48 protein-coding genes (1 of these 48 running past the window's edge) are annotated in these 57,671 nt (G+C 41.2%); 16 read left to right on the forward strand and 32 right to left on the reverse strand.

Annotated elements, in window-relative coordinates; all coding sequences use genetic code 11:
* Positions 1–57: 57 nt before the first annotated feature.
* From AC23P2_RS28055 to AC23P2_RS28115, 13 genes are all read right to left on the reverse strand, one after another.
* Complete coding sequence (locus tag AC23P2_RS28055) at positions 58–861, reverse strand: toll/interleukin-1 receptor domain-containing protein (RefSeq protein ID WP_487776268.1); 804 nt, start codon at positions 859–861, stop codon at positions 58–60.
* Positions 861–1,418: a TIR domain-containing protein gene (locus AC23P2_RS28060; RefSeq protein WP_487776269.1), complete on the reverse strand. Its 558-nt coding sequence runs from the start codon at positions 1,416–1,418 to the stop codon at positions 861–863. The genes AC23P2_RS28055 and AC23P2_RS28060 overlap by 1 nt, the downstream gene beginning before the upstream one ends.
* A gap of 1 nt (position 1,419) precedes the next feature.
* A complete protein-coding gene (locus AC23P2_RS28065; protein WP_487776270.1) occupies positions 1,420–1,983 on the reverse strand; it encodes a toll/interleukin-1 receptor domain-containing protein in 564 nt (187 codons plus the stop codon).
* Between the two features lie 6 nt (positions 1,984–1,989).
* On the reverse strand, positions 1,990–2,496 hold the full coding sequence (locus AC23P2_RS28070) for a TIR domain-containing protein (protein WP_487776271.1): 507 nt from the start codon (positions 2,494–2,496) through the stop codon (positions 1,990–1,992).
* Complete coding sequence (locus AC23P2_RS28075) at positions 2,493–2,663, reverse strand: hypothetical protein (RefSeq protein WP_487776272.1); 171 nt, start codon at positions 2,661–2,663, stop codon at positions 2,493–2,495. The genes AC23P2_RS28070 and AC23P2_RS28075 overlap by 4 nt, the downstream gene beginning before the upstream one ends.
* A gap of 34 nt (positions 2,664–2,697) precedes the next feature.
* Positions 2,698–3,225: a PIN domain-containing protein gene (locus AC23P2_RS28080; RefSeq protein ID WP_487776273.1), complete on the reverse strand. Its 528-nt coding sequence runs from the start codon at positions 3,223–3,225 to the stop codon at positions 2,698–2,700.
* A complete protein-coding gene (locus tag AC23P2_RS28085; protein WP_487776274.1) occupies positions 3,218–4,270 on the reverse strand; it encodes a helix-turn-helix domain-containing protein in 1,053 nt (350 codons plus the stop codon). Before AC23P2_RS28085 ends, AC23P2_RS28080 begins: the two co-directional genes overlap by 8 nt.
* Before the next feature lie 266 nt (positions 4,271–4,536).
* Entirely contained in the window at positions 4,537–5,220 is a 684-nt protein-coding gene (locus AC23P2_RS28090) for a M48 family metallopeptidase (RefSeq protein ID WP_487776275.1), read from the reverse strand.
* A complete protein-coding gene (locus AC23P2_RS28095; protein ID WP_487776276.1) occupies positions 5,217–8,447 on the reverse strand; it encodes a type I restriction endonuclease subunit R in 3,231 nt (1,076 codons plus the stop codon). Before AC23P2_RS28095 ends, AC23P2_RS28090 begins: the two co-directional genes overlap by 4 nt.
* On the reverse strand, positions 8,444–8,953 hold the full coding sequence (locus AC23P2_RS28100) for a hypothetical protein (protein ID WP_487776277.1): 510 nt from the start codon (positions 8,951–8,953) through the stop codon (positions 8,444–8,446). Before AC23P2_RS28100 ends, AC23P2_RS28095 begins: the two co-directional genes overlap by 4 nt.
* 12 nt (positions 8,954–8,965) lie before the next feature.
* Positions 8,966–10,033 carry an AAA family ATPase gene (locus tag AC23P2_RS28105; RefSeq protein ID WP_487776278.1) on the reverse strand — a complete coding sequence of 356 codons (1,068 nt, stop codon included), beginning with the start codon at positions 10,031–10,033 and terminating at the stop codon, positions 8,966–8,968.
* Positions 10,030–11,307 carry a restriction endonuclease subunit S gene (locus AC23P2_RS28110; protein ID WP_487776279.1) on the reverse strand — a complete coding sequence of 426 codons (1,278 nt, stop codon included), beginning with the start codon at positions 11,305–11,307 and terminating at the stop codon, positions 10,030–10,032. Before AC23P2_RS28110 ends, AC23P2_RS28105 begins: the two co-directional genes overlap by 4 nt.
* A 327-nt stretch (positions 11,308–11,634) precedes the next feature.
* Positions 11,635–14,454, reverse strand: coding sequence for a type I restriction-modification system subunit M (locus AC23P2_RS28115; RefSeq protein WP_487776280.1), 2,820 nt, complete (start codon positions 14,452–14,454; stop codon positions 11,635–11,637).
* A 148-nt stretch (positions 14,455–14,602) separates the two neighbouring features.
* Here AC23P2_RS28115 and AC23P2_RS28120 point away from each other — a divergent pair, with 148 nt between their 5' ends.
* From AC23P2_RS28120 to AC23P2_RS28135, 4 genes are all read left to right on the forward strand, one after another.
* On the forward strand, positions 14,603–15,640 hold the full coding sequence (locus AC23P2_RS28120) for a hypothetical protein (RefSeq protein WP_487776281.1): 1,038 nt from the start codon (positions 14,603–14,605) through the stop codon (positions 15,638–15,640).
* Positions 15,637–18,546, forward strand: coding sequence for a tetratricopeptide repeat protein (locus AC23P2_RS28125; RefSeq protein ID WP_487776282.1), 2,910 nt, complete (start codon positions 15,637–15,639; stop codon positions 18,544–18,546). Before AC23P2_RS28120 ends, AC23P2_RS28125 begins: the two co-directional genes overlap by 4 nt.
* A gap of 90 nt (positions 18,547–18,636) precedes the next feature.
* The gene (locus AC23P2_RS28130) at positions 18,637–19,524 is read left to right on the forward strand and encodes a hypothetical protein (RefSeq protein ID WP_487776283.1); all 888 of its coding nucleotides are present in this window, start codon (positions 18,637–18,639) and stop codon (positions 19,522–19,524) included.
* Positions 19,525–19,601: 77 nt separating this feature from the next.
* Positions 19,602–21,056 carry an Hsp70 family protein gene (locus AC23P2_RS28135; protein WP_487776284.1) on the forward strand — a complete coding sequence of 485 codons (1,455 nt, stop codon included), beginning with the start codon at positions 19,602–19,604 and terminating at the stop codon, positions 21,054–21,056.
* A gap of 33 nt (positions 21,057–21,089) precedes the next feature.
* On the opposite strand, the gene AC23P2_RS28140 is transcribed toward AC23P2_RS28135, so the two are convergent.
* The 5 genes from AC23P2_RS28140 to AC23P2_RS28160 form a co-directional block, all read right to left on the reverse strand.
* Entirely contained in the window at positions 21,090–22,217 is a 1,128-nt protein-coding gene (locus AC23P2_RS28140) for a glycosyltransferase family 4 protein (RefSeq protein WP_487776285.1), read from the reverse strand.
* Positions 22,214–23,197 carry a glycosyltransferase family 2 protein gene (locus tag AC23P2_RS28145; RefSeq protein WP_487776286.1) on the reverse strand — a complete coding sequence of 328 codons (984 nt, stop codon included), beginning with the start codon at positions 23,195–23,197 and terminating at the stop codon, positions 22,214–22,216. The genes AC23P2_RS28140 and AC23P2_RS28145 overlap by 4 nt, the downstream gene beginning before the upstream one ends.
* A 568-nt stretch (positions 23,198–23,765) precedes the next feature.
* Complete coding sequence (locus tag AC23P2_RS28150) at positions 23,766–24,998, reverse strand: hypothetical protein (protein ID WP_487776287.1); 1,233 nt, start codon at positions 24,996–24,998, stop codon at positions 23,766–23,768.
* Between the two features lie 8 nt (positions 24,999–25,006).
* The gene (locus AC23P2_RS28155; protein WP_487776288.1) at positions 25,007–25,867 is read right to left on the reverse strand and encodes a Tle-like phospholipase domain-containing protein; all 861 of its coding nucleotides are present in this window, start codon (positions 25,865–25,867) and stop codon (positions 25,007–25,009) included.
* A gap of 65 nt (positions 25,868–25,932) precedes the next feature.
* Complete coding sequence (locus AC23P2_RS28160; protein WP_487776289.1) at positions 25,933–27,816, reverse strand: coiled-coil domain-containing protein; 1,884 nt, start codon at positions 27,814–27,816, stop codon at positions 25,933–25,935.
* 124 nt (positions 27,817–27,940) lie between these two features.
* On the opposite strand from AC23P2_RS28160, the gene AC23P2_RS28165 reads away from it, so the two are divergent.
* The gene (locus AC23P2_RS28165; protein WP_487776290.1) at positions 27,941–29,659 is read left to right on the forward strand and encodes a hypothetical protein; all 1,719 of its coding nucleotides are present in this window, start codon (positions 27,941–27,943) and stop codon (positions 29,657–29,659) included.
* Between the two features lie 5 nt (positions 29,660–29,664).
* On the opposite strand, the gene AC23P2_RS28170 is transcribed toward AC23P2_RS28165, so the two are convergent.
* The 14 genes from AC23P2_RS28170 to AC23P2_RS28235 form a co-directional block, all read right to left on the reverse strand.
* On the reverse strand, positions 29,665–30,918 hold the full coding sequence (locus AC23P2_RS28170; RefSeq protein ID WP_487776291.1) for a formylglycine-generating enzyme family protein: 1,254 nt from the start codon (positions 30,916–30,918) through the stop codon (positions 29,665–29,667).
* Positions 30,915–32,024, reverse strand: coding sequence for an FHA domain-containing protein (locus AC23P2_RS28175; RefSeq protein ID WP_487776292.1), 1,110 nt, complete (start codon positions 32,022–32,024; stop codon positions 30,915–30,917). Before AC23P2_RS28175 ends, AC23P2_RS28170 begins: the two co-directional genes overlap by 4 nt.
* A 39-nt stretch (positions 32,025–32,063) precedes the next feature.
* Positions 32,064–32,939 (reverse strand): DUF3078 domain-containing protein, encoded by an 876-nt coding sequence (locus AC23P2_RS28180; RefSeq protein ID WP_487776293.1) that lies wholly within the window; start codon positions 32,937–32,939, stop codon positions 32,064–32,066.
* 25 nt (positions 32,940–32,964) lie between these two features.
* Positions 32,965–33,864, reverse strand: coding sequence for a matrixin family metalloprotease (locus AC23P2_RS28185; RefSeq protein ID WP_487776294.1), 900 nt, complete (start codon positions 33,862–33,864; stop codon positions 32,965–32,967).
* Between the two features lie 13 nt (positions 33,865–33,877).
* On the reverse strand, positions 33,878–36,982 hold the full coding sequence (locus tag AC23P2_RS28190) for a T9SS type A sorting domain-containing protein (RefSeq protein ID WP_487776295.1): 3,105 nt from the start codon (positions 36,980–36,982) through the stop codon (positions 33,878–33,880).
* Between the two features lie 120 nt (positions 36,983–37,102).
* Positions 37,103–37,312, reverse strand: coding sequence for a hypothetical protein (locus AC23P2_RS28195; RefSeq protein WP_487776296.1), 210 nt, complete (start codon positions 37,310–37,312; stop codon positions 37,103–37,105).
* Positions 37,313–37,449: 137 nt separating this feature from the next.
* Positions 37,450–39,189 carry a hypothetical protein gene (locus tag AC23P2_RS28200; RefSeq protein WP_487776297.1) on the reverse strand — a complete coding sequence of 580 codons (1,740 nt, stop codon included), beginning with the start codon at positions 39,187–39,189 and terminating at the stop codon, positions 37,450–37,452.
* A 29-nt stretch (positions 39,190–39,218) separates the two neighbouring features.
* Positions 39,219–40,775, reverse strand: coding sequence for a serine/threonine-protein kinase (locus AC23P2_RS28205; RefSeq protein ID WP_487776298.1), 1,557 nt, complete (start codon positions 40,773–40,775; stop codon positions 39,219–39,221).
* A gap of 4 nt (positions 40,776–40,779) precedes the next feature.
* Entirely contained in the window at positions 40,780–42,192 is a 1,413-nt protein-coding gene (locus AC23P2_RS28210; protein ID WP_487776299.1) for a protein phosphatase 2C domain-containing protein, read from the reverse strand.
* Positions 42,193–42,287: 95 nt separating this feature from the next.
* Positions 42,288–42,941, reverse strand: coding sequence for a hypothetical protein (locus AC23P2_RS28215; protein ID WP_487776300.1), 654 nt, complete (start codon positions 42,939–42,941; stop codon positions 42,288–42,290).
* A 140-nt stretch (positions 42,942–43,081) separates the two neighbouring features.
* Entirely contained in the window at positions 43,082–44,536 is a 1,455-nt protein-coding gene (locus tag AC23P2_RS28220) for an FHA domain-containing protein (protein WP_487776301.1), read from the reverse strand.
* Between the two features lie 3 nt (positions 44,537–44,539).
* Complete coding sequence (locus tag AC23P2_RS28225; RefSeq protein ID WP_487776302.1) at positions 44,540–45,451, reverse strand: hypothetical protein; 912 nt, start codon at positions 45,449–45,451, stop codon at positions 44,540–44,542.
* A gap of 10 nt (positions 45,452–45,461) precedes the next feature.
* Complete coding sequence (locus tag AC23P2_RS28230; protein WP_487776303.1) at positions 45,462–46,058, reverse strand: RNA polymerase sigma factor; 597 nt, start codon at positions 46,056–46,058, stop codon at positions 45,462–45,464.
* Between the two features lie 77 nt (positions 46,059–46,135).
* Positions 46,136–46,489, reverse strand: coding sequence for a hypothetical protein (locus AC23P2_RS28235; protein WP_487776304.1), 354 nt, complete (start codon positions 46,487–46,489; stop codon positions 46,136–46,138).
* A 1,128-nt stretch (positions 46,490–47,617) separates the two neighbouring features.
* On the opposite strand from AC23P2_RS28235, the gene AC23P2_RS28240 reads away from it, so the two are divergent.
* The 11 genes from AC23P2_RS28240 to AC23P2_RS28290 form a co-directional block, all read left to right on the forward strand.
* Positions 47,618–49,552 carry a T9SS type A sorting domain-containing protein gene (locus AC23P2_RS28240; protein ID WP_487776305.1) on the forward strand — a complete coding sequence of 645 codons (1,935 nt, stop codon included), beginning with the start codon at positions 47,618–47,620 and terminating at the stop codon, positions 49,550–49,552.
* 28 nt (positions 49,553–49,580) lie between these two features.
* The gene (locus AC23P2_RS28245) at positions 49,581–50,099 is read left to right on the forward strand and encodes an FHA domain-containing protein (RefSeq protein WP_487776306.1); all 519 of its coding nucleotides are present in this window, start codon (positions 49,581–49,583) and stop codon (positions 50,097–50,099) included.
* A gap of 5 nt (positions 50,100–50,104) precedes the next feature.
* Entirely contained in the window at positions 50,105–51,625 is a 1,521-nt protein-coding gene (locus AC23P2_RS28250; protein ID WP_487776307.1) for a protein kinase domain-containing protein, read from the forward strand.
* Positions 51,626–51,951: 326 nt separating this feature from the next.
* Positions 51,952–52,257 (forward strand): transposase, encoded by a 306-nt coding sequence (locus tag AC23P2_RS28255; protein ID WP_487776308.1) that lies wholly within the window; start codon positions 51,952–51,954, stop codon positions 52,255–52,257.
* Positions 52,254–52,976, forward strand: coding sequence for a DDE-type integrase/transposase/recombinase (locus AC23P2_RS28260; protein ID WP_487776309.1), 723 nt, complete (start codon positions 52,254–52,256; stop codon positions 52,974–52,976). Before AC23P2_RS28255 ends, AC23P2_RS28260 begins: the two co-directional genes overlap by 4 nt.
* Positions 52,977–53,698: 722 nt before the next feature.
* Entirely contained in the window at positions 53,699–54,244 is a 546-nt protein-coding gene (locus AC23P2_RS28265; RefSeq protein WP_487776310.1) for a hypothetical protein, read from the forward strand.
* 81 nt (positions 54,245–54,325) lie between these two features.
* On the forward strand, positions 54,326–54,955 hold the full coding sequence (locus AC23P2_RS28270) for a hypothetical protein (RefSeq protein WP_487776311.1): 630 nt from the start codon (positions 54,326–54,328) through the stop codon (positions 54,953–54,955).
* Positions 54,955–55,749: a sensor histidine kinase gene (locus AC23P2_RS28275; RefSeq protein ID WP_487776312.1), complete on the forward strand. Its 795-nt coding sequence runs from the start codon at positions 54,955–54,957 to the stop codon at positions 55,747–55,749. The genes AC23P2_RS28270 and AC23P2_RS28275 overlap by 1 nt, the downstream gene beginning before the upstream one ends.
* Positions 55,750–55,798: 49 nt before the next feature.
* A complete protein-coding gene (locus AC23P2_RS28280) occupies positions 55,799–56,554 on the forward strand; it encodes a helix-turn-helix transcriptional regulator (protein WP_487776313.1) in 756 nt (251 codons plus the stop codon).
* A gap of 230 nt (positions 56,555–56,784) precedes the next feature.
* Positions 56,785–57,270 (forward strand): hypothetical protein, encoded by a 486-nt coding sequence (locus AC23P2_RS28285; protein WP_487776314.1) that lies wholly within the window; start codon positions 56,785–56,787, stop codon positions 57,268–57,270.
* Positions 57,271–57,287: 17 nt separating this feature from the next.
* Positions 57,288–57,671, forward strand: partial view of a hypothetical protein gene (locus tag AC23P2_RS28290; protein ID WP_487776315.1) — the 5' end (the start) only. 453 nt of this gene lie beyond the right edge of the window; only the first 384 of its 837 coding nucleotides appear in the window; its start codon is at positions 57,288–57,290; the stop codon falls past the right edge of the window.

Here is a 57,671-nt window from a genome sequence, read left to right on the forward strand (position 1 = left end):
ATCTGCTCAAAAGGTTATTTCTTTAACCTGTTTCCCTTATATTAAAAATACGTCACCTTAGTTTAAATTTAGTATTAATTCCCATTTACACCATTCTCTTGTGCTATATTTATCAGTATGAATAACAATCAATGCAGATTTTTCAATATTTTTTTCTAATTCTACGGAGAATTTTTTCCCCGAGATTAAATCTAAGCTATCAAAAAATGATTTAGCAGGTGTATTTGTTTCAATATATTGTTTAATGGCTTGTGTTATAGGCACTCCTCCATTTTTAGTATGGCTTAAAAATAAGGTAATTGGACTGTTGTTTTTAAGTTGAGAAGGGGTTTGCTCTATGTTAGCAATTCGTGGTAATTCATGAAAAAGCCTACAAAGCTCATGAGTAAGACGCATTTTTAACTCACTTTTTTGTAGTAAAGTATCCTTATTCAATTTTTCTTCATGGTCATACAGACGAATAAAGTTGTTCTCATGGACCTTTGGATGTATTGTTAATGCTGATTGATTAAATGCAACAGGGAAAAAGCGGTGGTTATCATTTTTATCATTGATTGTATTTTCGAACTGTTCGTACAATTGACCAATATATCTTGACCAATTAATTTTACAAAAGTCATCAATCAGAACCACAACGATGCTACTTTGTGCTTCTCCAAGATTAATTTCAATGGGAATTCTTGTTTGGGGGTCAGGTAAATAACGGTAGAAGACAGGTATTCCAATCCCCCGAGTAAATGGATCATTTATATCTCGATTGAACGTAGAGAATAAAAATTCAGCAAACTCAATACCTTTATTGAAGCCTGGATGCCATACTACATAAATAACCAGAGGGGCTTTATACTTGTTAGTTATCATTATTTCCAACTGGTTGAGTAAGATGGCCTATTATTCACGTAATTAGGATACGAATTGTCGGGTTCAACGGTTTGCCTTCTCAAAAACGCTTCGTGAATCCATTGCTGTACTTCAAGGACACTTTCTGACCAATGATATATTTTTGCGAACCCACATACCGCATTGTCATGAACCCTCGGTGGAATTATGCCAGGAGTGTAATAAGACTTTCCATAATCAGGGTGTGTTGGTAATATAATACCAATAAGCCCACTACGAGAGTTTAGTTTGGTGTTTCTAAGGCTTGAACTTATCTCCCAGTCAATGTGCTTTCGTTTCCAAGTTTCAGAGCCAATCAAGACTACTGTTACGGTCGAATCTCTTAGATAGTTATCTCGTATTTTTTGCCTAATAGTCTCTGTTGGTAAATTTGTGTCAATATCTCCATCTTGGACTGATTTTGAAATCATAACATCCTCATAATGAGTCATTAAAGATTCAAAACGGATTTTGTAGTATTCGTCATTGGCATGATGAAAACTGATAAACACTTTGTGTCTATTGTTTAAATAGGTCATTTTAATTGTAAGTTTCTATTAAGATTGAATCCATTGTCATGCTAAGTGGATGATGTGTGTCATAACATTCTAAGACCCCCTTATTACGTTTGAGAACATCAATAGGTTGTTTCAAAATATCAGAAATGAGACGATCAATTCTAAAAATATCACGAATCACAGGCTTACTTTTTAGATAATCAGGAAGCTGACCAACAGGTATCCCACGTAGAATTAAGCTGGCTAAGTTAGTTTTATCATACCCAAAACCAACTTCAAAAGGTACCCATTGAGATTTGATAGTATTGGGGGATACAACGCAAAGCATGTGGGTGCTATTATGAATTCCCTTTAAAATAGCATTGGTTACTGCTTGCGGATTTTTAGTTTGACTTGCGATTTTTAAATCACTATCATATTCGTCAAAATAGACTTGAATACCTAAACTCATTAAATAATCAGCAATCTTCTTGCATGAGGGTTTATCTTCTTGTTGATGAGAGAGAAAGACACACGGGACGCCTTGCATTTTTAAAGTTCTTTTGTACTCGTCAGAAGCAAATATTCTGTTAATTCCATTCACCATTTTTCCTTAGATTTTGATACCCAAAAATCGTTTTTGATTAGAATCCATTCTCGCTCCACCTACTTTTCTCAAATGAGATTTATGTCTTCGATTTGAGTACGCTATTGAAATGCTTTTTTCTAATTTTGAAGGAGTTATATCGTCCCAATCCATCGTTACAGCATAGCCTGATTCAATGTTTAACTGCAATCTTTCGGGTACGATAACCTTATTTTCTGGAAGGTAAATGCCCAATAATCCATTAGGTGTAGATGATTGGGTTGCCCTTAATGAGGCATAAATTTCCCAATCAATCCACCAGCGATCGCCTGTACGTTCTCCTATCAATACAATACTTACACTTGTCATTGATATTTTTTGACAGATGTGCTGATAGATTGTCCTATCAGAAAAATGGCCAATATCCTGTTTTAAGGAGTAATCAAGCAAGTTTTGACCTGAATAAAGGTTTCTTAACTCTTCCAAATATTCTTGGTCGTAGTCATGGTGGTAACTAATGAAACAATTTCTCATTTTTCCTTGCGCACTCCTTTAAATGGAGTACCATTTTGTTTTACATCCATGAATTTTCCCGTTTCTGTATCTCGTTTCACCCATTGGTCTGTTTTAGGATTATGGGTTTGTGAACGCTCACGAACTGCGCCGTGCCGTCCATTCCCTGGTTTTCCGTTAGTTGCCATGTTGTTTTACTTTTTGTTGTTTGATACGTTGCTTTTATTTCGTTATTTTCTCCCACGTTCCCAATAATTGTACACACTCTACAGTTGGCAATCTCATATTTATGCTCATTAAATAAATCAAATGAGTAGTAGCTTTGGAAGGGCTCAATAGTTTAAGATTTACCCATTCGTCGAGCAGCCATAACATACCGTGCACATTGAGATTCATTTTTTGAGCGACTTTACGCAAAGGATTATCGCTCGTCAAAAGAGTACCGTTTATCTCACGAGCATAGACCAGAACCGACAGATCCGTTTCAGAGAGTTTTCGATGCTGCGTTGCAAACTGCTGTAAATAGGCTACTTCTCCTGAGTTGAACTCTCGAACTTTTAATAAATTATTTCCGACGTATTTACTCACTTGCTCTTTTTGGATGTCAATCAATTCGTCTATTACAAATGCTGTTGTGTGAATCGTATAGGGTAATTCAAAAAGCAAGTGCAAGGTGTCAATTTCCATCAAATCAATAAAGACATTCGCATCGGTAATAGCAATATGTGTAGTTTCGCCTGTACTATCCATGCGTTAAGCCTGTTAATTCCTGCCGAAACTCCGCTAACTTCTGATTATTCAAGGCCGCCGCTTTCGACATAGATATGATTTCTTCGGCTGCTGCTCGGTAGAGTAGCTGCTTGAAACGTAGGGCTTTTTCTTGTCCAAGGTATCGTCCAGGTTCATTTTTTCGATAGCCTAATTTACTGAACAGGATACTAAAATCTTGATAACCGCTGTCGCTGATGATACCCAATGCCTTAGCTCGTGCCATAATGGCCTGTATGGATACGCCATACTGTTCTTTCACCTGCACCAGTTCGGCTAAGGAAATATAGCGACGCCGTACGGTCATTTCTTCAATAAAAGTCTCTTTTGGTAACAAAAATGCTCCTGCAAAAGCGTGGCAGAGTTTTTCAACCTGTTTTTCGGGTATGTCCGGGTTAAACCTCAACACGCAGTGGGCCAGCTCGTGCAAAGCGGTAAACCGTTGCCTCACTACATCAAAAACGGTGTTAACTACAATGACAAGGCTATCATTACCCATAGCAGATAATCCATCGAAACTTTCGTTTGCCGACACCTGAAATACTTTAATGCCTCGGTCTTCGAGGGTTTCAATCACGTTTCCAATAGAATCCCGTCCTAACTTCCAAGCGTCTCGTAACCGCTCCGCCGCGGGGTCAATGTCTTCAAAGGAGTTAATAACAGTACCTTCTATTGGATTCTCAAACTTGATTTGAGCATCCAATAGCGATTCTAATTCATGGTATCTTTCTAAAAAATCAACGGTCTGCTCTCGTACTTTTTCTTCTTCGGTTTTGGTAAGTTTTACTCGCTTTCTGAATTCTACATTTTGAAGGATAACCCGCTCAGAGCGAAAAAAATAATTAACCCGGACGCCTAATAGTTGGGCGATTCGTATTAGCCGTTCGCTATCGGGTCGGGCTTTTCCTTGTTCGTACTGGTGAAGGGCTTGTTTGGAAACATCTCCTAAACTATCTGCGAGTTCTTGTAGCGACATTCCAGCCATTTTTCGAGCCGAAACAAACCTATCGGCAAAAGTAGATTCCATTTTAGTGAATTTTATATTGACAAAATAAACAAAAAATGGTGTATTTGTCAATATAAAATCAATTAAGAGACAACAATTTTTTAGAGCTCTGGTTTCTCAGAGTCTTCTCCCAAGCTAATAGAAGATTGGTAGGTGACTTCAAATCAAACGCGACATGGGGCAATGTGGGGGCGAGTATCACACTGATGGGTAAGTATTTGGTTACCAATTGCTTGAATACAGAGTTGTACAGCAGAAATGGTGGGTAGTTTATTATCATTCACCCCTCAGAAATCCACTTCCAACGCATGACCGTTTTCTTTGAGCCAGCGTTTGGCTTTTTCGTAAGTGGGGAGTTGAGAAGCTACTCGATTCCAAAATTCGGGTGTGTGATTGGCTTCCAGAAGGTGAGTGAGTTCGTGGACAATGATGTATTCGATGACTGTCATGGGGGCTTTGATGAGCCGCCAGTTGAGATGAATGTTGTCTTTGGGCGTACACGAACCCCAACGAAATTTCAAATCCATGATATTGAGGTGATTGTAGGTTACGCCGAGGCGTTTGGCAATGTGTATTGCTTTTGGAATCAACAGTTCTTTGGCTTGACCGATGTACCAATTTTTGAAAATTTCATTGGCACGTTGTTGGTTTGCTTTGCTGATAAAAAACTTATTGTCAAATACCACTCCCTCAACAGGCTCATCTACGACATATAGTTTGTAATGATGCCCGAGGTACATGAGGGATTCGCCCGTCACAAATTCTTTGCTTGGTTTTTCGTAGGGGTATTTGGCATTGTGGTCTATCTTTTGTTGAATGAGCTTATGACGTTTTTTTACGGCTTGAGCTATCTTATCTTCTGTGATATGATGCGGGGCGCGTACCACCACACTGCGGTCGCGCTCAATGATAATACTGAGGGTTTTACGATTAGAATATACAACAGTGTAGGGTATCGGGGTATTATTCATTGGTCTTCGGCGTAAATGATAGAGGAAGTGATGCGTTCGTCTTTGGCCCAAGCCAAGATTTCGGAGGTGATGACCTTACGGTTTTTGAAAGCCGACCCACTCAACGACGCCAAATAATTTTCAATCTCACCCGTTAAGCGATTGACATTGGCAGGGCTTTTCCAAAAGCCTGTCAACGCAAGTTCGGTTTTCAACATACCATAAATCTCCTTCGTCAAAATGAGCAGGTTATTCACTTCATCATCGGTAAGGTTTTCTTTTTTGTCGTACAAAAGTGCGTGGAGCTTGCGATAAATGGGCATTTGGGTTTTACGGTTTAGCCCCTTGGTATCTTCGTTTTGAGACTCTTTCATCCGCTTACGAAGTTCTTCGAGCAGACGGTAAATCTCTTCCCAATTATCTTTAAAAGCCACCAAAATCCGAGAAAGCTCTTCGGCAAAAGAAGCGTACAATTCGGGGTCGTCGTCGAGGTTTAGGTTGATAATTTGACGAATGGCGTGTTCAATGGCCGCCGCTTTGGTCTTTTCGCGTTTGTGGGACTTAACGTTCTCAAAAAATGCTTCGTCCAGAATAGAAATAGGTTCGATTTTGGTTTCAATCCCTTTTGATTTGAGGTATTCATCGGTTACTTTGCGAAGTTTGTCCGATACGCCCTTCATGCTCATGCGCCCATCGCGGAAGTGTTGAGCGGCCAATGCGTTGATTTCGGCATAGCGATTGAGTTCTGGCAGATACTCCAAGGCTTCTTTTCGGGGATAAACGTTGTCTAAGGCTTCCGCAAAAACCCGAAAGGCTTCGGTGAACTGATGGCGGATATTTTCGTCGTAGAAAAGGTTGAAAATATCGTCGGGGTCATTGTACTGCGACAGCCCATGTTGCTCAAATACGTCTTGGAGCTTTTGGTGGGCATTTTTGAGTTCGCTTAACAACGCAGCTGTGTCCAGCAAACAGCCCGTAATTTCTTGCTGTTCTTTTTCCCAATAGGCATCCAACGCCCTTTTGAGGTGGTTACCCATGCCTACGTAGTCCACGACAAAACCCACTTGTTTTTGGGCATCATAGACCCGATTGACGCGGGCAATGGCCTGCAAAAGGTTGTGATTGACAATGACTTTATCTAAATACATGACCTGCTCAATGGGTGCGTCAAAGCCCGTGAGGAGCATATCTACTACCACCAATATGCCAATATTGCCGTTGGCAGTGAGGCGTGAGTTGCCCCCCACTTGTTCGGTTTTGCCAAATTTGAGTTTAAAGCCTGTAATGGCCAACGTGCGCGCTTTGGCATCGGCGTATTGTTTGAGGTCGGGCGAGTCGTTGTGGGTTACGTCCGAAATCACTACGGCTACTTGTAGTTTTTCGAGGTCTTCTACCATCACTTTGTACGGATTTTCTTCGCGGAGTTCGGCCGTCAGCTCTTTGATGGCTTGCTCCAACGCCACCCTGTAACGGTGGGCTGCTTCTTTTGACACCGACACCACCTGGGCCTTGTAGCCGTTGGGGCGAACGTGCGTCAGGTAGTGGCGCAGCATATCCTTGGCTTTTTCGCGGATGGTATCTGCCGATTCGAGGTAGGCACGGCGGGTGCCATAAGCGAGTATTTCTACCTGTTGGGCCACGTTGTAGTCTTTGAACACGTCTTTGAACTTGCGGTCGGCAGCAGGCTGGTCTTCGATACTGGCATCGTGGGTGCGGCCTTCATAGACGATTTGGAGCGTAACGCCGTCTTTGATGGCTTGCCGCATGGTGTATTTATCAATATATTCGCCAAAGGTCTGCTCGGTGCGGCCAATGGGCGTACCCGTAAAGGCAATGCGCGTGGCGTTGGGCAAGGCGCGGTCGAGGTTGGATCCCAGTTTGGTGTATTGAGAGCGGTGGGCTTCGTCGGTCAGAATGATGATTTTTTCGGAGGTGTTTAGTTCAGGAAAAGTAGCCAGCAAATCGCGCTCCTGAAATTTGTGAATCATGGCCGACACTATCTCCGAACTATTGCTCCGAAGGGTGGCTTTGAGTTCGGCAATGTTCTGCGGGTTTTGTACCGTATAGCCCACCGACTGCGCCGTGGTGGTGATTTGCTCGTCGAGTTGGGAACGGTCGGTGAGTAGCACTATCTTGTAGCCTTGTAGGTCGGGATAGAGGTACATTTCCCGAATCAAAAACACCATCGTCAGCGATTTGCCCGAGCCTTGGGTATGCCAGATGATGCCCCCGCGCTCGTCGCGGTTTTTGCCCGTGCGGAGGCGTTCGGTGGTTTTTTTGACCGCCCTAAACTGTTGGTAACGACCTACCACCTTTATCATCTGACCGTCGTCGGTGGGTGCCCAAACCGCAAACGTTTGGATAATACTCAACAGGTTTTGGGGCGAGAGCATTCCGTGAATGAGCCGCTGCTGGTCGTTGGGCGACGTACGTACTTCTTGGGAAATGGCCTCGTCGTCGTTGCCTGTGGCATCGGTAAAGTACGTTTGCTGCGGCTGGCAGTACTGTGCCAGGTCTTCTACGGTGGCAGGATGCGGGTCGGTCCAGCGGTAAAAATGTTTTTCGATGCCCGTCGTTATGGTGCCAAACTTGGCGCGGCTGCGGCAGGTAGCCACGATAAACTGATTGTAATAGGCCAGTGCCTTTGCGCCTTCACGCACGTAGTCGCGCTGCTCTAAGTAGCGCATGAGCTGGTCTATGGCTTCGGGGATGGGTTCTTTGGTCTTGGGGCTTTTGCACTCGATGAGTACCACGGGTATGCCGTTGAGAAAACACAGGACATCGGGGTAAATGTGCCTGTCGGTGCCGATAATGCGGATTTTGAACTGCGACACGGCCACAAAACTGTTGTTGGCAGGGTTGGTGTAGTCCACAAAAAACACGTCTTGGTAGCGCAGACCGTCGGGGGTTTGTACCTGTACTTTGGTGCCGTGGGTGAGGTATTGCTGTATGCGTTGATTGTTGGTATAGAGGCCGTCGCTCTCAAAAGTACTGAGGTCTTTGATGGCCTCGGCTATGTGGGCGGCGTTCATCCAGGGGTTGATGCGTCGCAGGGCGGCTTCCAAATCGTGGTACATCAGCACTTGCTCCAAACTGCTGCGCTGGGTTTCGTCGGCGGTCTGGGTGGGGCCCATTTCGAGGCGAAGCACCCGCCAACGTGGACCATTGGGGGGCGTGGGCATGGCCTCCAACTGCCGTAGCAGTGGCTCTTCAACGTGGTTTTTTTCGTCGAGTTGTAGGTAGTTCATCGTACAAATGGGAGTTTTTCTACGGCCTTTGAGTATTCTACTACTGCATAATATTGAATCCCAAATAGCTCGGCATAGGGCTTAAACTTTGCCCTGAATTTTTCATGTAACAACTGAATGTGAGGCTTTTGAGAGGCAGTACAACGAATAATCGTCAGTAATTGAAATACCGTATCGGGACGGGGGGCAATAGGTACACAAGGGTCGAGTGCAGGAGCATAAGGATATTGATGCTTTATGGACAGAAACATGCAGAAGCTATCGATGGCTTTTTTGACCAATTCCCACGACTTGGCCTCTATGGTTTTATCTTCGGTCAGAACCCCGAGAGAATAATCCTTCAGCTCAATGAGCCAATAGCGATTTTGGGCTGTTTCATACCAACAGGCATCCATTTCTTTGAAGTGGTTGGATGACTGCCTACGATAACCTTCGCAATCGGCCCAACGAAAAAACAGCGTATCGGGAAAATCAAGGGTAATATTGCTTTCGCTAAAGCCTGGCATGGTATAACTGGATTAGAAGAGTCCTAAGTCTAAGTCGGTTTCTTGGTCGGCCATCTTGATAGCGGCGTCAGAAATAGCATTTTCGGGAAAAACAGTATTCAAGTCGTGCTTTTGGGCTTCGATTGCCCTGCCTTTTTCGCGGTTGAGAGAGAAACAAAACGCGTTTAGTTTTTCACGACGAACACATAGATATAGTTGCTTTAGTACAAAGTAGTTGTGAGTAGCCACAAAAACCTGAATCCCTGCTTTGGTCATAAGCGTGAGCATTTCGGCCAGTTCGATGATGGCCTCGGGATGCAGGGCGGTTTCGGGTTCGTCCATAAACAATACCGACTGGGCGTTGAGCTGACGATTACGAATGAGGGTGGTCAGGATGCCGATTTTTTTGATACCCTCGGCGGTGAGCTGAATAGGAAACTCTGTGTTGCCTTTTTTAAATACAAAATCATCATCGTCGCGCTGCTCTACTTGCCCTTCAAACAACGCTTCCAGTTTTCGATTTACGCTGCTGAGTTCTTCGGTGATTTTGCCTTTTTGGGTAGGGATCACCAATGCCCGTATGAGATCTAAGTATGTATCATCAAAACCCGACATCCGAAGGTTGTCGCGGGTAGCGCGGATGGCTTTGAGGGGCGTAAGTACTTCTTTGGCAGGAATAAAAACCGACCGAATGCTGTCGGGTAAGGGATTGATGGTGTCTTGGCAATCGTTGATGGTGGTGGTAGTGGAGTCGCCAAAACTAAAATGTAGCCTATCGGCATAACCGAGCCATTCGTGCCGAAACTCAACGTCCACACTTAGTTTTTCTTTGGTGGTTTTATTGACCAACTCCCCCAACCCTTTTTTGCCGGGCTGATATACATCGGTGAGTTTTTCGGCCAATACCCGTTTGAGGGCTACATCGCGCTCGCGGCGGTCTTTGGTGTAGATATCCACCGTTCTGACAGCCGTGTAGAGTAGCTTGAGCAGGGCGGTTTTACCCGTATCGTTTTGACCGATAAAAACATTTAGTTGGCCAAAATCTCCGCTACGAAACGCTCCGTAGCCCATAAAATTCTGAATGACGATTGATTTTATCATGCCGTTGTATGGGTTTGTGGCGTGTGTACTCGCACCCGCCCGCTTAACAAATCTTGCATCAAACCCCGCTTTATGGATTGCAGCTTGGCGAGGTGAGATTGTTGTTGTTGTATTGAGCTATTTGTGCAATTTAGTCTCGTCGCGATAAGTTCCTGCTCATTCTGTTTAGGAAGCGGAACTACTATTTTTCTTATTTTTTCAATTCCATATGCAGGTTGTGAAGTTGAATGGATAGAATCCTTAACTTGACGTTCTACAAAATCAGAATTTAAAAGCCAATAAACAAAATCGTTAGAATTTTTAGGTTGTATCAAAATGAGATTTGCGCTAAGAGTAATATTATCAGTTTTGATCAACCTTTTGGGAGACCCGACTGTTCCTATTTTCCCAAAAATTATATCCCCTCTTCGTAATTGATAACGAGCTTTATGTTCCTCTAAAACTGACAAAGAGACCTTTCTGCATTTTCGATAGTCAATATTTCCTAACTCATCAATATCATTTATTCCCAAATATGGCACACCCATTTCAACAGATGGAGGGGTTCTATGATCAGGTTGGGGGTCAATGGCTTCTACCATAAAACCCAACATCACCACCTCCCACTCTTCTGGTATTCTGCCGAGGGGGCTATCTTTGAAGGGGTGGGTGGCTTCGCTGCGGATTTGCCCCTGCTCGTCTATGCCACGGGTGAGCAGGTCTTGCATGAGGCCCGTTTTGATGCGTTGGTATTTGGCAATGAGGGCCTCGGTGTGGGCAATGGCCTCATCGGCTTGGCTCAAAATTTGGGCAATGCGGGTTTGTTCGGGGAGGGATGGGTATGCTATTTCAAAAGACTTTACAATCGCCGCATTTAAATTGCTTTGAGTTGTTTGGGCAGAGTATTTGTAAACTTCTGATTTAATGTTGAGCAAAAAGTAATATAAAAACTCACTATTTATTTTTTGATTATCTGTGATTATATTCAAAATGGCCTGATTTGTCGCAGCTTCTATTTCATTGATTAGAGGCTCTCCAATAGTCGCATAAATTGAATACATTACGGAGTTTTTTGGAACAACCCAAGCTGCGCAATCATTCAACCCTAATACAGTAATTGTTCTCTTTGTTTTTTGTAAATATTTTTTACTTGCGGTAATATCTTCAATCGTTACAAAAGGAATATCTCCTCCATAATATTCTACTCTGTCACTCTTTGGAGTTCCTCCTGATTGGATTTTTTTGCAAAGGTTATCTAATTTATCCTTTTCCCAACCATTCATTTTTTTATTCATTTTAAGTGTTAGTTTAGGCCCTTTCAGGGTGACAAAGTAGGGGTGTTATGTTTTGCTTTACTGTTGTTTTTTTACGAGTTGATAGCCGCCTGTTTTTTTGCTGCCAATATATTCAATTAGCCCCTGCAAACGGAGTGTTTTTATTTGCCTTTCCAATGTTTTTACTGGGCGGCTGAGTATGTGACAGTCGGCTGGTTTGGATGCCTGGGTATTGTTCTATCGCCTCCATCAATGATTTTAATCCCTCATTTAATCCCCCGTTTATTCCCCCACTTCCCATTTAATTCCCCGTTATTAGATTCGGGTAAAGGTGCGGAGGTCAAATATTCAAAGATAATTCAATTCTTTCAAAAACAGGTTGAGTTGTGTCAGAGAGGCATCGCGCTGGTTTTCGAGGGTTTGGGCTGAGGTGGCATATTTGTCCCAAAGCTTTTCGAGTCCTGCTATGAGTTGGCGTTTTTCGGCACTGAGATACTTGGTCGCTTCTTGCAGAATGAGCTGATTGTGTTTTTGGAGGATGAGCGTTTTGCACTCTTCGGGGGTAATCACCCCGCCAATACTCGCCAGAAAGTCGTCTAAACCATCGAGTCGTTTTTGGAGGGTGAGTTGGTCGGCAGTGAGGGTTTTGTAGGTTTTGAGATAAAGGGCCTTTTCTTTTTTATCGTCAGGTTCGCCTTGGGCTACGAGTTGGCCGAGGCGTTGGCTTACTTGGGTCAGTAGGCCATCTATCTCCTCTTTTTCTTCCTCTACGCCGTACATTTTAAACGTCACCTTTTTTTCTAAATCGGCTTGGAGGGTTTTGATTTGCTCTTTGGCCAATTTTATATCGGCTTCTTTGGTAGTAATCTGGTGCAGGGTTTGTTTTAAGTGTTCGAGTGCTACCTTGTCGGCTTCGGGCAGCAAGAGGGTAGTTTTACCATAGCTTTTGAGTTGGTTTTGGACATACTCCTTGATGAGCTTGGGCGTAATATCGGGTTCGTCTTTGCCCTCTTCGGTGTCGTCGGTTTCGTACTCTACGGCCTCAATGATTTCTTGGAGCGCCGTTTCTTGTTGAATGAGGTAGTTTTCGGCCTCGGTGATAGCCGCTTGTTCGGTTTGGAAGTAGGTTTCGACAAAGTACTGACGCGGCACGAGCGTAGGCACCCAACCTACCGAAGCGATGGTTTTAAGGTCGTACTTGATGTTGGTCCACCAATTCACAAAAATACCTGCTACCTGAAACTCGTCGAGTATTTGCAGCGGCAGCAAGTGCGTTTTGAGCGAACCGAGAAGGTTTTGGCGCACGGCTGGGAGTTTTGTCCCCCCAAGTGTGAGATAAGCCGTGAGCGGCTCCTGAACTCCTTGTCTTGAATTGCCTTCTACTGGAATAGGCTCCGTTTGGGGAGCAATGCGGGCAAACTGTTCTTTGGCGAGTAGCCACCATTGGTTGATACCTTGACCGAGGTGTTCAAAAGTCTCCTGCACGGCGGGGTGCTGCTCTACGGTTTCTTTGAGGTGGGCTTTTTGGGAAATGGTATCTTTGAACTGATGGTACTGCTCGTGTGCTGCGGCAAAAATGGCCGAAGCCGTAAATTTGAACTTATCAAACTGAGGCTGTTGGGCGTTGATTTCGGCCAGCGGCACACCACCCAGCAAGTGGGCTTTTACATCTTCTGGTTCGGGGTCAGGGGTATTGTCCACATAGCGTCGAATGTTGAGGTTGTAGTCATGCTCATCGGCGATAATGTCGTTGGACACGAGGCGGCTGTATTTTTCGATTTCGATTTTATGGGTAAACACATAGTTGATTTTCTCAATGTCTTCGGGACGGAGAAAATTCTGGACTTTCCCCTCGCCATACTCGGCATCGGCATTGATAAAAAACACGTGGTTATGTAGTTTTTCATCCTTGTTTTTGTTGATAACAATCACACAAGCGGGGATACCTGTGCCATAAAACAGCGCGGGAGGTAGGCTAATGATGGCTTCAATGAGGTTGGCTTCGATGATTCCTTTACGGATTTTCTTCTCGTCGCCGCCCCGAAACAGCACCCCGTGGGGCATGACAGTGGCCATACGCCCGTTGGCTTTGAGGCTGGCTATCATGTGCTGTACAAACATGAGGTCGGCTTTTTTGCCTGTTTCGGGCGCAAAACCGTATTGGAAACGCGCCTGAAACTTCATGGTTGATCTTTTATAGTTTTGACTAAACGGTGGATTGGCAACAATGAGGTCAAATTTTTTCCATTGCCCCGTGGCGGTATCTATGATTTTTGGGTCAGCGAGGGTGTCGCCTTCTTCGATGATGGCCGAGGCAATATTGTGCAAAATCATGTTCATACGGCTGATAATCCACGTAGTAGGCTCGTTTTCTTGGCCGTTGAGCACCAAGTCGCGCGGGTCTTGACCTTGTTCTTCCACGTATTGATGCGCCTGAATGAGCATACCTCCCGAGCCACAAGTAGGGTCATATACTTCCATACCCGCTTGGGGTTTGAGGAGGCTTATGAGCAGCCGTACTACTTGGTTGGGCGTATAAAACTCCCCGCCTTTTTTACCTGCGCTATCGGCAAAATACTTGATAAGGTACTCATAAGCCGCACCGAGCAAGTCGGGAAATTCAAAGTTGTCGTTGATAAGTGGGGGTAGTTTGCCGTTGAAATGTTGGATAAGGTCTATCCAAGTAGCATCGGGAATGGTGCTGCTGCCTTTTTTGACGTTGAAATCAATGCCCCGAAGCACATTTTCGAGTAGGTCGGCATTGGCATCTTCGATGGCGTGCAGGGCCTTATTTAGATTCGTGCCTACGTTGGTTTTGAGGTCTTTGAGCGCGGGGTGTTCGACCTGTGTAGTTTCACCGTTTTCGTCGGTTTTGGTTTCGATATAGCCATGGTTCCAGCGGGCCTTTTCGGGTATGTAGAAGTTGGTGTATTCTTTGTAAGTGGTGGGGTCTTCGAGGAGTTCTTGGAGTTCGTCGGGTGCGAGGTGCTTGAAACGGACTTTGATTTTTTGGGTAGCTACTTCAAACTCATCCGAGAGGCGTTTGAGAAACAACATCCCGAAGAGGTAATATTTGTAGTCGGAGGCATCCATTTTGTTGCGTAGGATGTCGCAACCAGCCAATAAGAAATTTTCGAGTTGAGAAAGGGTAATTTTGGTTTGTTTCATTGGGTGTTTGTTAGCCTGTATTCACGATTCAAACCACAAAGTAAAGAAATTGGGGGGAAAGGGGATTACTAAGCTACTGTTTTCATTTTCAAATCCCCCTTTAAACTATTACTTTTGAATGTCTTTTGGGAATCCAAACCAATTATTTATGTCAGTACGTCTTATAATAGCTGTCCTATTCATGCTTGGGGGTCTGTTTCCTGTACAGGTTATGTATGGGCAGCATACTATCTATTTTAGTGGTGACTCGGTCATTAAAACCCGCGTGGTTCTCATATCTACGGATACACTTTATTTGGAACAACCGAATCAATTGGTTAAATTTTCAAATTCAGCGGTAGATTTGATTTTTGATAACCAAGGCAACTACCTTACAAAATTTGAGCTCCTTTCTAATAATCAAGAGACCCGCGATTATATTGGCCTTTTCATTAAACTCGCATTACTGCCTTCAAATGTAGCCCAAAATCGAGTTATCCTTAAAAGTGGGATTCAGTTATCCCAGCCGATAGATTCAATATCAAGAGATACTTTGTTTCTTCCTAACAATAGAAAAATTGCTAAAGGAGATATTTCTGTTATCATTTTTAAGGATGGCACCCACCAAACTTTCGATAAATCTTCTAAGGTAGCGCGTGTTTTGTTTGATATTCGAACTTCTCAAAAAAATACGCTACCAGAACTGGATAAAAAAAGATTAGGCCAATACCAACAGAAGGCACTTTCGAGGGTGGACGAATTTGGGCTTTATCTACAAAGAATTGCTAATAAGGAGCTGGATGCTGACGAAAAAGATAAAGCAATAGATGAAGCATGTAAATTATTTTTAGAAGACGCAGTGATTGAAGTTTCATCTAAAAAAACGGGCAAAGTAACACCTTACAAAATTAGGGACTACCTTACTCGTCTAAAGTTATTGCCCCATTATGGCAATGTTCAAATATCATGGACTGATATTAACTACGTGGAAGAAATGAAACAAACCATTGATGGTAACTACATGGGTACGATAAGAGGAGCTCAACGGTTTGTAGGATACAGTTCAACTGGGAAGGTGCTATACAGCGATATAACCAATAAAGAAGTGCAAGTGCAATTGAAGTCTTATTCAAAGATAGTTGATGGTCGCCCCAATAGAGATTGGGAAGTTTTGCTCGGTAGTATTGGTGTTGTCTTAACTCAATGATAATCGTAGATATGTTAAAAAAAATTACTACATACCTCCTCGTATTCATTTCGCTTTCAGTTTCTGCACAAACAGAAATAACCCAAAAAGATAGCGAAGAGATTAAATTGGCAGCTAAACGTAAAGTTGAAAAAGGCTTACAAGACTTACTCAATACTATTGTACAAGAAGATATTGGTGATGCAGAACGTAGGCAAATCATCCGGGATAGTTATACTGCGGGCAGCAATAAAGTATTTTACAGTGGTGATGCCATCATCGAAGATGACATAAATCCAAATAATACAGCTTTAACAGATGCCAAAGATTTTTCTGTTGAAAAGTATCTCAACAACCTTGATATTTTTTATTCTAAAGGAATTGGTCCAAGTATCACAGTGGCTGAGATAACCGTCTCAAATGTTAAGAAGACCGACCATTTATACATCAAGGTTTTTTTTCAAAGTAGTTTTAAGGGTAGTCATAGTGAAATAAAAAAAGGATATGAGGCTCACAAGCGATTGGCAGAATTGCGTGTGGAAAAAATAGGTAAAAAATGGATGGCCTATATTACTCGGATTTCTTTCCAAAGAAGTACAGAGGTACTTCTTTCAACCGATAATGATATTTTAGTTGTCGTCCCGAAAGTAGATACGACTCAATTTGCAGGTGATACAGTGGCTATTTCTAAAGCCATAGAGGCATTTAAACAAAAAGAGATAGAAGACAAGCAAAAAGAAGAAGAGGAACGAAAACGAGAAGAAAAAGAGTTGGATCGCTATGAAAGCATCAAGAAGAACGGTGTAACAGCTTATAATGAAGGCGATTACGAATTGGCTTTGCAAGCATTTAACGAAGCCGAGCGAATTAATAAGGCCAATTTGTATAATGACTATGAACCCATACGTTGGCTATCTAAGACAAAAAAGACGATTGTAATAGAACAAGAAAAACAGCGGAGGAAGATAGAAGCAGAAAAATATCGTTTGACTATTGCGAATGCTGTAAAGTTTGAAAAACGGCGGCTATATGCAGAAGCACTTTCTTCTTTCCGAGAAGCATTTAAAGTATACCCTGATTCGGCTACTTCATATAGCGATAGAATAAAGACCCTGAATGCTCAATTGAGAGTAAAGACTGAATTAGATGAGAAATTTACGGCTGGTAACTACAAATTACTCATTGATGATTATAGTCGCTTACTCAAAACTACCCAAGATAACTCGGATTATTTTTTAGGACGTGGGAAGTGCTATTTAGCATTAAATGAGCCCAAAAGAGCGATTCAAGACTTCAATAAAGCGATAGATTTAGATTTTGAGAATGCCGAAGCATTTCTTTTTAGAGCTCAATACTATGAGCAGCTAAAAGAATTGGCCAAAGCAGTGGCTGATTATACGAATTTTTTAAATATAGTACCAGATAGTGCCACAATACACATAAAAAGGGCCGAGTTGAGGGTTCAGCTCAACAATCAAAAGGCCGCCTTTGAAGATTATGATAAAGCGATACAGCTACAGCCTCAGAACGCCACGTATTTATTTGACAGGGGTATGTTACATTACCAAAACAGTAATTACCTAAAAGCCATTGATGACTTTACACAGGTAGTCGGTATTGTTCCTACCCAAACGCGTGCTTATTACTACCGGGGTATGTGTACTTATTATCAGAAACAATACGAAAAAGCAGGCCAAGATTTTACGATTTGTAGAAAACTGAAGATAGAAGATAGTTTTGAAAAAGATATTGAACGTTTATCAAATGATTTCTTAAACAAAGGAGTGTTGCAGCTACGTAAAGGGGATTTAGATTCCAGTTTGATGAATTTTTCTCATTCAATTGCCCTTAAATATGACAATTGGTTGAGTTGGTTTTCAAAAGGAGAAGCTTTAAGCCAAAAAAAAGAATATAACCCCGCAATAGCTTGCTATGACAGCGCTACTAAGTACAATCTAAATTACAGCGATGCGCTATTTAAAAGAGGCCAAGCCAAATATGAACTAAAAAACTTTGCAGAGGCTGTTGTAGATTTTAAAAAAACAACAGAAGTAATTAGTAATTATTACGCGGCTTTATTGGAAGAAGCCCGAAGTTACATTCAACTACAAGATTATAAATCAGCTATTCTGCCTCTACAAAATTTAAAAATTGCAAAAAAAGAACTCGAAAAATCCCCTATTCTTTATCCAAAGTCATTTTTGTTTGAGTTACATCAGTTTTTAGGTAGAAGTATGTACGCAACAAAATATTTTAAAGAATCAATTCCTGAGTTTGACGAAGCCCTTGGTTATAACCCCAACTTTGCCGATAGCCATTATTACCGTGGGTTAGCCAATTATGAAATTGGTGAATACAGAGAAGCCGCTAATAACCTACAAAAATCTATTCAAAACGACCCTAAGCCTTATCGTTATTTAGCTAAAGCGAAAGCATTGCTTCAGTCGCAGAGGTTTGCTGATGCTGCCCTTGAGTTTGAGAATACAATTAAAACGGACTCCCTTAAGCAGCACTATTTTGAAGCACAGCAACTGAAAGGGTATTGTGAATTTAAAAATGGTAAGTATGTAGATGCTTATAAAGGGTATATTAATGCCGAACAGTTTGACTCAACGCGTTGTGACCAGTATTTCTACCGAGATTTAGCACAAATTAGCTTGTTATCTTCGATGCCCCAAGAGGCCAATCGTTGCCTTCTTAAAGGTCTCAAAAAAGATAGTGTAAATGCTGAGTTGTTATATGCGAAAGGGTGCTATCATGCGCTGCTTAAAGAAGAGCCTGAAGCATTACAGTGGTTTAGAAAAGCTTTTGAGACTAACCAACTTACCCAGGCTTGGTACAAAAAAGATAAAATATTAAGTGTTGTTAATCAGGACTTTAAAGACAATAAACAGTTCAAAGCCTTACTTAAAGAGTATGTGAAATAATTTTTTTTCAATCTTCTGCTAACCTTTCATGTGGTGTGGTTATAAAGAGTTGTAAATCGAAACAAACAACTTAAAACAATCAATACCACAATGAAAACGTCATCTATCAAAAACCGCATTCTCCAATTCGTCTCAGTTGCTACATTGCTTGCTGCAACTTCTTGCCAAAAAGCTCAAGAGGAGATTTTACCCCAAGAAGAAACAACAAATGTTGAGTATTCTAACGCAAGAGCCAGCGCTTCTAATCCAAGTATAACTTCAATAGGAGGGGCAAGTATGAGTGGGTTCACTTCTAATGGCACATGGCTTGGCAATATACCTTCTTGTTCTAGAAGCCCATATTTAGGTTTTTACGTTATTAATACCCATGATAATAACGACAACTTAAATTATTGGAATATCAATGGAACGAATTTTGGTACAGTAAGAGGATCTATTTCGTCAAACTCATCAGGAATCACGTTTGATATTATTTCTTGGACAAATACTGTTGTACAAGTAAGACCCAAGGCTGGCTACCAATTAGATGTCAAAACCAATTTTACAGTTACAATTAGAACATCATCAAACACTACCGCCAGTCGTACGATAAACGTAATAGGTATGTTAGCAAATGGGAGAGGGTATGGTCAGTGTACTTGGGAAGCAGCCTTTCAGCGTAAATTGATGGGGCTTTCAATTCCCTTTCCTTCAGCCTATTCTACTTCAGGAACTATAAATGCCTCATATGTCCCTAAAAAGGGTGATGTACTTCACTGGGGAAAAATGCATACAGGAATTATTTTGAGTACTCCTACGGTTTCTACTTCTGGAGGTGTCACGACTTATACATTTACAATTCGTGAGCGGAACTCTAAGTGTAATGAGACCTTTGCTACACAATCCACACAAACTTTTAAGAAAACCAGTAGTACTGTCACCCAAGGCATTAGTTCAGACAATGCGTCTCTTGGTAAAGCTACGACCTATTGGAGATAAAAATTTCTATTTTTTTTTTACCTTTGGAAGTGCCTACTTATCGTAGGTACTTTTTGTATTTAGAGTTTATTTTAAAGATGAAAATCAGCATAGATATTGGAAGTCATTCTGTAAAAACGGCTCGTCTAACACCAGAAGGAATAGCCACGGTCATTCCAGATGCGCAAACGCGCCTCGTTTTTACACCCACTGCGTTTAGAAATACAGGGGGTGGGTTTTTGATAGGAGCAGATGCCACTATTTTGGTGGGAGAGTCTATTGATCTTCTCCAGCAACTCAGTGCCGACAAACCTACACTGGTAGATTCACAACAAAAGCCCTGGTATGCAGCAAGTTTGCTGGCATTGTTCATAAAAAAAATACGCTTAGATACCGATACACTTCACATAGACGGTGCAGTAGGCTGTATTCCCAATGGCTTGCCTGATACTGAACAGCAAACTATCAATAGTGCTATTCAATTGGCTGATATTCCATTTTTAGGAAATGTTACCTCGGCAGTAGCCGCTGCACTTTACCATAGTCCAGTAGGCCCTAAGCCTATTTTAGTGATAGATTGGGGGCATAGTGGTCTTAGAATGGCACTGGTAGGAAGAATGCAGAAAGAATACCAAGTATTAACCCATATTACAAAAACAGGCATAGGGGGAAAGCATTGGGACGAACTGGTCGCTGAATCGTTGTTTCAAACATTCAAGGCACGTTTTGCGCATTTGGCTTCTCCCTATATTTCTCAAATTATTGCAGCCCATGCCAGTTTGATCAAAGAGGCTCTTTCTGAACACCTCTTTGCTAAACAAGTAATTACGGTAGAGTCTGAACTAATAGGGCTAATGCTCAGTCGCCAATCTTTTGAACAAATCATTTCACGTGATTTTGAACAATTCGATCCATTATTGACTCATTTTTTAAAACAAGCGACTGTTCCAATCGAAGAGATTGAAGAAGTGATATTGACAGGTGGATGCACATTGGTTCCAATGGTGAAGCAAGTCATCAAAAAGCGTCTCTCTTCGGTCAAAAAATGGTACGAAAAAGATCCACTTCTTGCAAATGCCTTAGGAAGTGTACGGTATGCTACTCAGACTGAATCTCATAAAAAAGTACCTACTCCCAAAAATACTCATCCGACTTTGGGGGTTTTGAATATCAATCCTACTACTAAAAATACCGAAGTAGATACGATATTTGTGCAAACATCTGTATTGCCAGCCCGAACTCGCCGCACTTACTATACGGCTAATTCTGAACAACGGGAAATAAACTTGATAATCGTTCGATACGATCAAGACAGTACTGACTACGAGGTTTTAGAGAAAGTAGTTGTGGGACCGCTGCTTGGCTCAGAAGCCTACCAAGCCATTGAAGTGACTTTTTTATACGATGAGGACGGGACATTACGGCTTAGTAGTTATGACCCCGAAACAGGCACTGAGTATCAAAACATTTTACAGATATCTTCATCTGAAGGGTTTCAATTTTATCCTCAGCGCCAGTTAGTACGGAGTACAGCGGTTAATGGTGTGGCCTGAGAAAGGAATCGTAGGTTAAATAATGGGAATTCTTTAAGTAATTCCCAAAGTTTCTTCAAGTACTTTTTCCAAATCTTTTATGTGAATGGTTACGTCATACTCTTCGGCACGTTTGCGTGATGTTTCTGGTAAAAGCATCACAGTCCCATTTGTAATTGCTCGCATCGCCTCTGCAAATTCTATCGGATTGTTATTTTGCACAATAGTTCCCATTCCGCATACCATAAACTCAGAAGGCCCTCCGCTGTTAAAAGCAACAATAGGTTTTCCTAAATAGGCAGCATCAATCATTACAATCCCAAATTGCTCTTCGCGTGATGTTAGCATAAATCCATTTGCCAACTGCATATAGTTATAATAATCATCTGTTTGGGTAGATATAAAAGTAACATTTTTATAGTTTTCCAGTTTCTTTTTAGTCAAATACAGCAAGCCATTTTCTCGTTCTGCACTTCCCATCCAAATTAAGTGGACGTTTAAATCAGACAAGGCTTTAGTAATAATTGGTAGATAATCTATACCTTTTCGGTAACAGGTAGTGCCTGCCATCATCCAAACAAAAGCATTTTCGTCTATCGCCATATTGTGTCGAAGTATTTTAACCCGTTCGGGGTTTATACATACTTTACTAAAGTTAACATAAGATGGAATAGAGACAACATTCTTAAAACCAGCCTCCAAAAAATGATGTGCAGTATAATTTGAGCCTCCAATAATGAGTTGAGAATATTCTATCGCTGTCTGCATTTCCTGATAGGACGCATACTCAAAGCCCGATTCCAATTCTGTGATATGTGAAATAATTTTAACTCCTAAATTTTTTGCATAACGAGCCATATACAACATGACAGTTGTGTTAAGATACCAATAATCTGCTTCGGTCTCCTCTTGAATTTTTTTTATGTAATTTTCAAAAACTGGAACTCCCAAAAAGGTAAGACTTTTGCGATAAAAGTTGACCCCCCAATGCATATTAAAAGGTGAAGTATATACCTTGACATCGGCTGGAAGCATATTGAGAATAGGTCCTTTTTTGTCACAGTATAGTGCTATTTCCCACTTGTTTCTATCCAAGGCATGTAGAGCGTAATAGAGTAACATTTCGGATCCTGTAATTCCACCAAAAGGTGTAAAAAATAAAATTTTTGTTTTTTTATTCATGGTACTTTATAAAGGTAAGGCTTCCCTGAAATAATTTTAAAGAAAAAAGAATTGAATATAAAAATAGTATTTACAAATTCATTAATATTTTCAAAGTCTTCAAATACTCGTTTCTTAGCAGTCATATTTTCTGTTATTTTCCACATATATACCACAGGAATCATTATCCAGTAATAAACCATCAGGGCTATATAAGCAGTAATTCCAAACCGTTTTCTAATAAAAACTAAATTTGATAAATGAATTTGTGGGTCAAATCGGTTGATGTATGTAAATTTTTTACGTTTACGTTCAGGATTACTACCCCATTCTAAATGAATAAATTGGCAATCTTTCAGTAAAAGCAGTTTTCCATGTTTTTTGAGTCTATAAGACCATTCTACATCCTCTGCATACATAAAAAAGTCCTCGTCTAACATGCCAACCTGCTGGATTGCATTTTTTTTCACCATAAAAAAAGCCCCAACGAGCCAATCAACTTGTTGATCATCTTCATATTTAGAAGCCTTTATCCATCGTGTCAAATATTTTTGGCAGGATAGGGGTACAATAAAAAAGCGTTGAAAATAATCATTAAAACCTTCATAGAAAAGAAGCGGTGTCAAAGAGGGTGTTAATTGAATTGCAGAAACCGCAACAGTATCAAGGCGTTCTTCAAGAGTTCTGATACATTTTAAGATACTGTTATCAATTAACAATGTATCAGAGTTAAGTAATAAAATATATTTTCCCTGAGCCAAACGAATTCCCTCATTATTTGCTCGGGCAAAACCAGCATTGTAGGGCATATCAATCCAAATTATATATGGATGTTGAGTTAAGATATATTGTTTACTGTTATCTTGAGAATGATTATCAATAACAATGATTTCTAATTGTATATCCTCAACATACTGCCAAATAGATGTAATACATTCAGACGTCATTCGAGGCGTTTTATAATTGACAATCACAATAGATAAATCAATAGTTGAAATCATAATGGTTTCAAAAATGTAAAATAAATCGCTAAAAATTAAACGTAGTTTTATGTTGTTTTAGTGGAATAAAACATGCCTTAGAATCGAAACACCTCCAGCAACTTGAATAGAGAAAATGTTATCGCATAAAAACGAGTTTTGGTTAATTTTCTCTCTCAAGCCTCTTTTCAAGCTGCTACTATTTTAGAAGGTTTTCAATTTCATTCTCAGCGCCAGTTATTACCGAGCACAGTAGTGAATGGAGTGATTTAGGTCTGGTCTATGAATGAATCACTTTGACCTCAATAGGTTTGAGTGCGTAAATGGCCAGTTTTACGGCGTGGCGGGCATTGTCGAGTGCGGTGAATACTTGCATGGTATAATTATTTGTTTATGTTTGAAGTGTTAAATTCTACTTGTTTGAGAACTTTTGGCGTGACTTCCTCTGGTATTTTATAAAGTTCTTGAACCTGCTGCGTTCCACAAATATAAGACATAGGGTTTTCTAATTTTTGAATAAGCTATCATCCCTACTTTCTCATATACTTTGACAAAATCAAAACCTCTTTTGCTAAAATTACGGCGTAACCTACCAACTACCGTCACTACTTTTGGTAATGTTTGTGCTTAATTGAGATGGTCTTTTAGCAATCTCGTTTGCTTTGATAATGATATCTTTTGAAACTTCATGCCTATTTTGATTGTAAGTACTTTTTGTAGCAAAACGTTGATAAGAACTATGTTCTGAACACACATTTTGGATTCTATTTAGTTTATTTTTATAATCACCCAGAAACTTTATCAAGGCATCGTCGTTTTGGAAAGGGTTTTTGATTTGATATTTCTCCACAGATTGGCGATTCTTAAGCAGGTTAATTATACCATCTATTTGCTTAATTTTTTCTGAATAAAGTCTTTGTGTGTATGCTTCATAGTCTTTGAAACTGAATAAAAAAAATTGATTATCAGAAACATCGTATTCCTCATTTACGATACCTATTCCAAAGCCTTTTGTTACAGACATTTTCCCCTCTTTTAAATCCGATTTTGCTGAGAGTCCGAGGCTTACATTTATTCCCCATTCTTTTTGTGTTACATTTATATCTCCACTTCCGTTAGAATCATTTACACTAATGTTCGGTGCAAAAAAGTAACTACCACTGATTTTTGCCTCTGCCAATTTTGCCTCCACTTCTGCTTTAACTTCTGCTTCTCCACCAAAACCTTTACTTTTATTATCACGAAAACTATAACTTCCAGAGACACCTGCACCAACTGCTACTTCAAGTTTCCCCACATCTATTGTTCCTTCACCTTTAATGGCTGAACCGTCATTTCTAATATAGACATAGGAATAACTTGCTCCGAACAATTGTCCGCTGGCACTGGCAGAACCCCCTATTCCTTCCATAGAAACTTCATTACTATATCTGTTATATGATTGTCCACCAGGTTTATTGGACATATAAGTGCTTTTTTCTGACTCGTAGTTAATGGAATCGCCTTGAAGACCTAACGAATGATCAGACTCTATACCTTTCAATGAAGCCGTTGTAGATGCAGAACCTATAGGTGTTTTAATTTCCGCTTCTGCCTTAAATTTTGCCCATTCGAGTGACCCAATTTGTATATTAGGGTTTCCGTTAGCCGAAAATGAAATTGAAACTCCTGATTTTTCAAAAATGGCATCACCTTGTTCTTCTGCCACTTTTTGTAGCAAATTTGTTAGGGTAATTTTTTGTTCGGGGCTGAGGTTTGCTAATTTTGAACTATAATTAGTGTCCTCGAAAACTATTTTGTTGAATATTTGTTGAATTTTCATGTTCTAAATTATTTAGGTACTGACATCGTTGCGGGAACTATCCTGTTGGGTTTGTCAATTAAAATTGCTGAATTGAGTATATTTAGCTTTTGGCGTTTGCCTTGGGCAAAGTCTAAGGCAGTGTTTTCTTGTTGTGTTTTGTACTTGGAAAAAGCTTCATTTAAGACTTTTTGTAGTTCTAAATCCTTTAATCCCTTTTCTTTATAGTATTTAGCAAGGGCAGGAATGATACTATCTTCTAAATAATGGCTACTAATAGGTTTAAAACCATCTATATAATCACCAAGTCTGATTACTTGACCACCATGTTTCCCCCAAATGTTTACAACATTTATACTGGACAACACGTAGATAGTATTTGGTTCGCCTAAATTTTTGCCTTTGATATTCTTATTGACCCAGTTTATAAAATTGATAGCCTTGTCTTGGGTAAAGGTAATACCAGGCGAATCGAAAACAATGGCTTGTGAACCTGTAATCCGTGCTTGTACATCGGCCAACCATCCTCCCAATGAATGCCCAGTGTGCACTATTTTTGTGGGGGTATATTGTTTTTGAATAAGTTTGGTAAAATTAGCTGCATCTGTGGCTTGTTCTGGAAAACTACCAAGACCAAGGGTTAAATCGCTTTTTACATCTTTGAGTCCCTCTTTACTAAATTCAAAATTTGTACCTCTATGTGATATTATGATTTCGCCCTTCTCATTTCTAAATGCCGCAGCTTGGTAGCCCGAATCTGATGGCGGTGCAATTGCTACTAATGTCCATCCTTTCGGTATTTCAGTAGTTTTACACTCATTTAGATAGCTATCAGAACTAAAATAAGCATAATCTAACAAATCTAAATCTTTTACCTCTTTCGTTTTCATATCTTTGAAATTAAAGCAAGGTGAAAAATAATTACCTTTTTTCACCTTGCTGATTAAATTTGATTTTAGTCATTAATTCTACGATATGCTTCGTAAGCTTCACGTTCCCAGTCGCGAGCATTATCTGCGCTTGATCGGGCGTTGTTTTCGTAGTTATCTGCTTGTGTAGCACTGGTACGAGCATTTCCTTCGTAAGTGTCTGCTTGTGTAGCTGAGTCCTCCGCTGCGTGCATCAATTCTTCAATTTTCTTTTCTTCAGCAGTTGCATCTACCAAAAGATCATGAATTGCTTTACGGTCGGTTTCACTATCAGAGAGTAACTCGCCTATTTGCTCATTCTTTTCTTTACAATACTCCTCAGTACGGTCAAAAGCAACTTCCATGTTGTGTAGTGTTTCTTCTACGTGTTTGTAAGCTGCGTCCATATTCTCAACTACTTGGTTGGCATGGTCGTGGTCTTGGTCAATTTCGCCCACCAATTTATTGGCCTCTTCGTCTTTGTCGTGGATTTGACCTAAAGTGGTAGCGGCTTCCTCGTCTTTGTCATGGATTTGTCCTAAAGTGGTAGCGGCTTCTTCGTCTTTGTCGTGGATTTGGCCTAAAGTCGTCGCGGCTTCTTCATCTTTGTCGTGAATTTGACCTAAAGTCGTCGCGGCTTCTTCGTCTTTGTCGTGGATTTGGCCTAAAGTGGTAGCGGCTTCTTCGTCTTTGTCGTGGATTTGGCCTAAAGTCGTCGCGGCTTCTTCATCTTTGTCGTGAATTTGACCTAAAGTCGTCGCAGCTTCCTCGTCTTTGTCGTGGATTTGACCTAAAGTCGTCGCTGCTTCTTCGTCTTTGTCGTGGATTTGGCCTAAAGTCGTCGCGGCTTCTTCATCTTTGTCGTGGATTTGTCCTAAAGTCGTCGCAGCTTCCTCGTCTTTGTCATGGATTTGTCCTAAAGTTGTTGCGGCTTCCTCGTCTTTGTCGTGGATTTGACCTAAAGTTGTTGCAACTTCTTCATCTTTGTCGTGGATTTGTCCTAAAGTCGTCGCAGCTTCCTCGTCTTTGTCATGGATTTGTCCTAAAGTTGTTGCGGCTTCCTCGTCTTTGTCGTGGATTTGACCTAAAGTTGTTGCAGCTTCTTCATCTTTGTCGTGGATTTGTCCTAAAGTTGTTGCGGCTTCCTCGTCTTTGTCGTGGATAGCTTCTAAGGTTGTTTTGGCTTCTGCCTCATATTCGTCTGCTTTTTGACTTGATTCAAGTGCAGCGGCTTCGTATTCGTCTGCTTTTTGACTTGATTCAAGTGCAGCGGCTTCGTACTTATCCGCTTCTTGACTTGAAGCTAAGGCAGCGGCTTCGTATTCGTCTGCTTTTTGACTTGATTCAAGTGCAGCGGCTTCATACTTATCCGCTTCTTGACTTGAAGCTAAGGCAGCGGCTTCGTATTCGTCTGCTTTTTGACTTGATTCAAGTGCAGCGGCTTCGTACTTATCCGCTTCTTGACTTGAAGCTAAGGCAGCGGCTTCGTATTCGTCTGCTTTCTTGCTTGATTCGAGTGCTTCCGCTTCATGCTGTTGTGTTTCTTTCAATAAGTTTTCAACCGCTGTTTCATGTTCTTCAACTTGTTTTAGTAAGTCTGCTACTTGATGTTCTTGATCTTGCACCTGTTTAAGAAGCTCGGCAGTATCATGTTCGTTACTTTGGGTTTGTTTGAGTAACTCGGCTGCTTGGTTTTCAAGTTCTTGCACCTGCTGCAAGGTATCCTTTACTTGTGATAACACATTGTTCACTTCATTCTCCATATTATGAACATGCTCCAAAGCCGTTTTTGTTTCACCGACAATCTGTAGAATTTGCTCGTTGAAAGCAATAGCCTTCTCTTGCTCAGCTTTAATTTGTTCAAGGGCTACTTGCGCCATATCCATGATGCTCTCGCCGCCTAATCCGTTGGTAGTACCTGGTTCAATCATTTTTTTATAGTTTGAGTTTGGAAAAATATTTACTTAGTTTGAATAAAATTTTGAACTTTACATAGCTTAATAGCTAAATCCTGTATAGGTTAGCAGTAACTGATAAAAAATTTCAAAAAAAATTATGATAACGAAAAAGCAGTACTATTCAAAATTCAAGAATGCTTACGACGAACAAGCAGGTTCTATTCGAGATTTACCTATTGGCCAAATCAGGAGTTACATAGAACCCAAACTGTTGGAACTTCACAACGATTTTGAGGGAAATGAAATGCTTGCCAAGATATTGATTATAGGAGAAATAGACAAAAACGTTTTAAAAATGTTATCCAATGGCATGAGTTATCCTGATTTACCAAAAGAATTGTCAGGAATTAGCGAAACCGTATCACCTCTACCTATAACCTATCAGGTTGAAAATACAATTGTTCAAGCGGCATTTTATACAGAAAAGTCATGCGCAGTTTCTTACGAAGGGCTTTTTGAAGGACAGCTTGGTATAGTGGCCTTTGCAACAGCTTCTGATATTAACCCTCAAAATTTAACATTGATCAAAGAAGTATTTTCGCAGCATGCTTGGATTTGGCTTTTTAAGCATAGGGAAACCAAAGTCCCTGTATTTTCGCTACGAGAGGATGTCTTGGCTTGCGAATGGCTAAATTATGAAGACGAAACAGCTACATTGGCCCATGTGCTCAAAAGAACTGATTTTATAGGAAAATTAGCTGTGACCCAAACCTACAATGCACTTCTGGCACTTGAAACCCTCAATCAGTTCACAGGAAAGTTTGTAAAGCAGACTGAAAAATTGAATCGGACACAACGCCTTTCACTTGGTGCAAACGGGGGAAACATGGTATCTGTTAAAGCCAATTTAGAAAACGACCCCTATTACCTAATCAAGAGTAGTGTACAGCAGCAGTTGAGTTTGTTGGAAAAGAGAGTGCAGGATTCTATGGAACGCTTTTTTTTACCTGCGACGGGAGAGTTTTGGGGCAAAATATACCCATCTATTGACACTTTGAGTGAATTGGAAACAACCGAAAAAGCCAAAAGCAATGTGCTGAAAATACATGACACAGTACGAGATGCTTATTTGAATTTAAATCGAAAAGTACTCCAACAACAATTCAAGAGTACCATGCGCCTGGTCAATGACGCTGTCAGTAGCTTAGAGAAGGATATGGCTCAAGTATGCCAACAAAACAATGTACCTATGGTAAGCCTTTTTGTGAATCCATTGAGCGACAAAGAGCTTCCAATAATACTGGATAGTACTGTAAGGGTGGAAAGACCTTACGAAGCCACTGTACAACGCAAGGGCTTTTATGAATACTTTATGGCCGTACGCAAGTACCAAATGCTTTTTTTGATGTTGGTATCATTGTTTGGTATAGGCTCGTTTATTCGTAAACAGCCTCAGATTATGATTACAGCTTCGTTGATTTTAACCGCTTTTGGTGCCTATACTCTACGAAAAACGGTTAGGCAAGAACGGCAAGAACAAACCGATAAAGAAGTCGAACGCGCTCGTGAAATGCTACGCGACGAAACCAAACGCATAGGCAATGAGACGTTGCAACGTTGGCGTAAGCAAATGGCAGATTATTTCAAAACGCTCAATTCTCAGGTGCTTCGTCAGATAGAAGAAACGACCTCCAACTACCAACAACGTAAAAGTGCACAACAAGACGAAGAAAAGCGGACGTATCAACGAATCATTCAGAACTTAGATACCAACGATAAGGCACTGATGGGTTATCAGCGTAGCCAAGATATGTGGTTACGTAATGTACAACGTTTGAAATTAGAGCTAAAATCTGAGTTTAGTAAAATTCGATAACAATATCACGGATTATTGGTAGCTATCCGAAACCCAATACTGTAAAACCCTTCGGTAGGAGTAGCAGACGTTCGATATACAGAGCGAATCTGTTTGGCATCGCTTCGCCAACATCCCCCCCTTATCACCTTTTGTTTACCCGTGGTAGGTCCTTTGGGGTCTTCTTCGGGGCTTTCGCGGTAGTATTTTTCGCCATACCAGTCCTCGCACCACTCCCAAGCATTGCCGCTCATGTCGTAAAGTCCCAATTCATTGGGTTTGAGGCGGCCTACTTGGTGGGTTTCACTGCCTGAATTTACCGCAAACCATGCCACTTCTTCTGGTTTGCCAAGGCCCGCAAAAGTCATTCCTTGGCTTTGCTTACCTCCACGGGCTGCGTACTCCCATTCGGCTTCGGTCGGCAATCGAAACGTACGGTTGGTTTCTTTGGAAAGCCATTTGCAAAACTCTTGGGCATCGTTCCAAGACACAAAAAGCACGGGGTCGTTAGTGGTTTCTTCGTTGCGTACTTTCCCTGCTGCATCATAGCCAAAGTTCACCTCCTTGCGTTTACCACCTTCTGCAACAAAAGCTCCGTCGTTTTTTTGGGCATCGGTGATGTAGCCCGTTTTGGTCAAAAAATATAAAAATTGCCGATGAGTAATTTCATACTTACTGATGTAGAAACTATTGAGCTTGACAGAATGCGCTGGTTCGTTCTTAGTTGGATTAAATGGATCTCCCATTTGAAAACTTCCCCCCTCAACCAAAACCAAGTTATTGCAAAGTTCCTCCACAAAAGTGTCTTTATATCGAGGTTCTTTTTTGATGGGCGTAAGGTTTGATGCAACGGTATTGTTCTTTTCAACAGGTTTTCGGTTGAAAGTGATTTGCTGTACTTTCTGGTTATCATCAGATACCCGCATGGTATTTTTGTAGGGCAACAGCAAGCTACTTTTGGGAATCGCTTCTATGTAGTATTCACCTTCTGACACTGATTTGGGGACTTTGGCACCATCAGGGAGCTCAAAACTGTACTTATTCAACCCTGTTAGGGTCACGGTACAAGCACTATCAACTACCAATAACAAATTAAACTCAAGCTTAGGCTTTTCGTTACGAGAAGTCGAGGATGATGAACCAGATGATGGTCTGCGTACAGGTGCAGAAGTGGTTTTTGAGGGAGCTTTTTTGGGCTTTGCAGGCGTCAATATCAATTGACTATGTGCTTCGCCTAATGAACAAATTGTAAAAGCAGAGACTAATAAAAAGATTTTCATCGCTTAAAAGAACGTGGATTGTGTTGGTTGGGGAGGCGAATTTCGAGAGCGTTATTTGTAGAATTAAAATCTTCGCTATCGGGAGAAAGTATACCTGCAAATTGGGCACGAATAGGTTCAGATGAGCTATCATTAGTGTATTCAAAAACAATGTCTGCAAAAATAACTTTCTCCGCAATTTTTATTTCTTGTTCAGCTCCACCTTTAAGAGTCAAAGGCCATTGTTGAAAAGCTTTTTTGACACGCCAACCTTTATCAGTACTATCGGCAGTAATTACAACAAACCCCAATATATCAATTGGTACTCCCGTTTGATTTGAAATTATAAGAGGACGGGGTACGAAATTACGTTCCAAAAAGTCATATTTAATGCGTGATTTTTGGTCAATAATCAAGTTGGCTCTGCTATCACTAAAACGCTCGTACATTAAAAAAGCAGACCAAGCAAACAACGCGCCAATGGCTCCCCATAATATCATATGATTTTGATACCACTTTTTAGGCGCTTGGTTTTCCGTTTTATCTGATTTGACTGGATTGAGGTCAATGACGGGGTTGTTGGTGTAGTTTTTCTTGATGGGGTCATTGACTGGTAAGTTTTCTAAATCAACACCTTTTAATAAAACCTCTTTCGCCTGTGTGATAGACTGTATCTGCTGCGTGTATTCACGCTTTTGCGAAGGTAGGGGGGCTTCTTTGAGTAGCTTGTTGAGTTTGCTCAACTCTCGACTGAAATTAAATACGACATCTTCGGCAGGAGCATCTCCTTTTAAGCCTAACAACTGAGCCGCTTGCTCTTTAGTAAGGCTTGTTTCTGTATTTAGGGTGGTGGTTTCAGCTGCTTTTCCTTCGTCCCATGCTTTGGGTTTTTTGATGATGAGGTCATCAATGTCAACGACTGTCTTGCCAATTATTAATTTATCGGTAGGTTGAATCAATTTCTGACGTACCCGCCAATCATTTACAAACGTAGGGTGGCCTGTCCCTAAATCACGGAGGATTAGTTGCCCTTGGGTTAGTTGTAACTCTGCGTGAAACGAGGCTACGTCTGACTCGGCAATCACTAAATCGTTTTTGGGGTTGCTCCCTATTTTCCAGACTTTCATACTGGTTGTTTTTTGATACAAGGTGTAAAATAATTAGGATTATTTGATTTTGCCAAATGAGGCCAACAGACCAACCGCCAAGCCTTGACTTAATTGAAGGTCACTCACAATGTCTTCGTCGTAAATGCCAATCAGGGTAAAGTTGATGTTCAAAAACTTATTGACACGGGCGGTAGTAGTCAAATCCAAGCGATGATCAAGGGGTTTGATAGCGGGTACATACGCAAGCATAGTTCCATACCGAAACTTCAAATTTACGTTTTCAAAGATGTCTTTGTCAAACGAAGCTACCAACTGTACCCCTACTTCATTGAGCAGCTTTTTGCCTTTGGCTACCCCATAATTATTGGGGATTTCTTTGGGATCTACGGCACTATTGACAAAAGTCTGCCGTAAGGTAAGAGCGCCAATTTGCAAATTAAAATAAGAAACAGGCTTATACTCAACCCCCGCCGACTCAAATAAATAGCCAGGGGCCATGAACGCCGAAATGGTAGGATTGTTGGGTTTTTGGTATTCGATACCCTGCCCAAATTGAGATAAGAAAGTAACACTACCAAAAGCATTCCAAACCTTGTTGAGTTGTCGGGCAAATTTAGAATCGAAAAAAAGACGGTCGGTGCTTTTGCGAAGGCCTGCTACACCTTGTCCATTGACAAAACCATACTGGCTTTGAAAATCGTTGGTCCAAGTTGTTTTACCTTTGACGTAAATGGCTTTGGCATTGCATAAAAAACCAATGGAAATACTATTGCTTCCTCCGCCTTTCCATGCTTTACTAAATGTAGCTTGGTTGAAATTGACTCCAAACTGAATACTTTTTTGCCAAGGGTTATCGGCTTGGCTTATGTTGTCTTGGGCAAAGATTTGGCAGCTTAACGCAATACTGAAAAGGAAAGTAAAATAAATTTTCATTTGGTAGAATGTTTATGGAGAGATTTTAAGGTTTTGTAAAATTCACAACAGCCCCATAGTTTGTTCCACAGGCATTGGAAGCATAAGCGCGGAGGTAGTAGCTAGTGCCCATTTTCAGTTCCCAGAGCGAAACGTTCAACGATTTGGCACCGTTGCCGTTGGCTACTCGCCCTTCAAAGTTGTCTATGGTAGGCATGGGATTGGTGCTTGACCAAATGACTCCCACATTGGAGAGTACAGGTACATTATCGGCGTTGGTAACAGTAGCCTCTATGGCATGTGATTTGGTGGTAGGCGATAGCGATACTTGTCCTGTTGTAACGAGTGGCAGCCCACTCTCAGGATAGAGTTGTCTCAATGCTTTTATGTCTTCTTGACTCCACTGGGTAGTGGGCGAGGCGGGTACAAGCAAAGCATACATCACTGACGATTTGTTGGTACTTGGGGGTAATCCCATGATTTCGCCCAATTGATTCATGACGACAGCTTTGAGTTGCGCCGCGTTCCAAGTGTGCGTTTGATTTAAATAAATGGTATAGCCTCGACTTACGTTGCCTTCGATAGCAGCTAAGGCTGGCTGACGATACGTTAGCAATCCCTCAGAATTGTTTTTTCCAATTTGCTCGGGCGTAGCAAAGGCTACTTTGAGGAGGGCATTGGTGTTTTTTTGGAATTTTACGTAAAGTTTAGCATTGTTCAACTCTTTGAAGGCAGCATCTACGGCATCGGATTGTTCGGCGGCAAATGTACCAGAGGTATTCCAACCCATACTGCAAGAAGGCCACTGTTTTTTCCCTACCGATAGCCCCGACGAGGCCGAGATTTTCAAAGCGGCTTGCTCTTTTGATACTTCGAGTTGGGTACAAGAGAGTAGTAGAAAAGAATGTATGATGTATGATGTATGACGTAAGATTCGTATTGACATACCTACTTTATCTTTATTGCTTGATGATGGTAGTTGAGTATTGATAGGTAGGGGTAGCGATTTTGATAAAATACTGCCCCGCAGCCCAATTGCTCGTATTTACTGTGTGTTGCTGATCGTTACTGCTACTTTTAATCTCAACCATTTGGCGACCCAAGGCATCAAATATTATGATGCTGTTGCTCGGTAAAGTAGTTTGTGGTGGCTTGATGTGCAATAACTCCCCAACAGGATTTGGCCAAAATATCCATTGCTCAGAGAGGGCATTGCCTACCGAAAGGGGTATTTCTACCTTGACCGCTACTGCCGCTGAGGTGCGGCTACACTCTCCCCGTGATACGACTACTGTGTAATTTCCTGACTGCTCGGCGGTGTATGATCCTCCATTTGCTCCTACGATGTTGGCGTTGTCGCGTTTCCACTGATACTGGTATTCTTTGCCTAAGGTAGCAACCAGCAGTACCTTCTCTGGTGCATAAACAGATAGTGGCCCCTGTGGAGTGATTTTGGCTATCAATTCACCGCCTTTTTCGACCAAACCAAACGCTGGGGCTTCAGCTGTGCAGCCTTTGGCGTCGGTGAGGAATAGCTTATAGACGCCCTCAGTAGCAGTAGCGAGCGTGGGGCTATCCGTGCCCGTACTCATACCGTTGAGTTGCCATTGGTGCTTGAAGGGGGTTGTACCACTGCTGATTTTGGCTGATAGCGTCGTATTGCTACTGTAACAGTAGAAATTACTGCCCGTGATGGTGACAGTGGGGGTAGGATTCTCAGCAATAGTAAGTGCATTAGAGGTCTTGCGGCAACCTTTGCTATCTTCGATAAAAACCGTGTAGTTGCCTTTCTGATTGGTAGTCCACTCGTTGAGGTCGCGCTTGACTTCTTGGTTGCCATTGTACCATACCAATTGTTTGATGGGCAGGTTGGCTTTCTCAACGATCGCTTTGAGTGGTACGCTTTTGCCCGAACAAAACTCGCTGGCACCCGTCAGGGTTACGTTCAAATCGGGTGGAATGTAGCTGACGGTGCTTTGGGCAGTGCCCACACAACCTTTGGCATCAGTAACGCGCACCGTCACGGTGGTATTCTCGACAAATGGCCCTAAGGTGGGCTGGGCAGTGGTAGCTTCTTGAATGGCGACGGCGGGGCTACTGCTCCACGCATATTGGTAGCTGCCTGCGCCTCCCGTGGCCGTACTCACGCCCGTGAGGGCATAGGTTTCGGCGCAAGTGACGCTCTTGCCCAAGCCTGCGTTGGCAATGGGTAAGGGGTTTTGTATGAGTGTAACCGCTGGCGAAGTGGCCGAGCAACCGTTGGCATCGGTAATTTCGACGGTATAACTCCCCGTTGTTCCTATCCGTAAACTATCGGCAGTACTCCCGCCTTGCCATTTATAACTGATAGGGGCTTTGGCATTTTGGGTAGTGGTTTTGAGTAAGGTACTCCCTCCTGCACAAAACTCCAACTTACCCGTGATTTGGACGGTGGGATTGCCTTTGGTGACAGTAACTGTACCCGATGTAGAACGACAACCTTTTTTGTCCGTAATAATGACCGAATATTGCCCCCCCTCGGTAGCATCAAGCGTGGAGGTACTACCACCAACGGGATTATTGTCTTTACGCCACTGATAGGTGTAGCCATCGTTGCCATTTTGAACAGTAGCTGCTAAGGGTAGGCTACCTTTGCAAAAAAAGAAAGATTGTGATTGAATACCTGCGCTCAAAGTGCAAGGAATATAAACGAGAAGTGTGCGCACTTCTTCTGATTGGCAGCCTTTGGCATCCGTGACTCGTAGTTTAATGGTAGTATTCTGGGTAAAAGGACCAAAAAAGGGGAAGTCGTAGCGATCATCAGTGACGTTGATGTTAACGCTTGGATCGGTAGTCCAGTTATAGGTATAAGGGCCTGTACTGTACGAAACAGGAATAGCCTGTAATCTACCAGTCTCGGTTCCTGTGAGATTTGGGAATAGAGGGAGAGTAAATACAGGGCGAGGATTTTCGCGTATCGTCACATCGGTAGGAAAGGTAGCCTTACAACCAATCTCATCGGTAACACGGGTACGGTAATTGCCAGGCGTATTGACTGTAAAGCTACTGCCTTCGCCTACTTTCTCACCGTTTCGCAACCATTCGTATTGATATGCCCCTACCCCTCCCGATGCCTCCGTAGTGAGGGTAAGACTGCTCCCTGCACAATACTCGTTATCGCCTTTGATATTACCCACGCTGGGTTGGGATTTAGTTACAACAAAAGGATTTGATTTAGTTAGCTCGGGGCAATAAGGCCCAGAACCTGCTTGATAAACCCCACCTTCTGAAATTTTAATTTCACCTACATTCGAATTGATTTTAACTCCGTCTTTATACCACTGTACAAGGCTATTATAATCATTTGGCAATTTTAGTGTAACTGATTGTCCTGCACAAAATGCTGATATACCTTGAATATCGGGGTGTTTTTTTATTGCTTCAATAGTTACAGCATTGCTGGTAATCGTTGTTCCACAAGTAGTTTCGCATGATAAAGTGTAAGTAGTGTTGGTTGTTGGGCAAACTACATTTTTGACCCCTGTGCTACCATCTGACCACCTAAAGGTATTGGCTTTACAACCTACAGTAGAAGAAATACCTACCCCTGGCCCAAAAGTATCGGAAGTACGGTAAATCTTCAATTCTGGCTTAATAACTTTGAAAAATCGGGTATTGCAAGAGTATATGGTACTATACTCGGAAACGGTAGTTCTAAAGGAGTAATTTCCAGGTTCTAAGTTTTCTGGTATTTCGAAACTCCAAGTTTGATTACGTTTGTTAACATCTACAGCAGTTGTGCATTTATAAAATACACAAATATTTTTTTCTTCCTTTATTATTCCTGTACCGATGTTTTTATCAAGATTCCATAGTTCTACCTGTACATTGACTGTCTGTGAAAAATAAATACTACTTCCAGATAAAGTAAAACCCATATAAGTAGAAGAACCAGAACATACGACATCAGTACCCGAATACTTTGTGGCAAAACTTGCCTGAGGCCCAATGCAATCCCATTGGGCATAAATGGTAGTATTTGTAATCAGAAATAGTATGAATGTATAGAAAGCAGTAGTTTGCATGTATATTTTGAATCGCGAAGGTTGAAATTTTAAAACAATCTAAAAATCAACTCAACCCCCACCCCCTGCAACAGCATTGAGGCGTGGGAACGGTTGGTGGTTTAATCGTTATGGTTTTTGCTATTTTATTAGTTTTTTTCTGAGTCCTTCCATAAACTCAGCCGATAGTTCGTTGCCTGAACAATTAGGATGAGCTTCTCTGATACGCTCAATAGCCAAACGCCTATTGAACATAAACAGGCTATCTAACATAGCCAACCTTTCTGATAAAGGCTTAGCAAATACAATTTCAAACTGTTTTTTGGCTATAAAATCGGGGGTATCGTTCATATTAAGTCAAAGGTTTTAATGTTCATATTGCTTGCCCATTGCTCTACATACTCTTTGTCTATACAGATACCATGTAGGGAATCTGAAGCTGTTCTAATTTGGTACAAACCGATTTTAGTAAATCAATAATCATATTTTCAAAACACTCTAAATGTTAGTTGAACACTGAGTCCCTGCAACAACATTGAGGCGCGGGAGCGGTTGGTGGCGTTATCTTTATAGTCAAGGTTGAGCAGATTAGTACTGCGTTGGTATTGGAGCATGAGACTTACTGAGCGGTGTTTGCTAAGGTATTTGCTGAGGCCAATGCCTCCATAAAAGCCCAAGGTTTGCTTATTGAGCATATTGAGGTCGGTGTTGGTTACGTCCATGTCATAGTTGGTGTAGTTCAACTTACGAGGGAGGTTGAGGGTAGCTCCTGCCTCAAGGTGAAGGCTAAAATCTTCATTGCTCATGGAGTAGTTGTACCGCAAGCCTACGGGGATTTGGAGGAGGTCAAAGGCAAAGCGTTCGAGGGGGATGGTTTTGGCGGCGTCGGCAGTTTGAAACCTCACAGGCGCATAATTAACGCCTACAATAGGCGAAAACTTGGCATCGGGCAAGACAATAAACTGCCCACCACCGTACCACTGCAAGGAAGTGGGTGTTTTGACATTGCTACTGCCATTGTTGAGTATGGGAAAAGCCGTTGAAGCGCCTGCTGTTATGGCTACTCCTACCAACGTAGGTCTTTCGCGGTGAGCGTTGCGCTGTTTGGTGGGTTTATCAATCGTAAGTGCGCCAGGATTATCACCTCCTGCCAATGCTGCCTTGGTTTTGGCTATTTCGTCGCGTTTGTCTTGAATTTTGGTATTGGCGTCGGCTATTTTTTCATTCATTCCATTGGCCCCGTATTTTTCAGCTTCTTGGTAGTATTTTTTTGCATCGGCAAAGAGCCCTTTACTGAGCATTTCATCGCCTACTTGTACGGCTGCTTGGGCCGCCTGAGTACGCAGCGAGGCATCTTCAGGATTGAGTGCGAGGGCATCGCGGGTGTAGATGAGCTGCCCACGCGGGTCATTTTGGGTTTCTTCGAGGCGTTTGTTTAGGTTTTTCAGGCGTGCTATTTTGGAGGTTTGTTCTTCCACATAACGGTCCCCTTCATAGCTAGGCACTTGTGTCGCAGCGATGTATTTGCGGCGTGCTAAGTCGTAGTTGCCACTTTTAAGGGCTGCGTCGGCTTCATCGCGGTAGCGGGTATATTCATTTTGGGCAGCGATAGAAATACGTCGTTGTTCGGTTTGCGGGTTGGGTTTGGGTTTTTGCGGGTTTTGTTGGTAAGCTTGGTACTGTGGTAATGGTTTTTGGACTTTCTGCTGATATGCTTCGTTGGCTTTTTCCATCTTAAAAGCCACGCTTTTGGTGGGCGTTACTTCTTGGGTAGCAGCGTATCGGTTTACGGCACCTTCATAGTCACCCCGCTGGAGGCGAGCATCGCCATCTTGTTCCAATTGCACCGCCAGCCGCTGTCGAGATACCATGTCTTTGGGGTTTTGAGCCAATGCTTGTTTGACCACTTGGAGTTCTGGATTTACGTCAGGTTTGGTTTTTAGGGCATTGTCAAAGCTCTTTTGGGCAGTGGTGATGCGCTGACAAACGGCCATTCGCTCGGTGGCGTAGGTGTCTTTATCATGAGTAGGTACTGAAAGACACAGCCGATAGAGGCGGGTAGCTTTTTCGTAGTCGCCCTCGTTAAAATAGGCATCGGCCAAGTACTTGTATTGTTTGTATTCAGGGTTTTCGGATTTTGGGGAGGTATTGGTTTGGGCAAGACAATAGTGCCCTTCTGTGAGAAGTAAAATGGTACAGCATAAAACTATTTTATATAGGTTGGTCATAGACTATTCAGGAGCAAATGAGTCTTTTTTTAGTTTCTCATTTTAGACTCACAGGATTCGATTTTTCGACGAATTTCAGCGGTATTGTTGAGAGCTTTTGCTACTTCATACCATTTTTTCGCATTTTCATATACCTCTGCTTCAAATATTTTATCGCCTTTGTCTTCGTAAATAATATACAATTTAGTAAAACGCTCGGTGGCTACTTTAGTCCCTTTGTTATTAAGTGCTTGAGCCTGCGAAAAATGTATAATGGCGCCATCTTTATCATTTTCGTTATTAATGGCCCTTTCACCAAGTGCAAGCAATTCTTCTATTTTAGCTTGGTTGGGATTAGGCTCTTCGAGAGCGTTTTCTATTTTTGTTTGTGGTGAAATAGGAGGCGAATTATTTACTGAGTTTGGTGATACCTCAGGGCGTTGCTTTCTATCAGGTTTAGAATTGGGGGTTGGAGTATTTGTGAGACTTACTACATCTGTTTCTTGTTTTTGCGATTCAATTTTTGTGGTATCTGTTGTAGTGGTAGCCATTTGTAGGGTTGGCTGACTGGTAGATTTGGGCCAAGTAAACCATAATAACCCTCCTACTACTGCCATACCTACCCCTCCCCAAAGTACATAATTGGGCTTTGAACTCGGTGATACAGGCGTGTCTTGATCAGAAAATTTGGGATTCGAGCGATTTACTACTGTTCCGCGAGAGGGCGTAGTGGTACTGTTTGAAACACGGGTAAGCTCATTGGACTCAGTCAAATCCCACACTTGATTTTCGAGATAATGGTTGGCCCATAGCACCAACTGGCGTGCAGTAGGGCGCAGTTCTGGATCTTTATTTAAGCATTTTTGGATGAGTGTATTGACTCCTTTAGAAAATTTTGGGGGTAGATTTGGAGCGGCAACACCCATGAGTAGCGCTCTCCCACCATCCCTATCAAAAGGAAGCTCCCCCATAAGAAATTCGTATAGCGAAACCCCCAATGAAAATATATCACGGCTTGGTTTAACAGTCGCTTTGTTGGAAATCTCTGGAGGGGCATAAGCTCTTGAAAAGCCTACTATGGCATTGTTAGCTTCTTTTCCCATGGTGACACGAGCAAAAATATCTTTCATTTTTTGGCTGATACCAAAATCAGTCAAAACATAATTACCATCATCTTTGATGAGTACGTTTTCTGGCTTCACATCGCAGTGTATGACATTGTTGGCATGAAGATAGTCCAAAGCACTTGCTACTTGCGACAAAAACAAGGCCGTTTCTTGTTCGGAATAAGTTTTATCTTCTTCTATGCGGCGAAATGCGGATCCGTTTTTGATAAAATCAAGTTTTTGGTAAGGTTGCGAATCCCATTTACCAATATCAAATGGCTTGATGATGTGTGGGTGTGAGAGTTTGCGAATGAGCTTAAAATCCTCGAAAAAACGTTCAATAGCTCCCTCACCTACTCGAACGAAAATTTTGAGAACGAGGATTTCGTCATCCAAGAGTGTATCAAGGGCTGTCCATACCTCCGCATCTTGCCCTCCTCCGAGGTGTTTGAGTAATTTATAACGATTATCGAATAAGTCGCCTTTGGAAAACTTCGCCATATTATTAGGGTTTACTATTTAGTTTTTTTTCAATTTTATCTATTTCGGCTTGTTTTTCATTTATCATCTTTTGCCACAACTCCATGCTGGCTTCTATCTGTTTTAATTCAGATTGCAATTTTTGTTTTTGGGTGTTTTCAGCATCAATTTTTGTCAAACCTTTGGCTGATTTATTGATTTCGGTTTGTAATTGCTGATATTGATTGAGAAACTTATTGTAATTTTTTTGATAAACTTCAATATCTTTTTTTAGTCTTCCCAACTCCAATATCTGTTTAGAATTTTGCTCCTCTTTTATTGATGTAAGTGTAGGGGAAGGTGATGGAGAACGCGTTGAATCTCTCACGTTGTTCACAGGCAATGTAGGAGTATCAACCGAAGGAGTGGGGCTTGATTTAGGTTGGGCTACGGCTGAATCAAGTTGCATAGAAGGTGGTAGAGCGACCGATAGAGCGGTCTGTTTTGGCTGTTGGTACCACCAAAGTACACCTATCCCTGTTGACAGTAAGACAAAGATAAAAGTCCAAAGTAACCAGTTACTACGAGGTTTTGTGTTTTGAGAGGTACTACTTACAGCACTTTGTGGAGGAGTTAAAGGTTCAAGATAGGATATTGATACCATTTCAAAAAGCACTACGGTAATATTATCCTCTCCTCCCGCTTGATTGGCTGCCTCAATGAATTGAGTACAATTGGTACTTATATTATCACTTTGAGCGAAAATGGCAGAGATTTCACGGTCGAGCAACATAGAGTTAAGGCCGTCGCTACACAATAGCAATCGGTCACCTTGATGCAGTTCTACCGTGCGAAATTCGGGTTTTGGGGGGTAATCGGCTGCCCCGAGGCTCTGTGTGATGATATTACGCTCTTCATGAACTGCTGCTTCATCTTCCGTTAGCTCGCCTTTCATTACCATCTCCCAGACCAAGGAGTGATCGTCTATGAGCAATTTTAACCCAGACAAAGGCTGATAAAGATAACAGCGGCTATCGCCACTCCATCCAATAAATGCTTTGTTGCCTACCACCCATACCAATAACACGGTCGTTCCCATCCCTTCGCAATCAGGGTTTTGGGCAGCGTGTTGTACTATTTGCCGATGAGCAAGCATAAGGGCTGTTTGCAGGTGTGCATTGGCTTCTTCGGCGCTGGTAGAAGGTGTATTTATTTGTAAAAAATACTTCTTAACAGCCTCAGTAGCGAGCTGAGATGCTACCTCGCCTGCATTGGCTCCCCCCATTCCATCGGCTACTACCATCAGACTTCCCAATGGCCCAGGAGTAAAAGAGTCGGTTTGTACACGCCATTCTTGCTTGGACAGATCAGCTCCTACCAAAAAATTATCTTCGTTGTGATAACGAATCTTCCCTTTGTCGGTACGTGCTGCAAAGCGTATAAGTGTGTTTTGTTGCATAGTTGAGAAAGACAATGCTGTAAAAATAGCTTTAAAACCCGTTAGATGCCTGTTTTTTTGTCACTTGTTTTGCGGTACTGACAGTCAAAAGAGATTCAACGGGTAATCTTATTGATTTTCCAATCACTTTTACCAGACTGAATCAATATTCCCCCGATGTTGATTATAAGACTCCCTGCCACAAAATTTTCATAAAACAAAATCCCTCCTATGAGATTTTCTTTCTTGATTTCACCTTGACTTAAATTAGACTCATTATCTACCCATTTCGGAACGATTTTACAAATTATTTTTGAAAAATTAGGTTCTGATGCATTTGCCTTTGTTTGATATATGAGTAGTAGTTTGCCTAATGGAGGCGCATTACCGCGCTGCAGTTGATTTTGAAAATTATGAGGTAGAAGTATATGGCTGATTTTAGGATTTGTACTTTTGTTTTCCTTTAAAGCTATACGGGTATAAGTAGTGCTATAAACGGGGTAAAAGCCCAAACTCGACAGTTTGGGCATAAGAGTGTCAGCATATTGTTTTAGGCTCTCGTCATATTTCCATGGCAATTGCAGGGAAGTACCAAAAAATAACACATTGGTAATTTGAACACCTACGCCCCATTTACGTCCAAAATAAGGGTTACCATCTTGTCCATACTGGTCTTTTTGTAAGGCGTCTTTGGGTATCAGCACATACTCTGAGCGTATGATGTAGATAAGGCTATCCAAAAGTTTATTATAAATCCATTCGGTTTCCATACTTGAGGCCGAAATGTTGTTGGGTAAGCGAATGGGAAGGGTGTCGCACTGCGCCCGAGTTTGTGAGGTGAAGACTAAAAGCCCCCCTATTAGAACGAACACTTTACATTTCCAATGTTTTAGCATCTGGTATTGATTAACTATAGTATAGCAGTAACAGGTATTATTCTTCCGATTTCGCCCACTTTGGACGCTACAAGTCCTACTACCCAAAATTGATTTTCTTTATAAACAAAAACAGGTCCACCCGAATTGCCTGCATCAAAGCTACGATTGGAGACATTGATAAACCCGTTTTTGATTCCACTTTGGGCTACTGTGGTAGTACTGTATAGGGGTTCTAAGCGATTTTTATCTTGAAATAATTCGCCGCTTGGATACCCCAACACGTGCAATGACTCGGTTTGTGGTAACTGTTGCGCCCATTGTGGAGAAAGTTTAATCATCCCACTTTTATACGTAGTTTGCATCACAGCCCAATCTTGCTGTGGAATGGCCTTGACCAATGCTACTGACTCCCCCGATGCAGTTGTACCAATGGTGTTGCAGTCAGAGGTTTTGTTGACGTTAAAGGTTTGAGTGGTACACTGAAAAGTAACCCCGTTAGGAGATTGGGCTTCAAAAGTCACTGATACTTTGCCTCCTTGTGTAGCTATTAAGTTGAGTTTGATCATGTCTACATCCTCCTTGCCAAAAAACACCCACGGTTCAATGACATGCCGAGCGGTGATGAACTTACCATTAGAACACAGAAAACCTGTTCCTGTCCAAGACTGTGATGGTTTGAGTTCGATATGCTGATTACTGCCATCAACATAGGTAAGGTCAATAGCTTTGGCTCGAACCAAATAGATACTTCCGTTCAATCGACTAATGTCGCCCTCCATTGAGGTGGTAGGGGGCTTGGTGGCGGCGACAGTATTTTGGACAGGTTTATGATAAGTGCTTTTGAACAAAAATTCTTTTTTGAGCAATTTTTGTAAGTCTTCGTTTTGACGATTGAGTTCAATTATCTTCTGAGTATCTTCCTCTCGTTGTTGTTGGATTGTCTGACTTAGGGTTAGGAGGGGTTCGTATTTGAAATATTGATATGCCAGAAGCCCCAATGCTCCCAGTAAAACGGCAATTAGAGCACCAATGGCTATTTGATAGGGGCGTAGCGATTGTTTGACAAAAGCCTGAAACCTTTTGGTAAGGTTGGAGGAACGCCGTGGCGAAGAAATTCTAAATTGAAATCTTGGTCCCACACGCGATAGTTGGATATCGTCGCCATCTGATAGTTTGGTTTTACAGCCTACTTCTGAAATGGGATGACCATTGAGTAAAGTAGGGTTGGAATGGGATAGGTGTATCAAAAAGTATGATTGATTATCACGTTCAATGGCGGCATGTTTTTGGCTAACAGTTTCGTCTTCTTCACCAAAAGGAATAGTATTGCTGGGGTCGCGTCCGAAAATAGCCTTGGAGGCAATGATTGTTTTGGAGGTACCTTTTGGATAAAGTGAGCTATCGTTGAGCATCGTGATGGAGTACGAAGGAGCTTCATGCCCCCCCGAAGGACGGGTAGCTCGCTGAAAAGGTAAATTGGTTTTCATATCTCAACGTAACCTTTGGTATAAGAGAGCTGATTTTTTTTGGAAATAGTGCCCTTCTGTTTGTTTGATAACACTTATAATAAGCAGGGCTTCGGTCAAATCTCCCGCTTGTAAGTAGGCCAAGCCAGCATACCACTGTGCTTTTTGGCGCAATATTCCTTCATTTGTTTGGGTAACTACCCAGTGAAATGCCTCGGCTGCTTCTCGTGGTGTTTGCCGACGTAAGGCCTCGATGCCTGCATTGTACTTGACTTCGGTCTCTGAATGAGGATTTGCAATGGTATCTGCGACAAAATACCGATTGAAAAGACTTTGACGGTCTTCTTCACTGAGAGTAAAGTCAATGTTTTCGGTTCGATTGCTTAATAGTTGCCCCTGTTCTTGTTGGTTAAAAAATTCGGTTGATTGACGCTCAATTGGAACTCGATTGGCGGCAATAGTAACTGGTTCATTTGGAGATTTTGGCGGGTCGTTTTGTGAGACAGAAGAGTCTTTACCCACAACAGGAGATTGATCAGCCAATTGAGGCTGGCCATCATCCTGACTTTGAATGTAAAAATAACCTACCCCTGCCAAAATACCCACTACACAAGCTGCCGCAGCGTATTGCCACCACATAGAACGAGTAGGTGGCTTATTGACTTGAAAAACGCCTGCTTTGCGCAATTTTTCAGGAGTGGGAAGAGATACTACTTTGCTGTCGGCGTTTTGGTGTAAATTTTGGTGCAAGGCAGCAAACTTGGCTTTGAATTCGGCTGTTTGGAGGCCTTTTCTCAAAAATCGTTCAAAACGAACTGCTTCAGAGAGTTGAGGGTCTCGTTGGAGAAGAGTCTCAAAAGCCTGCTTATCACTCGTGCTTAGCCGACCCTCCAAATAATCGTCTATTTGTTGTTGTTGGTTCAAATCTGGTTCCATAGCTGCTAAATTAAAGTAGGTGACTGAGCGATTTTTTGAGTTGTTCGGTACATCTAAAACGACTTACTTTCACTGTTCCTTCGGTGGAGTTGAGTTTTTGTGCGATTTCTTTGAGGGAGTATTCCTCTACAAAGAACCACTGTATGATTTTCTGACACGTATCACCCAGTTTGCGTATTGCTTGCGACAACGCCTGAATACGGTGGTGAGCCAAATCTTCAAAATCAAAGGCTTCTACTTCATCAGCCACGTCGTTTTGATATACATCTTGGCCCGTTTGGCTTAACTGAAAGTGTTTACTTCGTAAGTACCCCAACCATTGACGACGACATATTTCAATCAAGTAGGTTGATATTTTGGTGGTGGGTTGGAGCGTAAAAGTCCCATCGGCAACATTGACACAAAGAGCGGCCAAGCCATTTTGAAAATAATCGGCGGCATCGTCGGTTGTTCCGTTGTTTTTAACAATAAAATGCTCTACCGAACCATAACACTGGTCGTAAAGGCATTGGTATGCTTTTGAATTCATCTGACAAAGGGCTTCAAACAGTTGTGCTTCGGTAGCAAAAGCCCCACAAGATTTGGGTACTGGACGCGTCTGGCTCATTATTGCAGAATTTCCTTTGCCCTCGAAGCAAAGGTGAATAGGAATAGAATGAAAAAGGTTAGCAACCTTTTGTGAAATTATTTTTGATGAAGCGTAATGGCAGTATTTTCCCCTACAAAAAAAGGCACGCCTATTTTAAGGTACACTTGGTCTAACGAGTGCAACGCCTTGCGCTCAGGCCCCAGCAGGGTGGGATTGGCGGCACTCTCGTACGGATACAAGATATAGTCGTAGCCTTTGCTGTTGGCTATGACCTCTATCACACAGTGGTATTGCCGATGAATAGAAGCATCTTCGGTATTCAATAAAACCTCGCCAGAGGCAGGCTGTTGCTGTGGTTCGGTACGGCGACCGATTTTGTTGAGGCCGACTTTGAGAGCGTGGGTTTGGGAGGATGTATGTGTACCTTGGGCAGTAATGGTAGCAATCATAATTTTGATTTATAGTTTACTGTTGTTTACTTGGACTGTAAAAATAGTAGATTTATCCTACGATTTCTATAATTTTGTCTATGTTTTGACATTAGGCATCATTTTATGAAGCATACACCCTCTGAAATATTAGCTAAACCCGTAGAAGTTTTGAGGAGTTTTTGGGAGCAAAAGCGTTTATTGTGCACAAATCTTGATAAATATTTTTTGGGGAGTATCCACTGTGTTGGGATATTTCTATTATTGACCTCGGCCTCACTCGCCCAAACTACTATCCCCGACCCAAACTTTGCTGCGGCTATCCGCGCCGCCTGCCCTACTTGCATTGATGCTAATGATAACCTACGCCTTGCAGCAGCCACTTTAATAAACCTGAACGTAAGAAAAAGCGGTATTGCCGACCTGACAGGCATAGATGGGTTTACTTCCCTTCAAATCATTACCTGTGACTCTAACCAACTTACAACCCTACCTAAACTACCTAATAGTTTACGAACGCTTAATTGCTATTATAACCAAATTACAAGTCTTGGCACATTACCTCCCAGTTTACAAAATTTGAATTGCTACAATAATAGACTTACAACATTACCTACTTTGCCAAATACCATAGTAACGCTTAGTTGTTGGAATAACCAAATAACTACATTACCAACGTTACCAAACAGTTTAAATAATCTAAGCTGTAATAACAATCAATTAACCCAACTACCAATACTACCAAGTAATTTACGGTATTTAAACTGCTCCACAAATAGATTGGCCCAACTAAATGTATTGCCTGCCAATTTAAGTTATTTAGATTGTGGATACAATGAACTTCGAGCCTTACCTACTTTGGTAAATGGATTACAGAATTTGTCTTGCAGAAATAATTTACTTACTGCTTTGCCCAGCTTGCCCAATGGGCTCTTTACTCTCAACTGTTCGTACAATCAACTTACAAATCTACCTGCTCTGCCAAGTACTTTGAAATCATTAGATATTAGCTCCAACACAGCCGTTGTTTTTCCTGTATTGCCAGCTGATTTGGAGTACCTTTATTGCAATGGCAACAGATTGACAACATTACCAGTATTACCAGCTAAATTGATAGGTTTATATTGCTCTTTCAATTCCTTGACAACATTGCCAATACTGCCTAATACACTAAAACAACTACATTATGCAAACAATCTTTTAACTGACTTCCCAATCTTTCCAACTGGTTTATTACAATTAGATTGTGGTGGTCATAAATACACCAAATTACCTGATTTACCGCAAGGGTTAACTTATTTAGGCTGTTATGCTAATCAACTCACCGAATTACCCAAATTGCCAAATTCGTTACAAACACTCAACTGTGGCACCAACCAACTCGTTAGTTTACCCACGCTGCCCAACACGCTTCAATATATTTACGCTTTCAATAACCCTACTACCAGTTTACCTCCCCTACCCAATAATTTACAAACTCTTTGGGTCTATCAAACCCAACTTAGCTGTCTCCCTGCTTTACCAAATAGCCTCATAGATTTAAGGATTGACCCCACTAAGATACAATGTTTGCCCAATGTACCCCCTAAAATGGTAGTCAGAAAAAGTAATACTTCAAACGACATTGTAGCCACACCACCTATCTGCACATCGGTAGTGCCAAGTATAGATACCAAAACGCCTACCATTTGCCTAGGGGCATCGGCTACGCTCACAGCCTCAGCTTGTAGGGTAGGTACTGTAAAATGGTCGAATAATGCTACTGGCACGAGTATAAGCGTCAGCCCAACTGCTACTACCACCTATACAGCCGTTTGTAGTACAGCTTGTGGTGATGGCAACAAAAGCAATGCCATTACTGTAAATATCTCGGGCGTTATGCCTTCTGTCCCTACCATTACGGCAAATCAAACGGCTCTTTGCTCGGGCGAATCGGCTACGCTTACAACTTCAAATTGTAATGGGACTATAAAATGGTCGAACAATGCGACAGGAAATAGCATCAGGGTAAATCCATCAGTAACAACTACTTATACCGCAACTTGCCAAAATGATTGTGGGATAAGTGAAAATAGCAAGGCCATTTCGATTACCCCAAAACCCATCGTCCCCAAACCTGATATTACAGGTTCAAAAGTCTTTTGTCCCAATAGTACTGCCACGCTTACTAACAACGTTACTGGAAGTGGTTACAGTTACCAATGGAAAAAAGATGGGCAAGTCATAGCTACAACAGCTTCAATCAGTATTAATAACGAAGGTACCTATTCGGTAGTAGTAACAAACAACGGCTGCACCAATAAGTCAGACGATTTTGTGATACAAAAATCGCTAATTTCTTCTTCTATTACTGGTAAAGCGTTTTATTGTTTCGGAACTTCTACAACCCTTACGGCTGTCGCCCAAAACGCTTCGGGTGTATTACAATATCAATGGAAATTAGAGGGCAAAAATACAGGTGATGGCAAAAGCACTTGGGCGGCCTCACAAGAAGGTAGCTACGCCATAGAAATTACCGATGCCAACGGCTGTAAAGCTACCTCTACGGCGCTGATGGTCACAGAAAAAGGCGGGGAATTGATAGCCCAAATCACCCCACAGGGGTCGCTATCAGTATATGCCCCTGAGAAGGTACTGTTGGTGGCTACCTTGGGCAAAGAATACCAATACCAGTGGAAGCGCGACAATGTCAACATTGTAGGAGCGAATGATGGAGCATATACTGCCGAGCAATCAGGAAATTATACAGTAGTTGTATCGCGTGGCGAGTGTAGCCGCACTTCGGCGGCGGTAGCTGTCAAGGTAGAAATACCGCTATCAGCAGTTCAGCCTACGCATGAACTATTTCAAATGATGCCTAATCCTACCGATGGATGGCTAATTGTAAAAAGGAATAGTCAAAATAAAAGTACATTGTCGCTCAAATTGTTAGATTTGCAGGGCAGAGTAATGCAAGTAGCTGAGTGGCCTATACACGTATCGGAGTATGTGCTTGATATGCGGGTGTATCCTGTGGGGATGTATCTACTCCAAATTGAACACCAAGATAGCCTACAAATTAGAAGAATCATCAAAAACCAGTAATCCCTCAAACCAAAAATAATCATCTGTCATGTCTATTTTCAAAAAAACCCGTTTAGATCGAAGCACTACTCCTGAGCCAGTGAAAGAGGTGGTGAGTTATCCACGCATTGAAGAAGAGGAGGTTGTGCCTATGCCCTCTGCACAGGAAATAGAGCCCGTAATTTCGCCTCCTACTGTACGCAACAGTGCCAAAACGATCAATCCTTATACGAAGCCGCTGGCAAAACCCAAAAAAAGTACAATCAAACTCACGCCACTTTGTAAAGAGGACGAAATCCAAAGAGACACTTTGATAGTTGAGGAAGATAGTATTCTACTTACCCGTCACAATATAGACCCTGATAACCCTACGCTCTCTGCCAAAGGTCATGCGTTGTTGGAAGTAAAAAATGGTCAAGTCTTTATCTCTAACCAAACTGGTGCACAGACAACATTCATTCAAGTTAATAATCCTATGCCGTTAAAATCAGGAGATGTGATATTGCTCGGCGATCGTTTGGTCAGAATTGAGATTGAAACCCAGAATCAAGCTGGTTTAGATGATTAAAAGATATGTCGGATAAAATTGCCTGTAAAAGTTGTGGTTTTGAAAATTTGCCCACGCACAAGACCTGTGTGACTTGTGGTACGCCTTTGCCCCAAGAAAGTAAAGCCCAAAAATTGTTTAAAAAGTGGATAAGTATATTTGTAAAACTTCCTGAAAAACCAGAAGTGAGCGAATTTAGTGGTGAGGTAGGAAGTAGTTTCAAAACCGAAAAAGGGGATAAATACGTAGTGGTTAAAAATATCGGTAGCGGTAGTTATGGCGAAGTGTTTTTGGTAGAGCGTGAAAAAAAGAAAGGAGGAAGTCCTAAACTTTATGCACTGAAAATGCTACGTATGTGGGCTATCAACCCCCGTGACCGTAAAAAAGTAGAAGCGCGGTTTTTGCAAGAATATAAAGTAGCCAAAATGGCAACCGACGTAGGGAGTCCATATTTAGTACACGCACTTGATAAGGGGTATATCAATGGTAATCCGTTTTTTGTGATGGACTACTGCGAAGGCGGCTCATTGCGGGATAATATTCGGAAGCAGTATTCAGAAATAGAAATATTAGATATTGCTTCTGGTATTTTGAAGGGTCTTCTGGCACTCCACAGTCAAGGAATAATACACCGAGATTTGAAGCCAGAAAATATTTTGTTTCATGATAATCAGGTAAAATTAACAGATTTTGGTATTGCGGGCTACTTGAATAGTCGCCTTACTGAAACGAATGTTAAAGGAGGAATCAAGTTTACGCTAGGTACAGATGCTTATATTCCTCCAGAGCAATTTGACCGCGCCAATGCTTTTAAGGCATTAGGAAGTGTTACCGATGTTTTTGCTTTTGGTATTGTTATGTTTGAATTGATCACCCATGGTAAATTCCCTTATGGCAATCCACCAGATTTGGACGAAAAAGATCCTGACAAATACAACCAAGAATTTGAAATATACTGTGAAAAAGTAAGGAAAAATGATTGGCAATTACTTCAAAACCTTAGAGGAACGCTAATTTCTAATTTCTGGGCAGACTTGATTGAGAAGTGTATAGAAGCAGACAATAAGAAACGTATCAGTAATATAGAAGAAATTTTGACCTACCTGCCCTCTGCTCGCCACTCGACAGAAAATATCCCCAAACCTACACGTTCTTTCATAATTGGACAGAAGATGGTTTTGCGAGTAATGAATGGATGGCAGCCTGATTTGACTTTTAATTTATCAGATATGATGACGGAAAAGGGCTTTCTTACACTTGGACGTCATGAGGAAGATGAGCCTACTTTAAACGATATTTCAATAGTAGAATTGGAAGAGCCGTGTTATATTTCTCGTACTCAGGCCACGATTGAGTTAGGGTTGAAGACAGGCAATTGGTTTATTAGAGATGGACAATTTCGTAAGGTAGGTTCTAATTTTCAATGGGTAACTTCTCGTAATGGCACTTTTTTGAACTCTGTGGCAGTAGGAGAAAAAGGGACTTTACTTAAACCAGGTGATATCATTACACTGGGAGATACTACGTTAAGAGTTGAGTTGGAGTAGGTGTTTATTCTTGGAATCATCCCTACTCCGACTTTTTACAGTACTATTGCCTGCACGTTTCCCAATATCACCTTCAACATATCTATCTTAGCCATACTGGAAGTTGGAAAGGTTTAGTCTCATTAAGTACAAGCAAACCAGCCAGGTTTTTAGGACTTTTTTACTACCTGTAAAAAACCGTATCCGTAAGGCCATCAAAGTGCTTTGATGTTGTCTATGAATGCTGCTAAATGATTTTAGTGTTTTATAGAGAAGGACAGAACCTCTTTCCAGCCCGATAAAAGTTTGGACACAAAGCTAAGGGAATCTCTTAACTTGTAGTTCAAATGAGCAAACACCGCAAACGTTGGAGTGAAAGCGAGAAAAAAGCCATCCTCCAGTATTACCAAGAACACGGAGCCTCCTCTGCTGCCCGTCAATTTGAGGTTTCGACCTCCATGATTTACCGTTGGGCATCCGAACTATCCCCCTCCGTATTAAAAGAGGTTGAGACTACTATTTCAAGCAAAGAATATCATCGCCTTTTACGCGAGAATCAGGCACTTAAAGAACTGGTAGCTGAGAAGGAGCTTGAAATTCGTATAAAGGATGCCCTGTTAAAAAAAACTTCCCCCCTCAACAAGAGCGGTTGATAATAGCACAAGAATTTATTGACAACCACTTTTCCAAGAATAAATTGTTGGCTCTATGCTCTATTGCTCGAAGTAGCTATTACTACCGACCCTCCGAGGGCAAACAGGGACGTAAGCCTTATGCAAAAGCAATTGATGAAAATGGAAAAGTTGTTGATAATGAGGTTGTTATTAAATATATTCATGCGCTTTTCAATCACCCTTTTGTTGATTATGGTTATTACAAAACCTACATCTATTTGCGTAGAAAGAAGCGATTAAATATTAGCAAACATTTAGTTTATCGACTTATGAAAAGCCATCAATTACTGAGAAATCAATATGTTAATAGCTCGAAAAAATCTAAACGCAACTGGGTCAAAGATTTGTTACCGCAGGTCGAAATCGCCTTCTGCTACCTTGAATTTGACATTAAATTCGTATGGGTTGCAGGGCAAAACAGAAATATGCAAGTTTTGACTGTTTTAGATGTTTATTCCCGTTGGAATATCAGCCATCATATAGGTTATTCTATTAAATATCAGGATGTTATTAGCCTATTTGAAAGAATATTTGAACACATGAGGACTCCTGAAAAAATGTATGTGCGATGCGATAACGGAGCACACCGTGGCGGCGGACCGCTTCATCGCCGAAATGGTTCAAAAGTATTTCAAAGACAAACAGGTCGTTCAGGAATTTACCAAACCTGCTACACCTCAACAGAACAGTCATATTGACCGGGTCGCCGGAGCGATCGTATCATTCCATTATGGAAAGTGCTGTCTGTCAGAAGTTTGAGTTCAGTAATATAAGTGATGCAAAAAAAATAATGAATCAATTCCGTGATTTCTATAATTTTGAAAGAATTCATGGCGGAATCAATTTTCAGAGTCCTGCTGAGTTCCTTCTTCAAAAAGGAATCGATATGAAAAATAGTCCCATTAACCGAGTTCCCATTCTCTAAAATAAGGGATGGTTTTTTGTCCAGTTTTTATCGGTCAGCACAATTCACGGAGGTGTTGGCTTTCAAAGTCCATCTGAATTCTTGCAGTCAAAGGGTTTGGATATGAAAAATAGCCCCATTAATCAAATCCCTATTCCCTAAAATAAGTGAAACCCAGTGTCCAGTATTTAGCGGTCAGCACAGTATACTCCGATTAAGGCGAGTAGTTACAGGTCATACCTAAATATTCTGTTCCACTTGGGGTCATTTTCTCAGAGACTTATTACTACTGCTTCATTTCATACTCAGGCCTGAAATAGTGACAATACCTGCCTCTGCCTACCTAAGCATTGATAAAAAAGCATTTAGATAAAAAGCAGGGAAATTCTACTTTTTATCTAAATGACGAAATGTATATAATTGAAAATGAACATATTAATCATTAGAGCATTTTTTCTTTGGCAGAGCCCAGATAAACTTTCCAAATTTGCAAAACCTTAAAACCAATAAAAATCTATGAAAAATCAAGTAATCCTTCTTATTACCCTTTTGAGTTTATATGCATGTTCTGATCGCAGCTCAAATCATATTGAACCAACCGAAGTCCATCAATCGATCTCCAATCAGAGAATTGGTAAGGAGAATTTGGAGGAAGTCCTTGATGCTGCCACTATCATTTCCACCAGATACGATAAAGAGATATCTGATGAACTTAACCATATTTATGAACTTAATCCCGAAATTGATGCTATCCTATGGGCCGAGAAAGGACAAGGTATATTGGGGATTAAGTTTTTGGAAGACAAGGAAAAGATAGAAGAAAAATATACAAAAGGATTCTTTGAATTTTATGATTGCGAATGTGCCCGAAAAGCAGATGCTATTGGGGATTCATTCAAAAACATTATACAATATCAGCAATACATCCAAAATTGCTTGAAAAATCAGTTTCAACTTTACCCAATTAAAGGAGGAGGAAATGGTGTGGTATCGCCATTAACTGTAATTCCCGACATTACTGATTATCTTAGAGCCTGTTCAAAATACAAAGGCGAACAATAACAACCACAGACTCCAAACTGAGTTATATGTATGCAAACCTTTTTCACCTATTCCTACTATGTGCTCTTCATCACTGAGTTGGTGATGCTTATCGTTTGGGGCATCCGTTACAAATACTGCCAAAAGTCTAAAATTGCACTTTGGGGTTGGTTTTGGGTTGTCGATTTATCATTGGCAATTTATCATCAAATTGCCCAACAATCTGCGGAATGGCCTCATGTACCCGAACCCGTAATTAATCTGCGTAAAATTTTTGAATTTCTGACGGTGTTATGGCTATTTAGGATACATCTATCCGTTTCAAAGGCCATGCTGATTAGCCTTTTGGTCGTTTTTATGAGCTTGTGGTGTTATGAGTTTTATCAGTCCTTTAAATATGCGGATGCCGGATTGAACGAATCATGGATGGCCTCTTGTTTCTTGATTTTTGTGGTTTTAATTTTTTCATTTCAATACATCCGAAAATTAAACAACTCCAATGCTTACTTTGTTACCGTACCTTTTTTTTGGGTATGTGTAGGAATGATTATCAATTATTTGATGGCGTTGCCAGCTCAAATACCCTCACCCATTACTGGAGAGGAACGGTATGCTCTGATTTTTTATTCAATTTATGGAATACTGAATATCATAGCCTTGTATTTCTTTGGTTATGCTTTCGGTATTTCTAAAAATTGGGTACTTGCCGGCCATTCAAAACTAAAATACTGATGCCTTACGGAAATATTGGTTTTTTACTGACAGTCACAGCAGTGACAGGGTTTCTTTTGTCGGTCATTTTTGGATTTCTGAAAGATAAAATCCGCCAACGAGATACGATCATCCAAAAACAAAATGAAAGCGAAACACAAACGCGCTCTGTTATTGCCAATCGCCTGCACAGCGAAGTAGGAGGAGATTTGCTCGGCCTTCAGTTGAAAATAGAAACGGTCAGGGAAGTGGCCGATCTATTGGCAAAACGCTTTGCAGACTTGGAAGATCTGAAGCAGGAAATTGATAAAATAACAGAAGATATTCAGCAGACCAAAGCCACACTTGCCGAAATATATGAGTCCACCTATCCTCGAAAATTAGACATTAGCGGTTTGATACCAGTATGCAGGGAGTTGTTACAACAAAAGCAACAAACGTTTGAGGGTAGTATTCATTTCAAACCAGAAGGTAATTTTGATCTGCTAAATCAAAAATACTCTGATGAAGAAAAAAATCGCCGTTGTAAAACCATCCAATTCAATATCTATAACCTTATTAACCTGTTTGTTACAAACAGTGTTTTGCACAGCCATGCCTCTGATATTTCAGTCTATTTAAGCCATCATAAAAAGGGAATCAGCCTCTACATGAAAGATAACGGACGTGGTTTTGATATGAAAAAAATTAAGGCGCAGTCAACAGGCAGGGGACTATTTGATATAGAAGGTGTATTGTTCAGTTTAGATAAAAAAGGGCGATTCTTCAGTCAACCAGGCGTGGGAACTGAGCTGGAACTGATTGTCGAATTATAACTCATTTCTATGGAATTATACCCTGTAACTACTCAATTTGTACATTACTATGCACAATTTAAAGCAAATTCGTATCGGCATTTTAGAAGATCATTTGATGATTCAGCAGTATCTATCTGACTGTGTCAATGAACTCATTGCGAAAAAAAAATCGAGGGACTCGCCCAACAAAATTACTTTGGATTTTGTGGTTGACACATTTGATAAGCTCAAATCGGAATTACATCGAAAAGACAGTGTGCCTCCGGATGTGCTGTTATTGGATTTGTTATTTGGTAAATCCGACCAAGTTAATGGAAAAGATGTAGCCATTTACCTGTCTAAATATTACATTCAGACCAAGATTATTATCATCAGTGATTTGTTGGAAGATAAAACGTTGGCAGAATCCCTGCTCAAAATCCCAAATGTAAAGGCTTGCCTTTCAAAATCAGAAGTGGTAAGAAAACGAGAATTATTGGGTGATACGATTCTGAAAGTAGCCCTAATCAAATTGGCTAAAAGTTATAAGAAAGAAAAAGATGTAGTTGAACCTATTATTGATGAAATTGATGCAGTATATGAAATCGAAGTAGCAACAACTGTCAGAGGCTTTGAAATCAGCCCCTTTAAAAAACCAATTTTACATTTACTGGCCACAGGTAAGACCTCTAGACAAATGGCAGAAAAAGATTGTCTGAATAAAGCACAACAGACCATTGATAAGCATTTGGCTGAGTTAAGAGAGCTGTTTAATGTGGCAACCAACGAAGCACTGATGGTTAAAGCTATCTATTTGGGAGTGCTCCGATTTACGACGAGATAGCCCAAAAAAGGACTCCTTTATTGTAAATTCAAAACAGAGATTTTTAGCAGTTAAATTCAACTTTTTGTTTATTATACCAACAAAATACCACATAAGCCACTAATTAACAATGAGTTACTCCACAGCACAACAATAACTGTAAATACTTATTTTTACAATTTGACAACAGCTGATCTGCATTTAAGTTTGTGATGTTAACATAAAACAAATACTCACAAAACTTAAAATTTATGTCTGTCCGATTTTCTTTTTTACCCATGCTCATATATCTGATATGGGCTCTTACTTCCTGTAACATAGCTCAGGATATTGTTGGTACGGCAGCTCCAAAGGCTGACAAATTGGTTGGTACTTATCAGGTATCGCATATCGAAGTTGGCAATGAATTTTGTAATTATCCGGGTAAAAACTCGCTTAAGAACGGACGATCTGAGACAACCGCAGTATTGATGAATATGCAATTGTCCATTGCCAAATACAGCGACGAACTCGTAGGACTGGGCACACCTGTTGAATTTGAATTCGGACAGAGTCCCGTTTTTCTTACTGATGCCAAAACTTTCCGGACTGTCTCGCTCAAGTACGATGCAGATCGTACGCAACTCATTGACAGTAATGACAGTAAAGCAATCTTGGGGTTTATCAAAAACAATGTTTTGACTCTTGATTTTCAATTCAATAATGCTCGATACTTACTGACCGCAACCAAACTCTAACTATAAACCCCTATTTTATGAAAATGAATCTGCTGATTAGTGGCGGGCTGCTACTGCTATGCTTATCAAACTGCCAACGCAAAATTCCATTGTCAAGTGTTTATCCCAAAACACCCATGGAGAATAAGTTTCCTTTTGCCGTTGAGCCCAACGTCAGAGAAGAGACATTGGATGCGAACTATGAAGAATACATGGTCAAAAAAGGAACAGGCACATTAATGTGGAGTTCAGACCCATTTTTGAGTTTTTTCTATGGAATTGCCAATGCGTTTGCCCACGACCGTTACATCAAAGACGACCGTAAAAAAGATGCCCGTACCATCATAGAACGCGATATTATTAATAATATGGGGGAAGCCACAGGAACACGTAAACTGATAGCCACAGTAGCTGTAAGGGAG

Source organism: Runella sp. R0.1_18, assembly GCF_057652155.1.

Bases quoted from the DNA above. Each gene is read 5' to 3' on its own strand.
- AC23P2_RS28095 (WP_487776276.1), bottom strand. From the start codon at position 8,447: ATGAACTACCTACAACTCGACGAAAAAAACCACGTTGAAGAGCCACTG.
- AC23P2_RS28210 (WP_487776299.1), bottom strand. From the start codon at position 42,192: ATGCAACAAAACACACTTATACGCTTTGCAGCACGTACCGACAAAGGG.
- AC23P2_RS28265 (WP_487776310.1), top strand. From the start codon at position 53,699: ATGAAAAATCAAGTAATCCTTCTTATTACCCTTTTGAGTTTATATGCA.
- AC23P2_RS28080 (WP_487776273.1), bottom strand. From the start codon at position 3,225: ATGGATAGTACAGGCGAAACTACACATATTGCTATTACCGATGCGAAT.
- AC23P2_RS28225 (WP_487776302.1), bottom strand. From the start codon at position 45,451: ATGGAACCAGATTTGAACCAACAACAACAAATAGACGATTATTTGGAG.
- AC23P2_RS28250 (WP_487776307.1), top strand. From the start codon at position 50,105: ATGTCGGATAAAATTGCCTGTAAAAGTTGTGGTTTTGAAAATTTGCCC.
- AC23P2_RS28115 (WP_487776280.1), bottom strand. From the start codon at position 14,454: ATGAAACAAACCAAAATTACCCTTTCTCAACTCGAAAATTTCTTATTG.
- AC23P2_RS28130 (WP_487776283.1), top strand. From the start codon at position 18,637: ATGAAAACGTCATCTATCAAAAACCGCATTCTCCAATTCGTCTCAGTT.
- AC23P2_RS28140 (WP_487776285.1), bottom strand. From the start codon at position 22,217: ATGAATAAAAAAACAAAAATTTTATTTTTTACACCTTTTGGTGGAATT.
- AC23P2_RS28280 (WP_487776313.1), top strand. From the start codon at position 55,799: ATGCACAATTTAAAGCAAATTCGTATCGGCATTTTAGAAGATCATTTG.
- AC23P2_RS28235 (WP_487776304.1), bottom strand. From the start codon at position 46,489: ATGATTGCTACCATTACTGCCCAAGGTACACATACATCCTCCCAAACC.
- AC23P2_RS28060 (WP_487776269.1), bottom strand. From the start codon at position 1,418: ATGACCTATTTAAACAATAGACACAAAGTGTTTATCAGTTTTCATCAT.
- AC23P2_RS28110 (WP_487776279.1), bottom strand. From the start codon at position 11,307: ATGAATAAAAAAATGAATGGTTGGGAAAAGGATAAATTAGATAACCTT.
- AC23P2_RS28085 (WP_487776274.1), bottom strand. From the start codon at position 4,270: ATGGAATCTACTTTTGCCGATAGGTTTGTTTCGGCTCGAAAAATGGCT.
- AC23P2_RS28215 (WP_487776300.1), bottom strand. From the start codon at position 42,941: ATGGAAACCGAATGGATTTATAATAAACTTTTGGATAGCCTTATCTAC.
- AC23P2_RS28145 (WP_487776286.1), bottom strand. From the start codon at position 23,197: ATGATTTCAACTATTGATTTATCTATTGTGATTGTCAATTATAAAACG.
- AC23P2_RS28160 (WP_487776289.1), bottom strand. From the start codon at position 27,816: ATGATTGAACCAGGTACTACCAACGGATTAGGCGGCGAGAGCATCATG.
- AC23P2_RS28200 (WP_487776297.1), bottom strand. From the start codon at position 39,189: ATGACCAACCTATATAAAATAGTTTTATGCTGTACCATTTTACTTCTC.
- AC23P2_RS28245 (WP_487776306.1), top strand. From the start codon at position 49,581: ATGTCTATTTTCAAAAAAACCCGTTTAGATCGAAGCACTACTCCTGAG.
- AC23P2_RS28135 (WP_487776284.1), top strand. From the start codon at position 19,602: ATGAAAATCAGCATAGATATTGGAAGTCATTCTGTAAAAACGGCTCGT.
- AC23P2_RS28165 (WP_487776290.1), top strand. From the start codon at position 27,941: ATGATAACGAAAAAGCAGTACTATTCAAAATTCAAGAATGCTTACGAC.
- AC23P2_RS28075 (WP_487776272.1), bottom strand. From the start codon at position 2,663: ATGGCAACTAACGGAAAACCAGGGAATGGACGGCACGGCGCAGTTCGT.
- AC23P2_RS28150 (WP_487776287.1), bottom strand. From the start codon at position 24,998: ATGAAAATTCAACAAATATTCAACAAAATAGTTTTCGAGGACACTAAT.
- AC23P2_RS28155 (WP_487776288.1), bottom strand. From the start codon at position 25,867: ATGAAAACGAAAGAGGTAAAAGATTTAGATTTGTTAGATTATGCTTAT.
- AC23P2_RS28070 (WP_487776271.1), bottom strand. From the start codon at position 2,496: ATGAGAAATTGTTTCATTAGTTACCACCATGACTACGACCAAGAATAT.
- AC23P2_RS28175 (WP_487776292.1), bottom strand. From the start codon at position 32,024: ATGAAAGTCTGGAAAATAGGGAGCAACCCCAAAAACGATTTAGTGATT.
- AC23P2_RS28185 (WP_487776294.1), bottom strand. From the start codon at position 33,864: ATGTCAATACGAATCTTACGTCATACATCATACATCATACATTCTTTT.
- AC23P2_RS28180 (WP_487776293.1), bottom strand. From the start codon at position 32,939: ATGAAAATTTATTTTACTTTCCTTTTCAGTATTGCGTTAAGCTGCCAA.
- AC23P2_RS28285 (WP_487776314.1), top strand. From the start codon at position 56,785: ATGTCTGTCCGATTTTCTTTTTTACCCATGCTCATATATCTGATATGG.
- AC23P2_RS28125 (WP_487776282.1), top strand. From the start codon at position 15,637: ATGATAATCGTAGATATGTTAAAAAAAATTACTACATACCTCCTCGTA.
- AC23P2_RS28090 (WP_487776275.1), bottom strand. From the start codon at position 5,220: ATGAATAATACCCCGATACCCTACACTGTTGTATATTCTAATCGTAAA.
- AC23P2_RS28255 (WP_487776308.1), top strand. From the start codon at position 51,952: ATGAGCAAACACCGCAAACGTTGGAGTGAAAGCGAGAAAAAAGCCATC.
- AC23P2_RS28120 (WP_487776281.1), top strand. From the start codon at position 14,603: ATGTCAGTACGTCTTATAATAGCTGTCCTATTCATGCTTGGGGGTCTG.
- AC23P2_RS28055 (WP_487776268.1), bottom strand. From the start codon at position 861: ATGATAACTAACAAGTATAAAGCCCCTCTGGTTATTTATGTAGTATGG.
- AC23P2_RS28190 (WP_487776295.1), bottom strand. From the start codon at position 36,982: ATGCAAACTACTGCTTTCTATACATTCATACTATTTCTGATTACAAAT.
- AC23P2_RS28100 (WP_487776277.1), bottom strand. From the start codon at position 8,953: ATGCCAGGCTTTAGCGAAAGCAATATTACCCTTGATTTTCCCGATACG.
- AC23P2_RS28065 (WP_487776270.1), bottom strand. From the start codon at position 1,983: ATGGTGAATGGAATTAACAGAATATTTGCTTCTGACGAGTACAAAAGA.
- AC23P2_RS28105 (WP_487776278.1), bottom strand. From the start codon at position 10,033: ATGATAAAATCAATCGTCATTCAGAATTTTATGGGCTACGGAGCGTTT.
- AC23P2_RS28195 (WP_487776296.1), bottom strand. From the start codon at position 37,312: ATGAACGATACCCCCGATTTTATAGCCAAAAAACAGTTTGAAATTGTA.
- AC23P2_RS28220 (WP_487776301.1), bottom strand. From the start codon at position 44,536: ATGAAAACCAATTTACCTTTTCAGCGAGCTACCCGTCCTTCGGGGGGG.
- AC23P2_RS28230 (WP_487776303.1), bottom strand. From the start codon at position 46,058: ATGAGCCAGACGCGTCCAGTACCCAAATCTTGTGGGGCTTTTGCTACC.
- AC23P2_RS28205 (WP_487776298.1), bottom strand. From the start codon at position 40,775: ATGGCGAAGTTTTCCAAAGGCGACTTATTCGATAATCGTTATAAATTA.
- AC23P2_RS28275 (WP_487776312.1), top strand. From the start codon at position 54,955: ATGCCTTACGGAAATATTGGTTTTTTACTGACAGTCACAGCAGTGACA.
- AC23P2_RS28170 (WP_487776291.1), bottom strand. From the start codon at position 30,918: ATGAAAATCTTTTTATTAGTCTCTGCTTTTACAATTTGTTCATTAGGC.